The organism is Sphingobacterium cavernae (assembly GCF_008520265.1).
Taxonomy (GTDB): domain Bacteria; phylum Bacteroidota; class Bacteroidia; order Sphingobacteriales; family Sphingobacteriaceae; genus Sphingobacterium; species Sphingobacterium cavernae.
In genome coordinates this window covers 1-57,671 of the sequence record NZ_VIQM01000054.1, presented here as the reverse complement: position 1 = coordinate 57,671, position 57,671 = coordinate 1, and the positions used below count along the sequence as shown (strand labels likewise).

The 57,671-nt window shown below is 36.0% G+C and carries 52 protein-coding genes and 4 tRNA genes (1 of these 56 running past the window's edge); 30 read left to right on the top strand and 26 right to left on the bottom strand.

Features of this window, described 5'->3' with window-relative positions; genetic code table 11:
* Both FLS47_RS10695 and FLS47_RS10690 read left to right on the top strand, forming a co-directional pair.
* Nucleotides 1–413 carry the 3' portion of a pentapeptide repeat-containing protein gene (locus FLS47_RS10695; protein ID WP_149914361.1) on the top strand. 154 nt of this gene lie to the left of the window's left edge, so only the last 413 of its 567 coding nucleotides appear in the window; the start codon falls outside the window, past its left edge; it ends in the stop codon at nt 411–413.
* A gap of 35 nt (nt 414–448) precedes the next feature.
* On the top strand, nt 449–1,138 hold the full coding sequence (locus FLS47_RS10690) for a L,D-transpeptidase family protein (RefSeq protein WP_149914360.1): 690 nt from the start codon (nt 449–451) through the stop codon (nt 1,136–1,138).
* 3 nt (nt 1,139–1,141) lie between these two features.
* Here the strand turns inward: FLS47_RS10690 and dinB are convergent, their stop codons facing one another.
* Entirely contained in the window at nt 1,142–2,311 is a 1,170-nt protein-coding gene (dinB, locus tag FLS47_RS10685) for a DNA polymerase IV (protein WP_149914359.1), read from the bottom strand.
* A 192-nt stretch (nt 2,312–2,503) separates the two neighbouring features.
* On the opposite strand from dinB, the gene FLS47_RS10680 reads away from it, so the two are divergent.
* Nucleotides 2,504–4,567: a heavy metal translocating P-type ATPase gene (locus tag FLS47_RS10680; RefSeq protein WP_149914358.1), complete on the top strand. Its 2,064-nt coding sequence runs from the start codon at nt 2,504–2,506 to the stop codon at nt 4,565–4,567.
* A 57-nt stretch (nt 4,568–4,624) separates the two neighbouring features.
* Here the strand turns inward: FLS47_RS10680 and FLS47_RS10675 are convergent, their stop codons facing one another.
* Nucleotides 4,625–5,257, bottom strand: a complete 633-nt coding sequence (locus FLS47_RS10675) for a sterol desaturase family protein (protein ID WP_223225234.1) — start codon at nt 5,255–5,257, stop codon at nt 4,625–4,627.
* A 252-nt stretch (nt 5,258–5,509) separates the two neighbouring features.
* Between FLS47_RS10675 and FLS47_RS10670 the strand changes: the two genes are divergently transcribed.
* A complete protein-coding gene (locus FLS47_RS10670) occupies nt 5,510–8,173 on the top strand; it encodes a DNA gyrase/topoisomerase IV subunit A (RefSeq protein ID WP_149914357.1) in 2,664 nt (887 codons plus the stop codon).
* A 41-nt stretch (nt 8,174–8,214) separates the two neighbouring features.
* On the opposite strand, the gene msrA is transcribed toward FLS47_RS10670, so the two are convergent.
* Entirely contained in the window at nt 8,215–8,730 is a 516-nt protein-coding gene (gene msrA / locus FLS47_RS10665; protein ID WP_149914356.1) for a peptide-methionine (S)-S-oxide reductase MsrA, read from the bottom strand.
* Between the two features lie 119 nt (nt 8,731–8,849).
* Here msrA and FLS47_RS10660 point away from each other — a divergent pair, with 119 nt between their 5' ends.
* The 4 genes from FLS47_RS10660 to FLS47_RS10645 all read left to right on the top strand — a co-directional run bounded on the left by FLS47_RS10660 (nt 8,850) and on the right by FLS47_RS10645 (nt 16,030).
* Nucleotides 8,850–10,064, top strand: a complete 1,215-nt coding sequence (locus tag FLS47_RS10660; RefSeq protein ID WP_223225233.1) for a C40 family peptidase — start codon at nt 8,850–8,852, stop codon at nt 10,062–10,064.
* A gap of 22 nt (nt 10,065–10,086) precedes the next feature.
* On the top strand, nt 10,087–11,130 hold the full coding sequence (locus FLS47_RS10655) for a dipeptide epimerase (RefSeq protein ID WP_223225232.1): 1,044 nt from the start codon (nt 10,087–10,089) through the stop codon (nt 11,128–11,130).
* A 224-nt stretch (nt 11,131–11,354) separates the two neighbouring features.
* Entirely contained in the window at nt 11,355–14,549 is a 3,195-nt protein-coding gene (locus FLS47_RS10650; RefSeq protein ID WP_149914354.1) for a SusC/RagA family TonB-linked outer membrane protein, read from the top strand.
* 17 nt (nt 14,550–14,566) lie between these two features.
* Complete coding sequence (locus FLS47_RS10645; protein ID WP_149914353.1) at nt 14,567–16,030, top strand: RagB/SusD family nutrient uptake outer membrane protein; 1,464 nt, start codon at nt 14,567–14,569, stop codon at nt 16,028–16,030.
* Between the two features lie 47 nt (nt 16,031–16,077).
* On the opposite strand, the gene FLS47_RS10640 is transcribed toward FLS47_RS10645, so the two are convergent.
* Entirely contained in the window at nt 16,078–16,866 is a 789-nt protein-coding gene (locus FLS47_RS10640) for an SDR family oxidoreductase (RefSeq protein WP_149914352.1), read from the bottom strand.
* 160 nt (nt 16,867–17,026) lie between these two features.
* On the opposite strand from FLS47_RS10640, the gene FLS47_RS10635 reads away from it, so the two are divergent.
* Nucleotides 17,027–17,401: a hypothetical protein gene (locus FLS47_RS10635; RefSeq protein ID WP_149914351.1), complete on the top strand. Its 375-nt coding sequence runs from the start codon at nt 17,027–17,029 to the stop codon at nt 17,399–17,401.
* A 77-nt stretch (nt 17,402–17,478) separates the two neighbouring features.
* Here the strand turns inward: FLS47_RS10635 and FLS47_RS10630 are convergent, their stop codons facing one another.
* From FLS47_RS10630 to FLS47_RS10610, 5 genes are all read right to left on the bottom strand, one after another.
* On the bottom strand, nt 17,479–18,999 hold the full coding sequence (locus FLS47_RS10630; protein WP_149914350.1) for a SulP family inorganic anion transporter: 1,521 nt from the start codon (nt 18,997–18,999) through the stop codon (nt 17,479–17,481).
* 59 nt (nt 19,000–19,058) lie between these two features.
* The gene (argC, locus tag FLS47_RS10625) at nt 19,059–20,078 is read right to left on the bottom strand and encodes an N-acetyl-gamma-glutamyl-phosphate reductase (RefSeq protein ID WP_149914349.1); all 1,020 of its coding nucleotides are present in this window, start codon (nt 20,076–20,078) and stop codon (nt 19,059–19,061) included.
* A 15-nt stretch (nt 20,079–20,093) separates the two neighbouring features.
* Nucleotides 20,094–20,540 (bottom strand): GNAT family N-acetyltransferase, encoded by a 447-nt coding sequence (locus FLS47_RS10620; protein ID WP_149914348.1) that lies wholly within the window; start codon nt 20,538–20,540, stop codon nt 20,094–20,096.
* The gene (gene argG, locus FLS47_RS10615; protein WP_149914347.1) at nt 20,540–21,727 is read right to left on the bottom strand and encodes an argininosuccinate synthase; all 1,188 of its coding nucleotides are present in this window, start codon (nt 21,725–21,727) and stop codon (nt 20,540–20,542) included. The genes FLS47_RS10620 and argG overlap by 1 nt, the downstream gene beginning before the upstream one ends.
* Before the next feature lie 68 nt (nt 21,728–21,795).
* The gene (locus tag FLS47_RS10610; protein ID WP_149914346.1) at nt 21,796–22,503 is read right to left on the bottom strand and encodes a GNAT family N-acetyltransferase; all 708 of its coding nucleotides are present in this window, start codon (nt 22,501–22,503) and stop codon (nt 21,796–21,798) included.
* A 548-nt stretch (nt 22,504–23,051) separates the two neighbouring features.
* Here FLS47_RS10610 and FLS47_RS10605 point away from each other — a divergent pair.
* The 4 genes from FLS47_RS10605 to FLS47_RS10590 all read left to right on the top strand — a co-directional run bounded on the left by FLS47_RS10605 (nt 23,052) and on the right by FLS47_RS10590 (nt 26,617).
* On the top strand, nt 23,052–23,279 hold the full coding sequence (locus FLS47_RS10605; protein WP_149914345.1) for a hypothetical protein: 228 nt from the start codon (nt 23,052–23,054) through the stop codon (nt 23,277–23,279).
* Between the two features lie 196 nt (nt 23,280–23,475).
* Nucleotides 23,476–24,690 (top strand): porin, encoded by a 1,215-nt coding sequence (locus FLS47_RS10600; protein WP_149914344.1) that lies wholly within the window; start codon nt 23,476–23,478, stop codon nt 24,688–24,690.
* Between the two features lie 154 nt (nt 24,691–24,844).
* On the top strand, nt 24,845–25,954 hold the full coding sequence (lpxB, locus tag FLS47_RS10595) for a lipid-A-disaccharide synthase (RefSeq protein ID WP_149914343.1): 1,110 nt from the start codon (nt 24,845–24,847) through the stop codon (nt 25,952–25,954).
* A gap of 18 nt (nt 25,955–25,972) precedes the next feature.
* Nucleotides 25,973–26,617, top strand: coding sequence for a hypothetical protein (locus FLS47_RS10590; protein WP_149914342.1), 645 nt, complete (start codon nt 25,973–25,975; stop codon nt 26,615–26,617).
* Between the two features lie 43 nt (nt 26,618–26,660).
* Here FLS47_RS10590 and FLS47_RS10585 read toward each other — a convergent pair whose 3' ends face one another.
* The gene (locus tag FLS47_RS10585) at nt 26,661–27,455 is read right to left on the bottom strand and encodes an endonuclease/exonuclease/phosphatase family protein (protein WP_149914341.1); all 795 of its coding nucleotides are present in this window, start codon (nt 27,453–27,455) and stop codon (nt 26,661–26,663) included.
* Nucleotides 27,456–27,670: 215 nt separating this feature from the next.
* Here FLS47_RS10585 and FLS47_RS10580 point away from each other — a divergent pair, with 215 nt between their 5' ends.
* From FLS47_RS10580 to rimK, 7 genes are all read left to right on the top strand, one after another.
* Nucleotides 27,671–28,105, top strand: coding sequence for an FUSC family protein (locus FLS47_RS10580; RefSeq protein ID WP_223225231.1), 435 nt, complete (start codon nt 27,671–27,673; stop codon nt 28,103–28,105).
* Nucleotides 28,106–28,167: 62 nt separating this feature from the next.
* Entirely contained in the window at nt 28,168–28,671 is a 504-nt protein-coding gene (locus FLS47_RS10575) for a ribonuclease H family protein (RefSeq protein ID WP_149914339.1), read from the top strand.
* 35 nt (nt 28,672–28,706) lie between these two features.
* Nucleotides 28,707–29,330, top strand: coding sequence for a hypothetical protein (locus tag FLS47_RS10570; protein WP_149914338.1), 624 nt, complete (start codon nt 28,707–28,709; stop codon nt 29,328–29,330).
* A gap of 1 nt (nt 29,331) precedes the next feature.
* Nucleotides 29,332–29,826 carry a DNA-deoxyinosine glycosylase gene (locus tag FLS47_RS10565; RefSeq protein ID WP_223225230.1) on the top strand — a complete coding sequence of 165 codons (495 nt, stop codon included), beginning with the start codon at nt 29,332–29,334 and terminating at the stop codon, nt 29,824–29,826.
* A gap of 75 nt (nt 29,827–29,901) precedes the next feature.
* A complete protein-coding gene (locus tag FLS47_RS10560) occupies nt 29,902–31,080 on the top strand; it encodes an AIR synthase related protein (RefSeq protein WP_149914337.1) in 1,179 nt (392 codons plus the stop codon).
* Nucleotides 31,081–31,084: 4 nt separating this feature from the next.
* Nucleotides 31,085–31,516: an ATP-dependent zinc protease family protein gene (locus tag FLS47_RS10555; protein ID WP_223225229.1), complete on the top strand. Its 432-nt coding sequence runs from the start codon at nt 31,085–31,087 to the stop codon at nt 31,514–31,516.
* Between the two features lie 60 nt (nt 31,517–31,576).
* A complete protein-coding gene (gene rimK / locus FLS47_RS10550; protein WP_149914336.1) occupies nt 31,577–32,509 on the top strand; it encodes a 30S ribosomal protein S6--L-glutamate ligase in 933 nt (310 codons plus the stop codon).
* A 60-nt stretch (nt 32,510–32,569) separates the two neighbouring features.
* On the opposite strand, the gene mnmA is transcribed toward rimK, so the two are convergent.
* Complete coding sequence (gene mnmA / locus FLS47_RS10545; protein WP_149914335.1) at nt 32,570–33,661, bottom strand: tRNA 2-thiouridine(34) synthase MnmA; 1,092 nt, start codon at nt 33,659–33,661, stop codon at nt 32,570–32,572.
* 185 nt (nt 33,662–33,846) lie between these two features.
* Between mnmA and FLS47_RS10540 the strand changes: the two genes are divergently transcribed.
* The 5 genes from FLS47_RS10540 to FLS47_RS10520 all read left to right on the top strand — a co-directional run bounded on the left by FLS47_RS10540 (nt 33,847) and on the right by FLS47_RS10520 (nt 36,192).
* Nucleotides 33,847–33,922, top strand: a tRNA-Phe gene (locus FLS47_RS10540).
* Nucleotides 33,923–33,961: 39 nt separating this feature from the next.
* Nucleotides 33,962–34,037 (top strand) — tRNA-Phe (locus FLS47_RS10535).
* 38 nt (nt 34,038–34,075) lie between these two features.
* Nucleotides 34,076–34,148 (top strand) — tRNA-Phe (locus FLS47_RS10530).
* Between the two features lie 87 nt (nt 34,149–34,235).
* Nucleotides 34,236–35,426 (top strand): PL29 family lyase N-terminal domain-containing protein, encoded by a 1,191-nt coding sequence (locus FLS47_RS10525; RefSeq protein ID WP_149914334.1) that lies wholly within the window; start codon nt 34,236–34,238, stop codon nt 35,424–35,426.
* A 283-nt stretch (nt 35,427–35,709) separates the two neighbouring features.
* Entirely contained in the window at nt 35,710–36,192 is a 483-nt protein-coding gene (locus FLS47_RS10520; protein ID WP_149914333.1) for a hypothetical protein, read from the top strand.
* A gap of 24 nt (nt 36,193–36,216) precedes the next feature.
* Here FLS47_RS10520 and FLS47_RS10515 read toward each other — a convergent pair whose 3' ends face one another.
* The 7 genes from FLS47_RS10515 to FLS47_RS10485 all read right to left on the bottom strand — a co-directional run bounded on the left by FLS47_RS10515 (nt 36,217) and on the right by FLS47_RS10485 (nt 41,663).
* Entirely contained in the window at nt 36,217–37,170 is a 954-nt protein-coding gene (locus tag FLS47_RS10515; protein ID WP_149914332.1) for an MBL fold metallo-hydrolase RNA specificity domain-containing protein, read from the bottom strand.
* Nucleotides 37,164–37,757: a dephospho-CoA kinase gene (gene coaE / locus FLS47_RS10510; protein ID WP_149914331.1), complete on the bottom strand. Its 594-nt coding sequence runs from the start codon at nt 37,755–37,757 to the stop codon at nt 37,164–37,166. Before coaE ends, FLS47_RS10515 begins: the two co-directional genes overlap by 7 nt.
* Nucleotides 37,758–37,764: 7 nt before the next feature.
* Nucleotides 37,765–38,712 carry a YbbR-like domain-containing protein gene (locus FLS47_RS10505; protein WP_149914330.1) on the bottom strand — a complete coding sequence of 316 codons (948 nt, stop codon included), beginning with the start codon at nt 38,710–38,712 and terminating at the stop codon, nt 37,765–37,767.
* A 99-nt stretch (nt 38,713–38,811) separates the two neighbouring features.
* Nucleotides 38,812–39,129, bottom strand: a complete 318-nt coding sequence (gene yajC, locus FLS47_RS10500) for a preprotein translocase subunit YajC (protein WP_149914329.1) — start codon at nt 39,127–39,129, stop codon at nt 38,812–38,814.
* 22 nt (nt 39,130–39,151) lie between these two features.
* Nucleotides 39,152–39,586 (bottom strand): DUF1573 domain-containing protein, encoded by a 435-nt coding sequence (locus FLS47_RS10495; RefSeq protein ID WP_149914328.1) that lies wholly within the window; start codon nt 39,584–39,586, stop codon nt 39,152–39,154.
* Between the two features lie 7 nt (nt 39,587–39,593).
* On the bottom strand, nt 39,594–40,508 hold the full coding sequence (gene nusB, locus FLS47_RS10490; protein ID WP_149914327.1) for a transcription antitermination factor NusB: 915 nt from the start codon (nt 40,506–40,508) through the stop codon (nt 39,594–39,596).
* Nucleotides 40,509–40,595: 87 nt separating this feature from the next.
* Nucleotides 40,596–41,663 (bottom strand): Glu/Leu/Phe/Val family dehydrogenase, encoded by a 1,068-nt coding sequence (locus tag FLS47_RS10485; protein WP_149914326.1) that lies wholly within the window; start codon nt 41,661–41,663, stop codon nt 40,596–40,598.
* A gap of 158 nt (nt 41,664–41,821) precedes the next feature.
* Here FLS47_RS10485 and FLS47_RS10480 point away from each other — a divergent pair, with 158 nt between their 5' ends.
* The 4 genes from FLS47_RS10480 to FLS47_RS10465 all read left to right on the top strand — a co-directional run bounded on the left by FLS47_RS10480 (nt 41,822) and on the right by FLS47_RS10465 (nt 47,630).
* Nucleotides 41,822–43,600 carry an ABC transporter ATP-binding protein gene (locus tag FLS47_RS10480; protein ID WP_149914325.1) on the top strand — a complete coding sequence of 593 codons (1,779 nt, stop codon included), beginning with the start codon at nt 41,822–41,824 and terminating at the stop codon, nt 43,598–43,600.
* 60 nt (nt 43,601–43,660) lie between these two features.
* A complete protein-coding gene (locus tag FLS47_RS10475; RefSeq protein ID WP_149914324.1) occupies nt 43,661–45,634 on the top strand; it encodes a DUF3857 domain-containing protein in 1,974 nt (657 codons plus the stop codon).
* On the top strand, nt 45,634–47,544 hold the full coding sequence (locus FLS47_RS10470) for a DUF3857 domain-containing protein (protein ID WP_149914323.1): 1,911 nt from the start codon (nt 45,634–45,636) through the stop codon (nt 47,542–47,544). Before FLS47_RS10475 ends, FLS47_RS10470 begins: the two co-directional genes overlap by 1 nt.
* A 12-nt stretch (nt 47,545–47,556) precedes the next feature.
* Nucleotides 47,557–47,630 (top strand) — tRNA-Ala (locus FLS47_RS10465).
* Between the two features lie 86 nt (nt 47,631–47,716).
* On the opposite strand, the gene FLS47_RS10460 is transcribed toward FLS47_RS10465, so the two are convergent.
* Nucleotides 47,717–47,908 carry a cold-shock protein gene (locus tag FLS47_RS10460; RefSeq protein ID WP_149914322.1) on the bottom strand — a complete coding sequence of 64 codons (192 nt, stop codon included), beginning with the start codon at nt 47,906–47,908 and terminating at the stop codon, nt 47,717–47,719.
* A gap of 435 nt (nt 47,909–48,343) precedes the next feature.
* On the opposite strand from FLS47_RS10460, the gene FLS47_RS10455 reads away from it, so the two are divergent.
* The gene (locus FLS47_RS10455; protein WP_149914321.1) at nt 48,344–48,748 is read left to right on the top strand and encodes a YbjQ family protein; all 405 of its coding nucleotides are present in this window, start codon (nt 48,344–48,346) and stop codon (nt 48,746–48,748) included.
* A gap of 1,185 nt (nt 48,749–49,933) precedes the next feature.
* On the opposite strand, the gene FLS47_RS10450 is transcribed toward FLS47_RS10455, so the two are convergent.
* The 7 genes from FLS47_RS10450 to FLS47_RS10420 all read right to left on the bottom strand — a co-directional run bounded on the left by FLS47_RS10450 (nt 49,934) and on the right by FLS47_RS10420 (nt 57,349).
* Nucleotides 49,934–51,307, bottom strand: a complete 1,374-nt coding sequence (locus FLS47_RS10450) for a DEAD/DEAH box helicase (protein ID WP_149914320.1) — start codon at nt 51,305–51,307, stop codon at nt 49,934–49,936.
* A gap of 153 nt (nt 51,308–51,460) precedes the next feature.
* A complete protein-coding gene (gene rpmA, locus FLS47_RS10445; protein ID WP_149914319.1) occupies nt 51,461–51,724 on the bottom strand; it encodes a 50S ribosomal protein L27 in 264 nt (87 codons plus the stop codon).
* A 44-nt stretch (nt 51,725–51,768) separates the two neighbouring features.
* Nucleotides 51,769–52,080 (bottom strand): 50S ribosomal protein L21, encoded by a 312-nt coding sequence (gene rplU / locus FLS47_RS10440; protein WP_149914318.1) that lies wholly within the window; start codon nt 52,078–52,080, stop codon nt 51,769–51,771.
* A 248-nt stretch (nt 52,081–52,328) separates the two neighbouring features.
* Nucleotides 52,329–52,979, bottom strand: a complete 651-nt coding sequence (locus FLS47_RS10435; protein ID WP_149914317.1) for a DUF421 domain-containing protein — start codon at nt 52,977–52,979, stop codon at nt 52,329–52,331.
* 17 nt (nt 52,980–52,996) lie between these two features.
* Nucleotides 52,997–55,552 (bottom strand): DNA ligase D, encoded by a 2,556-nt coding sequence (gene ligD / locus FLS47_RS10430; protein WP_149914316.1) that lies wholly within the window; start codon nt 55,550–55,552, stop codon nt 52,997–52,999.
* Between the two features lie 15 nt (nt 55,553–55,567).
* Entirely contained in the window at nt 55,568–56,350 is a 783-nt protein-coding gene (ku, locus tag FLS47_RS10425) for a non-homologous end joining protein Ku (RefSeq protein ID WP_149914315.1), read from the bottom strand.
* Nucleotides 56,351–56,362: 12 nt separating this feature from the next.
* The gene (locus FLS47_RS10420) at nt 56,363–57,349 is read right to left on the bottom strand and encodes a DNA topoisomerase IB (protein WP_149914314.1); all 987 of its coding nucleotides are present in this window, start codon (nt 57,347–57,349) and stop codon (nt 56,363–56,365) included.
* Between the last annotated feature and the right edge of the window lie 322 nt (nt 57,350–57,671).

The window sequence follows — 57,671 nt, the reverse complement described above, 5'->3', positions numbered from 1 at the left end:
GTAACTTAAGTTTAGCTAAAATTGAAAACACAATGTTTCAAGATTGCAAGTTTATGCACTGCAAAATATTGGGTTTACAATTTCACACAGCAAATCTTTTCAATATTGGTTTTTCATTTGTAGAAAGCATACTCGACCATTGTTCTTTTGCTGGATTGAAAATTAATAAAACAAAATTCAAATCTTGCCGTCTACACGAAGTAGATTTTGAAAGCACGCTATTAAAAGAAGCAATTTTTGACAATTGCGATTTGCAACGTGCAACTTTTTATCAAAGTAATTTGGAGAAAGCTGATTTTTCTACAGCATATAATTTCCAACTTGATCCCGAAGCAAATCGTGTCGCTAGCGCAAAATTTTCTATACAAAGTCTTCCTAATCTGTTGACAAAATATAAATTACGTATCACTTGATGAAGCTTCTAATATTTGTACCGATTTTCTGTTTTATGCTTACAAATTGCCATACACCTACATCCAATTCTCAGGAAGAAGACCGCATCCAAACTGCTCTAACCCAAAAAGGTAAACTTGTGCAAGAAAATCTTAAAACTCACCAGTTGGATCGTGCAGATTTAAATATTCTTTTCGTTGCTTACAAAGATTTGGACAGGCTAGATTTATTTGCAAAATCTACCAGCCAAGAAAATTACAAACTTATACAACACTATGAAATTTGTGCACGCTCTGGAATATTAGGACCAAAAAAAGCCGAAGGCGACAAGCAAGTTCCAGAAGGGTTTTATAGCATCAATCGTTTTAACCCCAAAAGTAAATTCTATCTATCATTAGGTTTAGATTATCCAAATCCATATGACTTAGCGCATCATTATACAGGTTCGGATATTTTTATTCATGGCAAATGCGAAACTGTAGGTTGTCTCCCAATGACGGATAATCTCATGAAAGAAATTTACCTGTATGCCCTTTGGGCAAAAGATGCTGGACAACAACAAATTCCAGTCTATATCTTTCCTTTTGAAATGACTGAAGAAAATATGCTCACCTACAAATCACAAGTAGATGAGGAAACCTATGCTTTTTGGCAAAATATCCAAAAAGGATATCTTTTATTTCAAGAATCTAAAAAGGAAGTTGACTTTAAGGTTGTAGATAACAAATATCAGTTTACTTATTAAACATTACTTATTAGGCTTAGGAACTGAAATCGCGCGCTTTACCACTTCTTCGCCAAAGCGATTACGCATTGCATCCATGGCTTGGTACAACCGAACAGCTTCTTCGGTATCTTCAAAAAGATTAATCTGTTGCGAACCATACACCAAATGACTAAAACGCACGCCAATCAATCGCACCAACATCCGTTTTTCGTATAATTTAGCAAAAAGCTCTTTGGCTTTTCGAATCAATACCGCATCCGAAGCTGTATATGAAATCACCATTTGCTTGCTCACCGTATCAAAATTTGAATACCGCAACTTCACCGTAATACAACCTGTCAATTTCCCACTTTGACGCAATTGAAAAGCCAACTTCTCGGTCATGCGGATAATCTCACTGTTCAAAAATTTTAAATCTATCGTATCTTGTTGAAATGTTTCTTCCGTACCAATACTTTTTTGTTCGGAGTATGGCACAATAGGTGTAGGATCAATACCATTAGCTTTTCGAGATAAATCTATTCCATTCTTTCCCAACAAATTTTGCATCATCGGCACTGGGATTTCACTCAACACCTTAATCGTCCTTACCCCCATTTGTTGCAGCAGTGCGGAAGTCTTCTGCCCTATCCCGGGCATTCGTTCGATATGCAAAGGAGCCAAATAAGATTTCTCTAAGCCATGCGCTATTTCCTTTCGACCATCAGGTTTGGCATCGTCTGTAGCTACTTTACTGACCAATTTATTGGAAGCAAGCGCATAGCTAATCGGCAAACCAGACTCTTTGCGAATGCGCTCTTTGAGTTCAATCATAAACTGGCTACAGCCAAAAAATCGATCTACTCCTGTCAAATCCACATAAAACTCATCAATACTCGCCTTCTCCATCACAGGGACGGTATCCGACACCACATCCGTCACCAAGCGCGAATAATAACTATAACTATCCGAATCACCTCGCACCACTATCGCATGCGGACAAAGACGTAAAGCCAACTTCATCGGCATAGCGCTGTGTACTCCAAATTTTCGAGTTTCGTAACTACATGCTGCGACCACACCGCGATCACTCAAACCTCCTACAATAAGCGGTTTACCCACAAATTCACGGTTCTTTAATCGCTCAACACTCACGAAAAAAGTATCCAAATCCAAATGTGCCACAAAACGCTTTGTATCTTGCCAATTCATTTTTTACTCCAAACTTAGGCTTCAAAATTACTAAAAATATTAGCAAGCAATACTAACTAAATTGTAAAATATTCAAATGACTTAATTATTAAGTTTTGCCTGGACACACACAATATTCAGAAAAGATTAGCTATATTTAAATCTATCAACGCCAAACCTAAAAGTCACATTTAATGTGAAAAATATTACAATATGGCACATGAACACACATATAATGAATTAGGCGAACAACTCTGCTGCACGCAAACTGCCAAAATATATAAGAATGCAAATTCGGAAGATTTGTTAAAGAAATCACCCCAAGAGCATACTCACAGTCATACACATGACGAGCATGATGGTCACGACCACAGTCACATGAGTGAAAATATATTTAAACTCTTTTTACCATCTCTACTTTCATTTTTGCTTTTACTTTCAGCAATAGCTTTTGACAATTGGTTACCTCAAGATTGGTTTTCTGGCACAATACGATTTATGTGGTATTTATTCGCTTATGCCATAGTGGGATTTCCAGTTATCAAAGATGCTTTTGTGAGCATCATAAAAGGCGACTTTTTTTCAGAATTTCTGCTCATGACAATCGCTACTGTAGGTGCATTCGCTATTAAAGAATATCCCGAAGCAGTAGCTGTAATGTTGTTCTATTCTGTAGGTGAAGTATTCCAAACGATGGCTGTTTCACGTGCAAAAAAGAATATACAATCACTTTTGGATCAACGTCCCGATGAAGTGACTGTATTAGAAAATGGATTTCCTAAAACTATTCCTGCGACCAAGGCAACTATTGATGCTATAATACAACTAAAACCTGGAGAAAAACTAGGTTTAGATGGAGAACTTATATCAGATTCAGCTACTTTTAACACTTCTGCCTTGACAGGAGAAAGTAAACCTGACAGCAAGACAAAAGGTGAAATCGTTCTTGCAGGAATGATAAACCTCAATACAGTAGCTCAAGTTCGGGTAACTACAGCATACGCAGACAGTAAGTTGAGCAAAATATTGGAGTTGGTGCAAAATGCAACAGCACAAAAAGCACCTACAGAACTTTTTATTCGCAAGTTTGCAAAAGTATATACGCCCATAGTGGTAGTATTAGCAATTTTGATTTGCTTGGTTCCAGCTTTATTCGTGAGCAATTATGTATTCAACGAATGGCTGTATCGCGCATTAGTATTTTTGGTGATTTCGTGTCCTTGTGCTTTAGTCATTTCGATTCCACTTGGCTATTTTGGAGGCATTGGCGCTGCCAGTAAAAATGGTATACTTTTCAAAGGTTCCAATTATCTTGATGCTATAGCAAATATTCAACACATCGTCATGGACAAAACAGGAACTATGACAGAAGGTGTCTTTAAAGTACAAGAAATAAACTTCGATGCGACTATTGATCAAAATTATATGCTAAAATTGATTAATGCTGTAGAAAGCCATAGTACACATCCCATCGCAACAGCTATTCATGAATATGTAGGCGAAGTGGATAATGCAATCAAGATTCAAGAAACAACAGAAATTCCCGGTCATGGTCTTCGATCTTTGATTGAGGGCAAAGAAATTTTAGTTGGAAATTTTAAGCTTTTGGATAAATACGATGTAAGTTACGATACAGATCCTACACAGATAGTATATACGACATTGGCTATTGCTTATGACCATAGATATATTGGCTACATCACTATTGCGGATCAAATCAAAGAAGATGCGACCTATACAATCCAACAGTTGGCAAAGTTAAATGTCCACAGCACCATGTTGAGTGGAGATAAAAGCTCCGTAGTAGCGCATGTCGCAGAAAAATTAGGTATCAAACAGTATTATGGTGATTTGCTTCCTGAAGACAAAGTCAATAAAGTCAAAGAAATTAAATCCAAAAATCAAGCTGTAGCATTTGTCGGTGATGGTGTAAATGACGCGCCAGTAGTCGCATTAAGCGATGTAGGAATAGCGATGGGTGGTTTGGGATCGGACGCTACTATTGAAACAGCCGATGTGGTAATTCAAGATGACAAGCCTTCAAAACTTCCTTTAGCAATAGAAATAGGCAAGAAAACCAAACGTGTAGTCTGGCAGAATATTACATTAGCTTTTGTGGTAAAAGCAGCTGTTTTGATTTTGGGAGCAGGCGGATTAGCGACCATGTGGGAGGCGGTATTTGCCGATGTGGGAGTTTCATTACTTGCAATATTGAATGCCATAAGAATTCAAAAATCAAACTTCAAATCTTATGAAGACAACAAAATTCCATCATAATAAATTTTCTTAGAATCACACACATGGGTAAAAAATAAGAGCAATAGCAAATTGCTCTTATTTTGCTTCTTTCTTTGAAAATCCAGACCCAAATATTTTATCCCACAAGGCAGAACTTACCCCAAATCCCTTTTCAGGATCCGAATAATGGTGTAGCATGTGATGATCTTTAATCTTTTTGAAAAATCCTGACTTGAAATTAGCATGATGCATCGCATAATGGCATTCGTCATAAATCAAATAACCAAACAGAAATCCAGCAAAAAATGCAGCCAACGTAAATTCAGCAAAGAATACATAAAACATCAAATAGATAATAGTCGCCATAGGGATACTTGCCGACAAAGGCATTACCAAACGCAAACGATCTTTTGGAAAATCATGGTGTACGCCATGAAATATAAAGTGAATACGCTTACCCCACTCACTTTTAGGATGAAAATGAAAAACCCACCTGTGCAAAACATATTCAGCCAATGTCCAGAATGCTAATCCAAATAAAAAATATCCAAACACCGCTGAACCACTCATCTCTCCGACAACATAAGCTTTACGGATAAAATAAATAATAACGGGTATCCAGAAAATTAGCGGAACTGAATAATGTACCTTCGTCAATGACTCCAAAAAATCATTTTTAAACATTCGCGTACTTTCGGTAGAATTTGAAACGTAATTTCTCTTTGCCATACAGAATAAACATTTAATAATAAATAACTCATTACTAAAAGGTATTCACCTCTCAATATTACAGCGACAAAATTAAGTTCTACTCTTGAACCCAAGTGCATAATCCCTGTCATAATTTTGTACTTTTTGACCAATAAAGAATATTAGTCAGATTTTATATATTTTTAATTATGGCACGCATTAAAGAGAAATTCGTAATTTTACCAAATTCAAAAACTTGAATCCGTATAACAATCAAATAAGACAATATAGATGATTGACGAAACGATTAACCCAGAAGATAACAGTCAAGATCATAATTCATCGCCTGAAAACGAACAAGCAAGTAATACTATCCCTCTTTCGGGACTGTATGAAAATTGGTTTTTGGATTATGCTTCCTATGTAATTTTGGATCGTGCTGTACCGCATATAAATGATGGTTTTAAACCTGTACAACGTAGAATTCTGCATTCTTTCAAAGAAAAAGATGACGGAAGATTCAATAAGATAGCCAATGTCGTAGGTCACACCATGCAGTATCATCCACACGGAGATGCCTCTATTGGTGATGCCATCGTACAATTGGGTCAAAAAGATTTATTACTCGATTGCCAAGGTAACTGGGGTGACCCAGAGACAGGAGATTCGGCAGCAGCTCCACGTTATATCGAGGGAAGATTGTCCAAATTTGCCAACGATGTTGTGTTTAATCCGGACACCACAGAATGGCAATTGAGCTATGATGGCCGTAACAAAGAGCCTATCACTTTACCTGTAAAATTTCCTTTGCTATTGGCTCAAGGAGCAGAAGGTATTGCCGTGGGTTTGGCGACGAAGATTATGCCCCATAACTTTATAGAGCTAATCGACGGGTCTATTCAAGTATTAAAAGGTGAACGACCAAACTTATATCCTGATTTTCCGACAGGAGGATTTGCGGATGTGTCGAATTACAATGAAGGTCAGCGTGGTGGAAAGATTCGCGTACGCGCAAAAATAGAGGAGCGTGATAAAAAAACCTTAGCCATTACTGAAATTCCGTATGGAACGACTACTGGAAGTTTGATTGAAAGTATTGTATCTGCAAACGATAAGGGAAAAATTAAGATCAAGAAGATTGAAGACAATACCGCCAAAGATGTAGAAATCATGATTCATCTTGCGCCAGGTATTTCTCCAGATATGACCATTGATGCCTTATACGCATTTACATCTTGTGAATCTTCTATTTCGCCCAATACCTGTGTGATCAAAGATGACAAGCCTCATTTTATGAGTGTCAATGATATCTTGACAGAAAACACCTTACAGACAAAAGATCTTCTAAAGAGAGAATTAGAAATTCGTCTTAACGAACTTCAAGAAAAAATATTTTTCAATTCCCTACTGAAAATTTTCATCCAAGAAGGGATGTACAAACATCCAGATTATGAAAATGCGGGCGATTTTGATACCGTTGTTCAAGTTTTAAATACATTATTCACTCCTTTCTTCGATCAGTTCTACCGAGAAATTCAACCTGAAGATTACAAAAAGCTAATCGACAAACCGATGAGTAGCATCACGCGATTTGATGTTAAAAAATCGGATGAACAAATGAAGACGTTAAATGATGAAATCAAGGAAGTAAAGAAAAACTTGAAACATTTAACGGAATATGCTATTGATTGGTTCGAATACCTGCGTAATAAATATGCTAAAGGTCGCGAACGCAAAACCGAACTTCGTGTATTTGACAAGGTAGAAGCTGCGCAAGTAGCTCTTGCGAATGCTAAACTATACGTAAATCGTGCGGAAGGATTCATCGGAACGGGCATGAAGAAAGACGAATTCGTCACGGATTGTTCGGATATTGACGACATCATCGTATTCCGTGAAGACGGAAAATACAGCGTAGTAAAAGTTCAAGACAAAGTTTTTGTCGGCAAAGACATTATTCACGTCGCTGTTTTCAAGAAAGGCGACGAACGCACTATTTATAACGCTATATATCGTGACGGTACGCAGGGTAATACGTATGTCAAACGTTTCGCGGTAACGGCTGTTACACGTGAAAAAGAATACGACGTAACCAAAGAAACAAAAGGTTCGAAACTATTGTATTTCACAGCGAATCCAAATGGGGAAGCGGAAGTAGTGACTGTACAATTAAAACCCCACACGAAATTGCGTAAAGTGACTTTTGATCTAGATTTTGCGGAGATAGCAATCAAAGGTAAAGGTTCGATGGGTAATTTAGTTTCTAAATATCCAGTCAAAAAAATCACGTTTAAAAGTGCAGGTGTTTCTACATTGGCAGGTCGGAAAATTTGGTATGACGATGTATTAAAACGTCTGAATGCGGACGAAAGAGGCAAATTTTTGGGTGAATTTGACGGTGACGACAAAATTCTAATGGTATTCAAGGACGGGACTTACGAACTTTCGAATTTCGATCTAAGCAATCATTTTGATGAGAAAATGATTCGTATTGAAAAACATTATCCAGAACATGTTTATACTGCGATTCATCAAGATGGAAAATCAGGTGCATACTATGTAAAACGTTTTGTCTTTGATGATATACAAATCGGAAAACGTGTGTCGTTGATTAACGAAGAACCAGGTTCTAAATTGATTTTATTGACGAATAATTTAAATCCAGTTGTAAAAATCAAACAATTGAAAGGTAAATCGCAAGTGGAAGAAATTATCGATCAACCGTTGAATGAATTGATAGACATCAAAAAGATAAAAGCTCAAGGAAATCGTTTATCATTCCACAATGTACAATCTGTAAAAGCACTTACAGAAGATATTGACTTTACTAATCCACCGAAACAGGAAAAAGAAGAAGAACAATCAACAGAAAGTTCTGATAATCCCATCTCCTTAGAAATAACCAATCCAGACGACATCCAAATAAGCGATGACGGACAAATCGGATTGTTCTAATAACAAACGGCTAGAAATTTTTCTAGCCGTTTGTTGTTTATTTACTTCTTAAAAGTTTTTAGGTATTTTGTGAGCTTAGGCGCAATCACTGCCGAACAAAATGGGTTTTCAGGATTACGATTAAAGTAATTTACATGGTAATCTTCTGCTGGCCAGAAAGTCACAGCTTCCTCTACTGCCGTCACAATTGGATCATCATAAACATTTGCCTCTGCTAAACCTTTAATAAAATTCTCCGTTTGCTCCTTCTGTTCAGTATTATGATAAAATACCATCGAACGATATTGCGTACCTACATCCTCTCCTTGTCTATTCAAGGTTGTAGGATCATGTGTCTTAAAAAAAACTGCAAGCAAATCCTCAAACGAAACTTTTGTTTCATCAAAATCCAAATGAACAACTTCTACATGACCTGTAGCTCCCGAACACACTTGTTCGTAGGTCGGATTTTCTCTCTTACCTCCCATATAACCTGGTAATACTGAATTAATTCCTTCTGTATTTAGAAATATGATTTCGGTACACCAAAAACATCCACCACCAAATGTCGCTTTCATATATTTTTTACGTTATTTCTTATTTATAAAACAAAAAACGCAAAAACATTTAACAAAACACAATATTTATTGCCATTTTATGCATTTTTTTATGTTAATTTAGGCGTTACAATTATTTAATGATGAAAAACACACTTACATACTTTTGCTTACCATTTGCCTTTTACTTGGGAAGCATACAGTTAGCTAATGCGCAAAACGACTCTACTATTTACAAATCCATTCTTCAAACCATAGAGTCTAACAAACCAAAGTTTGCACCGGACAAAAGAACTAAACTGCTAGAGTTAATAAATGTTGACATCAAAAATAATAAATACACTATACAGACGACGGAGAAAGAGGTGTTACCTATTCTAAAGCAAGAATTAGAACAATTTTCACCTTATATAAAATATCAATTACTTCCTGATACATCAGTTCAGGATAAAAAACAAGGTATCATACAGCTTTCTGTAGCCAATTTGCGTAGCAAACCAGGACATAGTGAAGAGTTAGCTACACAAGTATTATTAGGTACAAAAGTAGACCTGTTGCAGAAGACTAGAAGCGATTATCGCGTACGCACTCCAGAAGGTTACATAGCTTGGGTGCCGACATCTTCGGTGACAGCTATGGATTCTTTAACGTTTGTTGATTGGCAAAAATCACCAAAATTGATCTACACAAATGAATTTGGTAAATCATATTCCAAACCTGATCAAACAAGTATTCGTGTATCGGATTTAGTTTATGGTAATATCCTTACGTTAACAAAAGAAAACAAAAATTTCTACGAGGTAAAATATCCCGATGGAAGAATAGCGTTTATTCCAAAAGACGAAGCCATCACTTTCGATAATTGGTTAAAAACTCGCGACCTTACTGCCGAAAACATTATCAACAGTGCTAAAAGTATGATGGGTTTACCATATTTATGGGGAGGTACATCTGTAAAAGGTGTAGATTGCAGTGGATTTACAAAAACATCTTTTTACATGAATGGCTATGTGATTCCACGCGACGCATCTCAACAAGTTTTAGTAGGCGATGAAATTCAAATTGTAGATCAAAATGGAAAATTTAGCGAAGCATTAGCATTGAAAAACTTAAAACCTGCAGATTTATTATTTTTTGCTGGAGGCAAAACTTCGCGAATCACGCATGTCGCTTTATATATTGGCAATGGCGAATTTATCCATTCAGCTGGAACTGTTCGTATTAATTCGATGCTAAAGAATGCAAATAACTACGATGATTTTCAAACACGCACTTTAGTATCAGCAAAAAGATATATCGGGTCACAAGATCCGCAAATAAAAAGTATAAAAGAACACAAGGCTTACACGAATTAACCTAAATCTAGCAATGAACACAATGAATTTCGAATCTATCCGAATGGGTAAATTTACGTTAAGATTCAGACCATATACACTAGAGATGCGTCATGTTTTCACCGTCGCATCATTTAGCCGTACCACTACTCCGGTTGTATTGACAGAGTTGGAATACGATGGCATTATTGGTTATGGTGAAGCAAGCATGCCTCCCTATTTGGGTGAATCCCAAGAGAGCGTAACACAATTTTTAAGAAAAATTGATTTAACGTCATTCTCCTCTCCATTTGAAACTGCCGAAATCCTGTACTATGTCGATCAAATAGCAGAAAAGAACACCGCAGCAAAAGCTTCTTTGGATATTGCATTGCATGATTTATTAGGAAAAATCATGAATCAGCCGTTTTACAAAATTTGGGGATTAAACCCAAATCTGATTCCTCCTACCTCATATACTATTGGAATTGATACCGAAGAGATGATTCGTAAAAAAGTAGCTGAAGCGGATCAATTTAAAATCTTGAAAGTAAAATTAGGATTAGACACGGACAAAATGATCATCGATACGATTCGTTCGGTGACTGATGTTCCTTTATGTGCAGATGTGAATCAAGGTTGGAAGAATAAAGAACAAGCCTTAGAAATGGCGCATTGGCTACAGGAAAAAAATGTTGTTTTCTTGGAGCAGCCAATGCCGAAAGAAATGATCGATGAAAATGCATGGTTAACCGAGCGCTCGCCAATTCCGACTATTGCAGACGAAGGGTGCCAGCGTTTAATCGATGTTCCGAAGTTACAGGGCGTTTATACTGGTATCAACATCAAATTGATGAAATGTACAGGTATGCGTGAAGCAAAGCAGATGGCAGAATTAGCTCGTTCATTAGATATGAAAGTTATGTTGGGCTGTATGACAGAAACTTCATGTGCTATTTCAGCAGCGGCACAACTAGGGCCATTAGTCGATTGGGCAGACTTAGATGGAGCCTTATTAATTGGAAATGACATCTTTGATGGCATGACCGTAGAAAATGGAAAATGCATACTTCCTGATCGTCCAGGAATTGGAATTTTGAAGAAATAAAATACAAGTGATACCAAGCTAACAAAAGCTTGGTATTTTAATTTAATCTACCGACTTTATTAATGATTCTTTAAATTATTAATAATGAAAACATATATTCTGCAAAACAACAGATTTTATGATTATAAATCAATAAAAAAAATGTTTTGCTAAATAAATTGAAAAATAATTCTAAAAATTAGGTTTAATTATATATATTTATTTATAACTCCTTTACCAAAATTATGAATAAACATCTACTCACATCCATGTGCATAATGGCTTGTGGACTACAAGTTGTAAATGCCCAGCAAATCCCAATAGCAGGGAAAATCACAGACCAAAATGGTACGCCATTATCAGGTGTCACAGTAAGCATCAAGGGCACCAATGTCGCGGTAACTTCTAATGCCAACGGATTGTTTACGTTGAATGCAGATCAGAATGCTACTCTTATTGTTTCTTCGATTGGATATGTATCGCAAGAAATAAAAGTATCTGGACGCAAGACCGTTAACGTTTCCTTATCTTCAACTGATCAAGAACTTGACGAAGTAATTGTCGTGGCTTATGGTACAACAAAAAGAAGCAACTTTACTGGATCTGCGAGTACAGTTGGTTCTAAAGATATAAAAGATGTTCCTGTAACTTCTTTTCAAGATGCTTTAATTGGTAAAGTACCTGGCGCACAAATCACATCGCCTTCTGGTCAGGCCGGATCATCCACAAGCATCCGTATTAGAGGTATTGGATCGATGACTGCATCCAATGAACCATTATATGTAATTGATGGTGTACCCGTAATATCTGGACAGAACTCACAATTATCAGATTATGTAGGATCTTCTAATAATGTAATGAATACATTAAATCCAAATGATATTGAGAGCGTAACTGTACTAAAAGATGCAGCGGCAGCGTCATTATATGGATCACGTGCAGCAAATGGTGTAATAATTATCACCACGAAAAAAGGAAAATCTGGAGCTGCAAAAATAAACTTTAAAAGTTCTTTAGCTGTTAGTCCAGAGTGGGCAACTGATAATTACGAGAAAGCAGATGTGCAAGATCAAGTAAATATGCTTTATAGTATCCTGTATGATTCTCGCATTGCGTCAGGTTTCTCAGCAGAAGAAGCAAATAGACGTGCACTTCTTCGACTTAATTCATTCAACTGGGGGACGGGGGCACCAATTACAAGTAATGGATTCGGTATGCATGGTTATGAATTAACCACCGAAGGTATTTCCATGTATGAACATGTAACTATAAAAGGAAAGACTGACGGTATAGAAAACAGAGAAGGTAAGTATTTCGATTGGGACAAAGTGCTTTTCCGTACAGGTAAATTTAACACAAATGATTTATCCATTAGTGGCGGAAATGACAACACTTCATATTTCACCTCACTTGGTTACACAACAGACAAAAGTAGAATAAACTTAAATGATTATAGTCGCTACAATGGCCGTGTCAATTTAACACAAAAAGTTGGTTCATTATTAGAGTTTGGAGCCAATGTTTCTTTTGCATTGACAGACCTGACAGGTATAAATGACTCTAGAAATCTAGGAACTAACCCATTGATGCAAAGTCGAAATCTACTATGGGGACTTTATCACCCAACCGACTATAAAACTGGACAACCAATTACGGGAAGATTTGGATCTTTAGCGCAAAATTTGGTTTATCACAACAATGAATGGGACAATTATGGACAAACTAAAAGGATTGCAGCTAGCCCATATTTAACATTAAAGCTACTTCCTGAATTGTCGGTGAAAACAATTTTATCGTATGATGGAACTTTGACAAAAGATCATCTTCATTATACCGCAAACCATTTCAACGGATTATCGGACAAAGGTGTCGTACATGAAATGTCTACTGATTTTTCAAAACTTGTATCAAGTACAACCGTCAATTTCAATAAGACATTTGGACTCCACAATATAAGTATCTTAGGAGGCTTTGAGGCTGAAAAAAACAATACCGATTACATTCGTGCCACTGGTAGAGATTTACCAAGTTCCTCGCTTTATACTGTTGCTACAGCTGGTAAATTAGACGCACAAGCTTACAGTTGGGGCAATAGCATGGTTTCTGCACTTTCTAGAGTAGAATACAATTTTGACGAGAAATATTTCGCATCAGCTTCATATCGTAAAGACGGATCTTCAAAATTAGGTCCTGAAGTTAGATGGGGAGATTTTTGGTCAATTGGTGGTGCTTGGAATATTAAAAAAGAAAGTTTTATTGAAAACATCGCAGAAATTAACAGTTTAAGACTGAGAGGTTCATATGGTGTGAATGGTACTTTACCAGGAAGTAATAATGCATGGAGAGCATTAGCGACCTATGGCAATAAATATATGGAACAGCCAGGTGGTGGTTTAGCTAACTCACCTAATCCTAATTTGACTTGGGAAACTAACTATAATACAACATTTGGTTTAGAATTTGGGTTATTTAATAATAAATTATTTGGTACAGTAGAATATTACAACCGTGATACGAAAGATTTATTACAAAGTGTACCACAATCATTAGTTACAGGATTTAGTTCTTCAACTAAGAACGTAGGTCAGATCAACAATAAAGGTTTTGAAATCTTACTTGGATCGGATATTATTAATCAAAACGATTGGAAATGGTCGTTAAGTGTTAATGCAGCAACCTTATCTTCAAAAGTAATTAAATTAAATGATGGAGAAGAAATAGTTTGGAATGACCCGACTGGTGGTGATGCAAGAACTCGTTTCATTTATCGTGAAGGAGAATCAACACTTGCATTCTACGGACTTGAGTGGGCAGGTGTAGATCAGACTAATGGTAAAAATGTATGGTATGTTAACGATCCTAACAATGCGAATGGCGACTTCGAATACAATGGACGTGGTGCTACATACGCATATACAAAAGCTCAACGTGTAGTAATAGGTAACGCTATACCTAAGCTTTATGGAGGTATTAATTCTAATGTAGATTACAAAAACTTTTCATTAGGTCTTAATTTCAATTACAAAATTGGTGGTGACTTGTACGATGGAGCTAATAAAGATGTAGCTGATGACGGTTATTACTGGGAACGCATGCACTCACAAGACTTTGTAGAGAATACATGGAATCCGGAAACACAATCTGGTTCCTATCCAGTTATTACTGGTCGTGACTTAGAAGATGTCAACCAGGTAAGTAGCAGACATTTGTATGATGCAAGCTTCCTAAGACTTAAGAACGTAATTTTCGCATATACTATACCAGCTTCAGTACTTAATAATGTAAAAATAAGTAATGCGAGATTATTCTTTAACGGAACAAACTTATTGACATTCAGCAAATATAAAATTGCTGATCCTGAAGTAGATCAATACAGTACTAGAGGTTGGCAAACGCCAATTGCTAAAACGTACACATTTGGAATTGATTTTAGTTTTTAATCTAAGAAATTATTTATATGAAAAATATATTTATAGCGTCTTGCCTTTTTGCTACTCTGACTTTCAGCTCGTGTAGTGATTTTCTAGACGTCAAACCAACGGAATCGGCGGATGCATCTGTATCAATAAAGACTGCTGCTGACGCACAAATCATGATGAGAGGTATCATGAGCAAATTATCAAACTCAAATTATTACGGACGTAATTTCCCTTTATACGCTGATACAAAAGGCGGAGACTTCACTATTGTATCTCAAGGTAGAGGCTACGATTACTTATACACCTTCAATCATAGCGAATCTTCCAATAATTATTCGGGTATTTGGACTCAAGGATATCACACTTTAGCACAGATAAACAACCTATTGACTCAAATTGAAGTTTTAAAAGAAAACGGATCAGGTGAAAATTTTGATAGTTATATCGGTCAAGCATTAACATTAAGAGCGTTAATTTATTTTGATTTAGTAAGGTTGTATGGAAAGAACTACAATGAGAATAAAACATCTTTTGGTGTTCCTGTCACAACAACACTATTGGGCGCTGACGATCAATTAGGACGTAATACCGTCGAAGAAGTTTACACACAAATTTTAGCAGATTTGAAAGCGTCTGAAGATTTGTTACCGAAAACAAAGACAAATGGTTTCATAAATCATTACGGTAATAAAGCATTACAAGCAAGAGTTTACTTATACCAAGAAGATTTCAATAATGCATTAGCTGCTGCAGAATCCATTATAACATCCAATGCTTATAGCTTATATTCAAATGCAAACTGGGTTGGTTCGTGGGCTGCACAATATGGAACTGAATCTATCTTTGAATTAGCAATGTTACCAAGTGAAGGTGATTTAGGAACGACTTCCTTAGGTATTTATTACAGAAATAAATCTCATGGTACGACATCTGCTCTAGGGTATTTCACGGCGAGTACAAATTTCATCAATCTATTAAACGAAGATACGGACGATGTTCGTAAAGGTATTATGATTAATGATGAACTGGGTAGACTAGGCGCATTATACAAATATTCAGGAAGCACAACATTAGCTGGTGATGGCAAAGGAAATGCAACTGCTGTAAACATTAAAGTGATACGTCTATCTGAGGTATATCTTATTGCTGCGGAAGCTGCATTGAGACTTTCAACTCCTGATAGAGCGAAAGCTGCTAATTATCTAAACCAAATTCGCAAAAGATCACCAAACCTTCCTGCTGCTACAGAAGCTACAGTGACGCAAGATATGATTAGCAATGAGAGGGCTAAGGAACTTGCAGGAGAAGGTCATAGATTTTTCGATATGATGCGTCTTAACAAAACAGTTTCTTTCGATGATGCGCTAGGTGGAATTATAACAACACATCGCGACGCCACGATAGATAGATCACATTTTAAAACTATATTGCCTATTCCATTAGCAGAGATTAATGCTAACCCTGTCATAGATCAACAACAAAATCCAGGTTATAGAAATTAATATTCAAAATAAGCCTTCCAAAAATTTGGAAGGCTTTGTTTTTTGTGTTAAAATATTGTCTTCGCAATTCCACCATCCAACGGAATGGAAGCTCCTGTAAGGTAAGAAGCATATTCTGATGCAAGAAATGCAACTAAAAAACCATATTCTTTTGGATCTCCTAATCTTTGCACTGGAACAGATTGAATACGTTTTGTTCGAATTTCTTCAAAGCTCACAGCGTCATTCTTAGCTTGGTTTTCCATCAGGCTGGTCAATCGTTCTGTTTCAAAATAACCTGTCATAACGGAATTAACCGTAATATTATCTTTTGCAACAGCATTAGATAAAGATTTGAACCAAGATACCAAAGCGGTGCGCATTGTATTAGATAACACCAAATTATCCTGAGGTTCTTTCACTGTCATTGAAGATACATTAACTATTCGTCCAAAACCATTCTCTTGCATTTTTTGCAAAGCGAGATTAGTTGTAAACACTGCATTTTGAAACAATAAGTTGAAAGCTTGCAAATAGTCGAAATCCGTTTTTTCAAGAACTGTTCCTGGATTCGGTCCCTGCGTGTTATTCACCAATATATCTATTGAGTTTTTAGAAAAATAGGTTGTGATAGATTTCTTGTAAACCTCAAAATCCAAAAAATCTGTTACAATATACTGATGAGATTGATTTTTGGTTATATCTAATGTTGCCAATATAGATTTTAGCCTATCTTCATTCCGTGCGACTAACGTTACACTAGCTCCGCATGCGGCTAATTGCTGTGCTATAGACTTACCAATGCCAGATGTACTACCGCCCACTAAAGCCTTTTTTCCTTGTAAATTGATTTCCATAAATTATTATTTATGCTTCTAAAATACAAAATATAAACGCGCGAATTGAATTATGCTCCACTATTGAATATTGATTTACAACAAATTAAATGGAAAGATTTTTAAAAATTTAAAATCTTTTACCTATATTTATCTAACCACTTATAAACACGTTTATACTATGCAAACAAAAACAGAATTCCTAATCTGGGACAAAATTGTCAATAGTGCTAAGCAGCGTTTTAATTACGAAGAGTATTTACAGTATTTCGAAGATTCAAAAATCTACGATAAACTAATACTTCATATTATTGTAGGATTTGCATCGGGAGAAAGTCACAATACGATCTCCACAAATCTTCATAATGAACTTACGCACATAGGAATACATGTATACGAACATGTCGTTGATGAAATCATAAGTGATAAACATATTGTCTTTAGCGCTGAAATTTATGCCGCTTACCTTACATTTTCTATGTTAGAAGATGGTGATAGCGAAATTGAAATCCTTGGATACGTAACAGATTTGCTAGAAGCCCCGAAAGTATATTAATTTAAATAGTGAGTAGTGAAACAAAGTTTAAAAACTGAGAAAGGTTTTTTAAATTTTATCTTTTAATTTTAAATTCTCTACGGCATTACTTTATAGGTCGGATCTTCTTCTATATTCACCTCAATTATTCCTTTAGCATTCTCCAAAAGACGAACACTGTCTTTACTCAAATGCCGTAGGACTACTTTCTTATTGACTTTTGCGTATTTATCAGTAAGTTTATTCAAGATTTCAATAGCCGACATATCGACGACTCGAGATTCTTTCAAGTCTACAATTACGACACTTGGATCTTCTTCGATGTCAAATTTTTCTATAAAATTGCTGGTCGATCCGAAGAATAATGGACCGTAAATTTCGTATATTTTATTTCCAAATTCGTCGATACTTTTGCGTGCACGTATGCGCTTAGCATTATCCCAAGCAAATACGAGCGCAGAAATTATTACCCCTACTAAAACTGCTTCTGCTAAATTGTGTCTTAACACCGTTATTGCTGCGACCAAAATCCCCACTATAACATCCGATTTTGGCATTTTCTTGAGCACTTTAAAGGAGGCCCATTGAAATGTACCAATAGAAACCATCATCATTACACCTACCAAAGCAGCCATTGGAATCTGCTCAATCACAGGTCCACCCACAAGTATCACAATCAAAATTCCCATCGCTCCTACTACTGCAGCTATGCGCGTGCGTGCACCGGCATCCAGATTCACCAATGTCTGTGCCACCATCGCGCAGCCTCCCATCCCACCGAAAAATCCATTAACAATATTTGCTGTGCCTTGTGCCATAGCCTCACGATTAGAATTTCCTTTCGTATTCGTGATTTCATCGACCATGCTTAGAGTTAACAATGACTCTACCAGTCCAACACCAGCCATGATTAAGGCATAAGGAAACACAATTTCTAATGTCTCCAAATTAAATGGCACCATAGGTATATGAAACGAAGGTAATGATCCACTAACCGAAGCAATATCAACAACTTTTTTTGTATCAATTCCAAAGAAAAAAACAAGTGCTGCTGTTATAATAATTGCTACTAAAGAAGCTGGAACAGCTTTAGTCAGTTTTGGAAACCCCAATACGATCAAAACTGTTAGCAGCGTTAATCCGCCCATCACATACAAACTTGTCCCTGACATCCAAGACGACACTCCATCCTCCATCACTTTAAATTGCTGAACTTGTGCCATAAAAATAATGATCGCCAAACCGTTCAAAAATCCATACATAACAGGTTGCGGAATCAAACGTACAAATTTTCCTAACTTAAATGCACCGACTAAAATCTGAAAAAAACCGCCTAATATAATTGCAGCAAACAGATATTCAACACCATGCGACACAATCAAAGCCATCAAAACAACAATGGTGGCTCCTGCTCCGCCAGAAACCAAGCCAGGTCTTCCGCCCAAAATAGCAGTTACAATCCCCATCAAGAATGCAGCATATAATCCCATCAATGGAGTCAATCCAGCTAAAATGGCGAAGGACAAAGATTCTGGAATCATCGTCATTGCAACAGTAAGCCCAGCCAAAATCTCGTTCTTGAAATTTACTTTTGAAAAATCGAATGTATCAAATGCCATAGAAATAAGTAAAGCCAACAGGTCTTGATGGCTTTACAAAAATAGAAATCTTTTATGGATTAAAATCCTATGGATTTTAAATTAAGTCCCGTACGTTCTTCTAAGCCGAACATTAAGTTCATATTCTGAACAGCTTGACCGGAGGCTCCTTTTAATAAGTTATCCGTAGCATTTAGAATCAACAACTTATTACCATGTTTTTCTAAATGGATGATAGATTTGTTCGTATTCACAACTTGTTTCAAATCAATATTTGCTTTGGAAACTGATGTAAAAGGATGCGAAGCATAGTATGAATTATACAAATCATAAGCTTCATCTTCTGTCAAATCCGAATCTACATAAATTGCTGAGAAAATACCACGCGTGAAATCTCCACGTTGTGGCACGAAGTTGATTTTCTCCGCAGCTCTTTCTAATAATGATTTTTCCGATTCTGGTAGAAACCCATTTTGCAATTGATCCAAAGACTCTGATACTTCTTGCAAATGTTGATGCTCAAAAGATTTGTATGCAGACAAGTTGTTATTACGCCATGAGAAATGAGATGTTGCTGTTGGTTTTTGACCAGCACCTGTCGAACCTGTCGTCGCATTGATATGAATTTGCGAAGGCAAAAGGCCTTTTGAAGCCAAAGGCAATAATGCCAATTGAATATTCGTTGCAAAACAGCCTGGATTTGCTATATATTGTGCATTTTTAATCGCTTCACGATTCAATTCTGGCAAACCATAGACAAAGTTTTGACCTTGATAAGTAGTGTTTGCGTGCAATCTATAATCTTGTGACAAGTCAATAATTTTCACAGAAATATCAATAGGATTAGCATCCAAAAACTTGCGGGCATCTCCATGTCCCACACACAAAAACAACACATCAATATCCGAATGGAAATCCGAAGAAAATTCTAATTCTGTATCACCGAATAAATCGTTGTGTACAGCATATAATTTATTACCAGCATTGGAAGCAGAGTTTGCAAACACTATTTCTACTTCGGGATGAAATATCAAAATACGTAATAATTCACCACCAGTATATCCTGCCGAACCGATTATTCCTACTCTTATTTTGCTCATATTGAAAGTTAAGATTTATATAAACTTTTTATAAAGCAGGAATTCTGCATCAGGTCCCTGCAATTCAAAGCCTAAATGTTGATAGAGCTCTTGTGCTACAAGATTATCAACTTGGGTTTCTAACTGCACAAAATTTGCATCATTGGATTTTGCAAATTCAATAGCTTTATTGATCAACTGAGTGGCTATCCCAGTTTTTCTATATTCTTTCAGCACGAATAGATCATTCAAAATCCAGTTTCGCACCATTCGTACTGAAGAATATTTAGGGTAGAGTTGCGTAAACCCTACCGCAGTATTTTTATCGTAATAGATATAAATAACAGACTCTTTGTTTAGGATACGATCAGATAAAAATTTTGCAGCTCCTTCTAGATCAGAATCTTTCTTATAAAAAATTCTATATTGATCGAATAGGCCCACTAAATCATGTAAATTATCTAATGTACCAAGGACAATCATTAGCCTTTGTTATTTACTTTATGCCAAATGATAGTTTGGTTTCCGAAGATTTTTGAGAATCCTTTTACATCATCTCCAGTGTAACCTTCGTTCATCTCGCCGTAGCTACCAAATTTATTATTCATCAAATCGTGCGCTGACTCAATACCTACGATTACGAAACGGTATGGGTGCAATTCCACAATCACGCGACCTGTAACAGTCTCTTGTGCTGAAGATAAAAATGCTTCGATGTCACGCATTACAGGATCGTGCATCTGACCTTCGTGCATCCAGTTTCCATAGAATGCAGCGATTTGATCTTTCCACGCCAATTGCCATTTTGTTAACGTATGTTTCTCTAACGTATGGTGTGCTTTTACCAAAATAATCGGACCAGCAGCTTCAAAACCTACACGACCTTTGATACCGATAATGGTGTCACCTACGTGAATATCACGACCAATGCCGTAAGGCTGTGCTAAATCTTGTAATTGTTGGATAACTTTTACTGCACCGATTTTCTCACCATTCAATGCTACAGGCTCACCTTTTTCAAAATCTATTGTAACCGTTTGTGGTTCTGTAGAAGTAGCAGCTGTTGGCCAAGCTGATTCTGGTAAGTATTGGTTTGAAGTCAAAGTCTCTGCACCACCAACTGAAGTACCCCAAAGCCCTTTGTTAATTGAGTATTTAGCTTTTTCAGCGCTATATGGGAAACCATGCTTACCTAAATATTCAATTTCAGCCTCACGAGATAATTTCAAATCACGAATTGGCGTAATGATTTCAACACCTGGAATCAAGGTATTGAAGATCATATCAAAGCGAACTTGGTCATTACCCGCACCTGTAGAGCCATGCGCTACGGATTCTGCGCCGATTTTCTTTGCATAATTCGCGATAGCTGTTGCTTGACACACACGTTCTGCGGAAACTGATAATGGGTAAGTTGCATTCTTCAACACATTACCAAAAATCAAATATTTTATAGTTTCGCGGTAGTAGTTTTCAGTCTCGTCGATTGTGGTATGTGATTTCACTCCCAACTCATATGCACGAGCTTCGATATTTTTTAATTCCTCAGCAGAAAATCCACCTGTATTTACGACTACAGAGTGTACTTCCAAGCCCAAATCTTTAGTCAAATAAATACAACAAAACGATGTATCTAAACCACCACTAAATGCTAAAACTACTTTTTTCATTCTTTTATGCTATATTTTATGGTAAAATGCTTTATCGCTAAAGCTTTACAAATGTACGAATTAATAAACTATGCTGTTTCTGCACGTGTAGGAAACACAGTTGCCACAAATTTCTTTGTCGAGCGCCACAACTTTGCTTCGATACGTTTTAATAAAGATTGTTTTTTCGAAATTCTTTCCAAACGTATTTTGGCTTCTGCTCTACGCTTCAATCTTTCTTCCAACTCTTTAGCCTTCTCTTCTGGATCCCAAAGCATAGCTGTACACATACAGTTTTTGCGTTCTTTGCTCACCAAAATATCGTAATTGATACAGCTTTTACAACCCGCCCAGAATTCCTCATCTTGCGTAAGCTCCGAATAAGTAACTGGTTCGTACCCTAATTCGGAATTGATTTTCATCACAGCAAGACCCGTTGTCAAACCGAAAATTTTCGCTTTTGGATATTTTTCGTGCGATAGCTCGAATACACGCTTTTTAATTGCTTTTGCCAATCCTACTTTACGAAACTCAGGACTCACAATAAGACCTGAATTCGCCACATAATCGCCATGCGACCACGTTTCGATGTAGCAAAAACCTGCCCAACGTCCATCCTTATGCAACGCAATGACCGCCTTCCCCTCTTCCATTTTTTTCGCTAAATACTCTGGCTTGCGTCTAGCAATACCCGTTCCACGAGCTTTTGCAGACTCAAACATTTCGTTACAAATTGCATCAGCATAAATCACATGATCAGCTGTCGCAGGAATAATTAAAAAATCTGAAATTGTCATCTTAAGATGTCGACCTAATAATTAACGCACTCTCGTGCAAATAAAGAATAACTAAGGATTGTAAAATTCGTAGAGCTACACGAATTCGATTGAAGCTAATGTGCTCTGCCTCCGAAATCAAGCTCGAGGCAGAATAGGTCGTCGAAATCGCAAAATTGGACAATTCATCCTATTATAGAATGCAAAAGCCATCGCTACAAGTTTATTAAAAACTTGTTTATTAGCAGTGAAAAAGGCTTTTGAACTATACATTGTATAAAATGTTTTCTTTCTTAAAATCTGACTGCGCAAAAGTATTAAATTATTTTTTTGTTTATGCAATGGAATTGTAGTTTTTTTTCAAAAAAATCAATTGCTTAAATAGTATAATAATCAAACTAATAATAAGACATATAAATCGTTGAAATGTTTAAAATATCTTGATTTCCATTTAACTAAAATTTTAATTAAAAAATATCAACTTCCGCTAGATACCCTAGAATATTCTAAATTTTGTTTATCCTTTAAAATACTCTAATTTTGCGATGTAATATTTTAACAATAAAATCATGGTAGGTCCAAGTATTATCTTTTACATTATATTCGCTATCCCTTATATTTTTGTGATGTATTGGTTAGTAAAACAAGATAAGCGTAAATATGCTTGGGGTGTAAGTGTGGTTACAGTTATTGCTATTGTTGCTCTGTATGTTTCACAAAAAGCAAGTAAAAATGCTATTGAGAACTACAAACAACATCAAATCGATGCCCGAGAAGCCGAAAAAGAGGTAAATTAAAGTATTACCATTCGTTAGTTGAACACCTATTCGAGGTTAAACTAATGTTAAGTAAATATTATCATTCCGTTAGATTAAGGCGATTCCTTACTTTTTTCCCGATTGTAAGTCTATATTTGTGTTAATTTAATGTTAGCAAACTACTTCAATAGATATTAGTTAACATATAAGTATACTAATAAACTTAACTAAGGAAATGACAACTTTTAAAAAGCTATCTTATTTCTTTGCTGCGGCTACAGCTATAGCAATTTCAAGCACAACCCAAGTATCAGCTCAAGAAAGAGATGACCGTGCTACGATTTTAAATTTCAAAGGCATACAATACACTTCTCCGGATTCCTTGTTCTACACCAACTTTCGTTTTCGTATGCAAAATCGTTTAGGATTTAGCAATGTAATGGATGGTAAAGATAATGGCAAGTTTGACGCCCGTATTCGTCGTCTGCGTATGCGTATGGATGGTTATATTTACACACCTAAAATTTCCTATTCCGTACAGTTAGCTTTCACACGCGGAGACCAAGACTTTGATGATACTGGTATCGCAAATATTGTACGTGATGCGGTAATATTCTACAATTTTTCGGATGATTTTTATATTTCATTTGGACAAAATAAACTTCCTGGAAACCGTCAGCGTGTAAACTCTTCAGGTCAATTGCAATTTACTGACCGTTCGTTGGTAAATGGAAATTTTGCAATAGACCGAGATTTTGGGTTAACATTTCACTTAAGTAATAAGATTGGCAATATGCCATTCAACGCGAAAGCGGCGATTTCTACAGGTGAAGGTAGACCAGCTCTTTCTACTGATGATGGTTTAGCATACACAGGGCGTGTGGAGTTTTTACCGTTAGGTGAATTCGAAAATGGCGGAGATTATTCGGAAGGTGATATTGAACGTGAAGAAACGCCAAAATTATCTATCGGTGGTGGTTACAGCTACAATGACCGTACTATCCGCGAAGGTGGTCAATTGGGAAAATACGTAATGAACCCATTCACATTGAAAACAGGTTTTGCAGACGCCATTTTCAAGTACCAAGGATTTGCGTATCAAGTAGAGTATATGCGCCGTGATGTAGACAATCCATTAAATGTTTTGGAGGATGATCCGACGGAAGAAACATACGCCTATAAAGGTTGGGGTGTTAACCAACAGACTTCTTACCTGTTGAATAAAGGTTACGAAGTAGCAGCTCGCTACACGTACTTGAAACCGCATCAACAAATTTCAACTTTTGAAGATCAAACTGAAGTATTTGAGTTAGGTTTAACAAAATATATGAAAGCACACCGTTTAAAATTTCAACTGAATAGTACATATACCGTGAAAGATGGAATCTTCGACAACAACCACAAGAAGAATGGTTGGGGTGGCATATTCCAAATCGAATTAGGTATTTAATCGAAATAAAACACATTAAAAAGGTCATTATTAACAAAATAATGACCTTTTTTGATTTAATGTAATTTTTCTTAGTAGGACTTATGGAATCCAGCTCAAATCTGCATCCATCCTAAAAGAATACTTATCTTTAAGGATTCAAAAGAAAAATTACATGAAATATTACATTATAGCTGGAGAAACATCGGGGGATTTGCATGGCGCAAATTTGATTAAAGCTTTAAAAACAGAAGATCCACAAGCTGATTTCAAAATTGTTGGTGGCAATCAAATGCAAGAAGCGACAGATCAAATACCATTAATCCATACTTCTCAAATGGCCTTTATGGGATTTGTGGAGGTTCTGAAAAATTTGAAAACTATTTCAAAAAATCTCAAAGCTGTAAAAGAAGATATCCTGGATTATAAACCTGATACAGTAATATTAATTGATTTCCCCGGATTCAACATGAAAATTGCTTCATTCGCGAAGAAGCATGGTATTAAAGTATGTTACTATATCTCACCAAAAATCTGGGCGTGGAATCAAGGGCGTGTGCACAAAATCAAAAAAGTGGTCGACCACATGTTCTGTATTCTTCCTTTTGAAATAGATTTCTACAAGCGATTTGGAATGAAAGTGGATTATGTAGGTAATCCGTTGCTTGATGCTATTTCTGCTTATGAATTTAATCCTAATTTCCGAAAAGATAATAATCTGTCAGACGCCCCCATTATTGCACTGCTTCCGGGTAGTCGCAAGATGGAGATTGATGAGATATTACCTGAAATGGTTGAACTTTCGTTCTCTTTTCCCAAACATCAATTAGTAATTGCTGGAGCTCCCAACTTTGAGAAATCCTATTACCAACAATACATTGGAGACTTAGGAATACCTATTGTATTTGATCAAACTTATGATTTATTAAAGAATGCAGATGCAGCAGTAGTAACGAGTGGAACAGCAACCTTAGAAACCGGAATATTACGTGTACCACAGGTAGTAGTCTATAAAGCAAACCCGATTTCTGTATGGATAGCTCGAAAGTTAATAAAAGTTAAATTCATTTCCTTAGTAAACCTTATCAATAATTACCTGTCTGTTATTGAATTGATACAGGAAGAATGCACAACTTCGGACATCAAAGATGAGATTGGTAAAATCTTGATGAAGTCCGAACATCGCGCCAGTATCTTAGAAAATTACGATGTATTAGCGACGAAATTAGGTGATCCGGGAGCCTCTGCTCGTACAGCTAAACTCATTGTAGAATATTTGACTTAACGCAAAAAAGGAGTTTTTATGAAATGGACAGCATTACTAACATTTATTCTTACCCTATTATTGGGAAATAATGTTAACGCACAAGCAAATGAAAAACGAATATCCAAATTAGTTTTGGATAAAAAAGAAAAGAAAGTTTTTGCTGATAGGGATAGAGACTCATCTACGACATTATTTATTGATACTTTGGTGATGAAAGACCGTTCCTCAATACAATTTTTTGGCAAAAAAGAAGTTAAAATCGTTGTGGGGCATGCAGAGATCGGAGACAGAGCATTTATCAGTGGTATGGCTGGTAAAAATAATGCGTCTAATTTTGATTTGGATTTTAATTTCCAAAAACTCGGTTCATTGTACATAGTTGCACGAGGACAAGACGCCATGAATGGCACAAAAACAGATCCAAATGGTGACGCTGGAAATATTAATTTAGTTTATGACCCTAAGGGAATCACACCACAATCAGCAGACAAAAAAGGAAAAAAATATATTCACACTGATGTAACTCCTGGTGGATTACGCGTGACGCCATCTACCGACTTAAGGAATATTTACGACCAAATTAGTCGTTCTGCTCCTGGACTTCGTGGAGTACCTCAAGGTCAGATTTATTCTGGTTCTCCTGGGAAAGAGGGAAAAGCAACTATCAGTAGTAAAGAATAAAACGAAGAATCCCTTAACTTTAGATGTTAAGGGATTCTTCGTTTTAATTATAGTCAAATACTGCTACAACGGGTAGATGATCTGAGGCATATTCCCCTGTCATAGCGTATGACGCAACCAAACTTAGAACAGTAGCTGCTGTTTTATTAAAAGCCACAAAATCAATAGCCCTATTAGGATTTCGAACAGGAAACGATAATGGACAAGAACTCACACATGATAAATTGAATTCTTCTTGCAACTTTTGTATTTCAACCGATGTTGGAATAGCATTATAGTCTCCTCCAATCAAAAAGGATTTGTTTAAACTTTTGCTAATAGTAGTCAATCGTTCTACTTGTACCGTTCTGTTAGGTACATTTAAGTCCAAATGCGTCGAAGCAAATTCAACAGAAACATCGCCTGGCAAATTCACCGTTGCAATAGCCACACTGCGTTGCTCACCAGAAGTTGGCATGGGTAGTAATTCATTACGGGTATTTGTCAACGGATATTTACTCAGAATAGCAACTCCATACTCTCCTCCACTAAAATCAATAGATTTGGAAAAATAATAATGCATATCAAGCAATTTAGCCAATTCTTTAGCTTGATCGACATTCCCTGATCTTGGCACATTTACATCCACTTCTTGCAGGGCGACGAGGTCAGCACCACTCTTTCGTATTACTGCAGCTATATTATTCAAATTCACTTCCTTCGAATTCTCCGGGACACCGTGATGGATATTGTAAGTAAGAGTAACTAATTTTTTGACTTCTACTTTCTTACTAGAATTTAACAAATTATAAGATGACAATACTATTGTTCCGAATAGAAGTAGCAATTGAATACGCATGATGAATTGATAGGATATATTAGTATTTCAAATCTACATAAATTCACTACAAAACTTTAAAATCAAGAAACTAAAACTCAAATTAGATTGTATTAAATATTATACAATCCGTAATTTTGCAGTACAAATCCAAACCTTGAATGTTTGACAAACTGTTAAAAAGAATTGTTTCCTCCCCTTTACTTATCTACATAATCAGATGTTGTATAGGTTTTATGATTGGATATCAATTGTATATTGAGTTTCCCGATTTCGAGCTTTTCTGGACTTTATTATCGATTATCTTAGTTATCTCTCCCGAAGAGAAAGATACACGCAAACTTTCCATTGAACGATTCAAATCCAATTTCATTGGTTCAGCAGTAGCTATGGGATTGTTATTGCTTTTCGAACCATCGGTTTATTCTATACTTCTTGGTATATTCATTACAATAGTAATCTGTCGTTTATTTAATGTAATGAATATGGCTCGTGTAGCCTTGGTTGCCCTACTCATTATTATGGTACAACCGCATGAATCATCCATGGTAGAGGCACCGATTTATAGATTTGGTTCTGTTGCTGTGGGCTGTATTATTGGGTTACTAATAGTGGTTTTCACTTCTATGATTTTTAGACCACTAAAAAGAAAATTCGGAATACCATACTAACAATCTCGGATTTTATCCACTTCATCATTTATTCCGTTCGCAAAATTGTATTTTTGTCGTCAATGATTGAATTATATACAGACGGTGCTTCAAGTGGAAACCCAGGTCCAGGGGGATATGGAACGATTTTACGTACAATCTATACAGGCGCAAATCCTGATTTCCAAGGTAAGTTAATCGAAAAAGAATTTTCAGGAGGATACCGAAAAACCACCAATAACCGTATGGAACTCATGGCGGTGATTGTGGGTTTGGAAGCATTGAAAAATATAAAACAAAAAGTCACCATCTATTCCGATTCAAAATACTTTATCGATGCTATTGATAAAAAATGGGTGTATGGTTGGATGCAAAAAGGTTTCGCTGGGAAGAAAAATAAAGACTTGTGGTTGCGTCTTATGCAGTCCTACAAATTGCACGATGTGAAATTAGTTTGGGTAAAAGGTCACGCTGGTCACCCACTTAACGAACGTTGTGATAAATTAGCCGTAGCAGCTTCAAAAGATCCCCTAAAATGGCAAATTGATTCTGTATTTGAAATGGAAGAAAAGCAGGGGTTAAGTTAAAATTAAGTATATTTAGGTTTCAAATGATTAGCATTATGAGACCTTTTTTATTTCTATTTCTAACAGGGATATTATTAAGCTGTGGTTACTCACATAACACGGATATATCGCAGCAAAAAAAAGATTTTCGAAACAAGGATAGCTTACTTGATTATTCAAGATTACATTATGTAAAGCTTCCTTCAACCGATTCTAGTGTTTATCTTTTTGATATATCTAAAAATTATATCAAAATCCGAAGACAAAATCAAATTACACTAAAGGAATCATTAGAAAAATTAAAAGAAATGTTACCTAAATATTTCAACGCATACCACGACTCATTATCTTTTAATCTCATATTTTCTGATGGAATCATGTCACAATATGAATTAGAATTTAATCGCAAAGAAGTGGAGCATTATTTTGATAAGAATGATAATAATGAATTACCTCCAAATCCAACAATAAATCAAATACTACTTTACACTAACTTCAAGGATGAAATAAACTCTATATTCAAACCCTATGGTTATACTATTCAACAATTTTCCAGCGAAAAAGTAGGATTTGACTTTAAAGCATTAAATAGAAATGTAGAAAGTTCTTATCAGGATACTGTTCGTTATTCAAAAGAGTTTTTCATTGGTTTATTACATATAAAGATGAATAAAATCTAAATTGAAAATAATTGAAATGCTCAAACAATCCTTTGCTCCCATTATCCCCTCTCAACCAAGAATTTTAATCTTAGGTTCTTTACCCGGAGATTTATCGATAGCAAAAGACCAATATTACGCCCATCCACAAAATAGATTTTGGAAGGTTTTATTTTCACATTTTGAGCGAGAATTTACTACTGATTATTCCGAAAAGATAGCCTTACTTCATCAACAACAAATCGCACTTTGGGATGTCTGTGCTTCTGCTATTCGCCCTGGCAGTATGGATACAGCAATTACAGAAGTTATTCCAAATGCCATCGACCAACTTTTAGCTGAACATCCCAGTATTACTACCGTAATTTTTAACGGTCAAAAAGCACAAAAACTCTTTGAAAAATATTTCGACAAGTTAGAACATATACAATATGTTACTTTCCCCAGTACGAGTCCCGCCAACGCACAATTTAATCTCGAAAGATTGCTTTTACAGTGGGAAATTATCAAAACCTAAACCCTCCGAATTCCCTTAGTAGAGTTTGTAAAAAATTTAGTTATACTAATCAGCTTTGATTATCTTTGTGGCAAGATGTCAGACTTAAAATACAACCAAAGAGGTGTATCCGCTGGGAAAGAGGATGTACACAATGCTATAAAAAATATCGACAAAGGTTTATACCCACAGGCTTTTTGTAAAATCATCCCTGATATACTAGGTGGCGACGAGCAATGGTGCAATATCATGCACGCAGATGGCGCTGGTACGAAATCTTCTTTAGCATATGTATACTGGAAAGAAACGGGTGATATCTCTGTATGGAAAGGTATAGCACAAGACGCAATCATCATGAATTTAGATGATTTATTGTGTGTGGGGGCTATTGATAATATCATCTTATCTTCAACAATTGGTCGTAACAAAAACAATATTCCGGGCAAAGTTATCGCTGAGATCATTAATGGAACGGAAGAAATATTAGCTGAATTGCGTGAAATGGGCGTTGGCATTTACTCCACTGGTGGTGAAACTGCTGATGTCGGTGATCTGGTACGTACGATTATCGTAGACAGTACAGTTACTTGTCGTATGAAACGTGAAGAAATAATCTCAAATCACAATATCAAAGCTGGTAATGTCATCGTTGGTTTGGCTTCATATGGTAAAGCTACTTACGAAAAAGAATACAACGGAGGTATGGGTTCGAATGGTTTGACTTCGGCTCGTCACGATGTATTCAGCAAATATATAGCAGAAAAATATCCTGAAAGTTTTGACCCAGCAGTTCCTTACGATTTAGTATTTGCTGGTGGTAAAGCGTTGACAGATAAAATTACAACAGAAACTGGCGAAGAAGTTACTGCAGGTAAATTGGTGTTATCACCTACACGTACTTACGCGCCTGTGATTAAACAAATTTTGGATAAGTACCGTTCACAGATCGATGGTATGGTTCACTGTTCAGGTGGCGCACAAACAAAAGTGCTTCACTTTGTAGATAAGGTTCATGTTATTAAAGATAACTTGTTCCCTATTCCTCCTCTTTTTGAATTGATTCAAAAAGAATCGAATACGGATTGGCAAGAGATGTACAAAGTATTCAATATGGGACACCGTATGGAATTATACGTTTCGGAAGAAATTGCACAAGATATTATTGCGATTTCGGAATCATTCGGGATTCCAGCACAAATCGTAGGTCGCGTAGAAGCTAGCGACAAAAAACAAGTTACAGTTTCATCGCCTTACGGTACATTTATATACGAATAATATTGTGAAGGAGAAGCTCATCATAGGACGTGCTGAAATCATTGACCTTCCCGAATTGGGAATGTACAATATTGAGGCAAAGATTGATACAGGAGCTGAAACTTCAGTTTTACATTGTGAGGATTACGAAGTAACAGAGAAGAATGAAAAGCATTTCATCACTTGTCACATACTACCGCATCTGGAAACCGATGAAATCCTCACCATAACATTTCCGGTACATCGCGAAAGAGTTGTAAAAAGCTCTTTCGGACAAACCGAAACTAGACATATTTTTCTGACTAAAATCAGAATGTTTGATCAATTATATGATATTAAATTATCATTGCGTGATCGCTCAACAATGTCCTATCCCATGCTGTTAGGACGTAATTTTATAAGTAAAAAGTTCCTTGTGGATGTATCCAAAAAAAACTTGGCATCCAATTCCATCTAGCTAATTAAAAACCAATCCAGTAGTTTTCTTGTTTTAATAAAAAACTTTAACAATCATTTTGTGAAAATAGCAGTCTTATCGACAAACAAAAACATCTATTCGACACGTCGTCTTGTAGAAGCAGCAACCGCTCGTGGGCATGAATGCATTGTGATGGATCACAGCAAATGCTACGTAGGAATTCAGCAAGGAAAACCAAGCATTCACTATAAAGGTCAAGACATTAATGACATTGATGCTATTATACCAAGAGTAGGATCTTCTGTAACTTTTTATGGGTCAGCGATTGTACGACAGTTTGAGGTGATGGATGTAATTTCTGCCAACCCAAGTCAAGCCATTACGCGCTCTCGCGATAAGCTGCGTTGTATGCAAATTCTTTCAGGCGCTGGTTTAGGTTTACCAACTACAGGGTTTGCTCGTACGGCATCTGATGTAGATGATCTAATCAACATGGTTGGTGGCGCACCACTCGTGATCAAATTATTAGAAGGTACTCAGGGTATTGGTGTGGTATTGGCCGAAACGAAGAAAGCTGCTTCATCTGTTATCGAAGCTTTTTATGGATTAGGGAATAATATTTTGATTCAAGAGTATATCAAAGAATCTAAAGGTTCTGATATTCGTGCATTCGTTGTAGACGGAAAAGTAGTGGGTGCGATGAAACGTACAGCTAAAGAAGGGGAATTTCGTTCCAACTTACATCGTGGAGGAACTGCCGAAATTATCAAATTAACACGCAAAGAACGCGAAAGCGCAGTTGCTGCAGCAAAGGCAATGGGATTAACTGTAGCAGGTGTAGATATGCTACAATCAGCTCGTGGACCACTTATTTTGGAAGTAAATTCTTCGCCAGGCTTAGAAGGTATCGAAAAAGCAACTAATAAGGATATTGCAGCGGAAATTATCAAATATTTGGAGCGACAATACGATTTCAAACAACAAAATAAACCAACTCCAAAACGTATAATCAAAAAAGAAAGCAAGCTTTAAAAGCTTGCTTTCTTTTTTCAATAGTTTTAGAACTATCGTAAATAATATTTTTATCTGATCTTATTTCATTAAAAATCCACCACCTAAAAGGTCGTTTCCTTCGTAGAATACTGCAGATTGACCTGGAGCAATACCTTTCACTGCATGTGGGAAATCCACTTGCATAATATCACCTTGTTGTGTCAGAATAGATTGCGCACCAGCGTCTTTGTAACGGATTTTTGTAATAGCTTCCATTGGTTCATCAATTGAAGCATATTTCACCAAGTTGATATTACGAACGAAAGCTTGTGTTTTCTCTAATTCATGTTCTTCACCTAACATTACAGAATTACTTTCTGGCAAGATCTCAATCACAAACATAGGTTTACCTAATGCGATCCCCAAGCCTTTGCGTTGACCAATAGTGAAGTAAGGATATCCGATATGTTGCCCCACTACGGTGCCATCAGACAAGATAAAATTACCTGGTCCAATCTCTTGATCCAATGTAGGTCTTTTGTTGCGTAAGAAATCACGGTAATCGTTATTTGGCACAAAACAAATCTCGTAGCTTTCCGATTTATTTGCTAGCTCGTGCTGTCCCATATCCAACGCCATTTGCTTGATTTCTGACTTATGAAATGACCCCAAAGGAAATTGGGTTCTAGCCAAATTTTCTTGCGAAACGCCCCACAAAACGTAAGATTGATCTTTATGTTCATCCAAACCTTTTGAAATCACATAGCGTCCATTATCATGTTGACGTATATTCGCGTAGTGACCAGTTGCGATAAATTCGCAATCCAATTTGTCAGCACGCTTAATCAAAGCCTCCCATTTAATATGTGTATTACACAATACACATGGATTTGGTGTACGTCCAGCGATATATTCATCGACAAAATTGTCAATAACATAGTCGCCAAATTCATTACGTATATCTAGAATGAAGTGCGGGAAACCATAGCTGACAGCCAAAGATCGCGCATCATTGATACTATCCAAACTACAACAGCCAGTTTCCTTTGATGAACCACCTGAGCTAGCATAATCCCAAGTTTTCATCGTAATACCGATCACCTCATAGCCCTGCTCGTGCAACATTACAGCCGCAACTGAACTGTCCACTCCACCACTCATCGCGACCAATACTCTACCCTTTTTACTCATATCAATTTATTAAAGTGCAAAGATACCCTAAAATCATTTATTACCGTGTTTATTTCATGTAATTTTATCTCAATCAAAATCAAGGAATTGGGAAATTAAGTAAAAATAAATGCGCGGAATGTTTTAGAATTAAAAAAAAGAAGCTACATTTGCAACGCAACAAAGGATAAATTGTTGCTGAAAAAGGTGCCATAGCTCAGTTGGTAGAGCAAAGGACTGAAAATCCTTGTGTCGCTGGTTCGAATCCAGCTGGCACCACCACAAAAACTGAAAGTAACAGTTTTTAATCAAAAACTTAAAGGTGCCATAGCTCAGTTGGTAGAGCAAAGGACTGAAAATCCTTGTGTCGCTGGTTCGAATCCAGCTGGCACCACCAAAAAAACTGAAAGTAACAGTTTCCAATAAAAAACTTAAGGTGCCATAGCTCAGTTGGTAGAGCAAAGGACTGAAAATCCTTGTGTCGCTGGTTCGAATCCAGCTGGCACCACAAAAAAAGCTTCTGAAAATTTCAGAAGCTTTTTTTGTGTATTTACAAAACAATACTTCTATCCAATTAATTAACCTATAAATAACTATGAAACATTCATCAATTTATTATACTATTTTATTAACTACCTCTCTTATATTATGGTCTTGCGAAAAGTATGATGATTCAGAATTAAGAGATAAAATCCAAAATTTAGAAAATAGAATTGAAAATATTGAGAAACAAATTCAAGCGATTAACACTAGTATAAATTCCATTCAAACAATTATTAATGTTTTACAAACAAATAAACATATTACAAAAATTGAAAATCTGAAAAGTGGCTCTATATTAACATTTTCAGATAATTCACAGTTAGTACTAAACAATGGAAAAGATGGAAAAAATGGAAAAGATGCTCCTGTTATAAATGTACGCTGGTATAATGGTTATTTATACTGGACACAAACTATAGATGGTGTAACATCCTGGCTAAAGGATATTAATGACAATATGATTCCTGCTACAGGTATGAACGGTATTACCCCATTACTCAATGTAGATTCTGATGGATATTGGATTGTTAGCTATGACTCTGGAAATAGTTTTGATAAAATTTTAGATTTAACTAACAAACCAATCAAAGCGAGAGCAGAAGAGAATAATAGTTATTTTGACTCTTTCACAATTTTAAATAATGATTTAATAATTACTCTCAAAGATGGAACTGAATTATCTATTCCAATTGGAAAAATATCACCATATAAAGCAATTGATTTAGGGCTTTCTGTCTTATGGTCATCTGCTAATTATGGAGCAACTAGTTCTGATAATCCAGGTGGTTTGTATTTGTGGGGAGATGTAAACAATAATGGTATAATTGCATTTTACGATGCACCAAATACTACCTCGATATCAGGAAGCACTTACGATATTGTTAGAAAAAACTTAGGAAATAAATGGAGGACACCAACACGAACTGAACAGACTGAACTGATATCAAAATGTATTTGGACTAGATCTACTCTAAATGGTGTATTGGGTATGAAAGTCACAGGACTAAATGGAAATAGTATATTTCTTCCTCCGACAGGTTACGCTCTTCCAAAAAGTGGTTCAATAGGTGACATGCAAATCGTTGATCAAGCTGGAGGTTATTATTGGACTGGAGATTCACATATTATCAATTCTAGTCGATTTGCCTATTATTTTTATTACAATAATACATCTTACTATTACAATACAAGCTTAAATACTTCCGTTGGGAAAATGGCAATTAGACCAGTGAGAGAGCTTTAATATTATGGGGAATTACTTGATTCCCCATAAACTATTTTATCCCAAATATCCCAACAGATAGTAGATAATGATAAATACGATTATTGTACCGAAACAACCAAGTCCCATTTTTTTGGCTCCCCAACCTGCAATTAATGCTCTAAATAATTTATTCATATTGGTAAGTATTTATTAATGTGATACGTTTGTATAACCAAAATGTAGCCAAAATGTTTTGTGGCAATTGGATATGTGCAGAGATATTACCACTTTTAGTACGCCAACCAATTAATACTTCTAATCTATGTTAATTTCAAATTTGCTTAAAATCATAATAAAAGCTTTCGGAATCTATTTTTTATATTTAATCGGAACAGGAATTTTCGGATTTTTTAATTCGGTTTTTTATGCTCCTCCACCAACAATCAACAGCAGTCAAATCACAACTTTCATTATTCCAATCCTGTTTGCTTACCTCTTCTTAGTAAAAACTGATTGGCTTGCGAATTGGTTACTTTCTGGTTATGACGACAAAATCCAAACTACTAAGCCTGATTTTATTCACTTACTCGTAGTTTCTTTTGGTTTTATTAGCCTAATTTGGGGCTTAGCTAATTCGTTTGGATTTAATTTCAACAAGTCAGAAAGTGATTCAGGGAGCGGATTTTCGTTCGGAATAAACTTTGAAATTGGAAATATACTCTTAAGCATTTTAGGATATATAATCCTTAAAAATAGAGAAAGATTAGGTCAATATTTTACCAAAAAAGCTGACAACTCTGAATAGAAATATATTGAAATAGCCAAAAAGCTATTTCAATATATTTCTAACTTTTATTTTTCCCTCATAATGATGTTTAAGGTGAGCACCTTCACCATGTACAGTCCAAATTTCAGTTGGTTGAACTTTCGTAATAAAGTTGTTCAGATCATTCCAATCGATATGATCCGAAATAAACAAGGTCATATCGTTATAATTTTGCAAACGCTTCCATCCCGATGCGAACACACGAACCACATTCTTCGCGCGGAAATAGTTGTTAAACATCATCGGAGGCACAAGATATATCTTATCTTGTCCATCTTTTAAAGCCTTTCGGTTATAAATTTCGTAAGTCAGTTTCACCAAACCTTTTTCTTCATAAATACGATGAATAGGTGCGATATTGTGATGTGTGTAAACAGTTTTTTGCGGACAATAGGTGTTAATCAGATTCGTAATCCGTTGCGCCTTTCCTAAGGCGTAACATCCCAGCATAATATTCAACGAAGTGGAATTAAGCTTCTTGATTTCTTCAATTGGATCGGGATGTATGACCGCAGGATCTGCGAAAGTTGTTTCTGTTATTAATACATCAGCTTTTATGTATTCCAAAGGCTCACAAGTTATATCTTCTTGCAATTTGTAATCACCCGTATAGAGATAACGTACACCTTTATACTGCATCAATATTTGAGCCGAGCCTAAGATATGTCCTGCCGGAATAAAATTTATCTCGACCTCTCCTATCTTAAAGCTTTCCTTGTATCCTTTCTCCTCATAAGAAGACAAAGGTTGTTTCGTAAAGCGATGTTGCATAAAAGCTATTGTATTTGAGGTAGCATAAATAGCGGTATGTCCTGCTACGGCATGATCGCCGTGTGCATGAGATATTACGGCTTTTGCAACTGGATATTTTGGATCAATATAGAAATCCCCATACGCACAATAATAACCAAACTCATTTTCTATTAAAAAATCTTCTAAAATATCTATTTTTAGCATTTACTTATTAGCTTCTTATGTATTTTATATAGTTGAGGAAGTAGGGGCTGAATACCATCATTAACGATTACAAAATCAGCTAATTTTCGTTTCTCCTCCTCAGGCATTTGTTTATTTATTCTATTGCGTACTTCTTCACGTGAAACCTCATCGCGTTTTATCACACGTTCAATTCGCAATTCTTCTGGCGCGACCACCAAGATTGTATAATCTAATGTTTTGTAAGAACCTGATTCAAATAACAAAGCAGCTTCTTTCAAGCTGTAACAGAATGTTTGCGCATTTGCCCAATCCACAGCGTCTTGTATCACGATAGGGTGCACAATACTATTAAGCTGTTTTAATTTTTCTGGATTGTTAAATACTTGAGAAGATAACCATTTGCGATTTAATGTCCCATCCTGGAAGTAAACGTCCTTGCCAAAAGCTCCTATTAAACCATTTCTGATGAGTTCACTACGCACCATTAAATCCTTAGCCTCTTTATCGGCATCGTAAAAAGGAACGCCTAATGTTTTAAAGATTTTTGCGACAAAACTTTTGCCAGAGCCAATACCTCCAGTTATACCAACTTTAATGGATTTCATAGTAGTTTTATTTACGAACGAAAAAATCGACGTTTTGAGGTTCTAACTTTATCAATTGCACGAAATCCGGAATCATCGTAATCCGAACTGGTAAACTTTTGACGTGCTTGTCCTCCCAATTCGCCATATCTACGACCGCTTCAAAATCGCTCGCTGTCCATTTTACAAAATCCTTCAACGGAACCATCACCGTTAAGGAAACTTTGCTAGGAACAGTACGAACTGATGTATATTTCATACCATTGATAATTTTGATGGGAACCTCAATAATCTTTTCTGTCAATTCACCTACAGGAATAACCAATTCTGTCATTCGCGGGTAAATCGTGATGTTTGTTTTATGGTTCTTATTGATATGTGCTACGGTTCTAATATCGGTAAATACCAAATCGCCCTTAATGGTATCCGTCTCCAAAAATTCAATATTTGCCACATCTTCAGTTGGCCCCGTGATTGTAACTTCCGCAGGATTAACCTTAGTCTCCCCAACGAATCCGTATTGCTTTTTGAAGCTAATATTTGTAGGAACTTTTATAGGAACTTTACGCTGCCTTTGGCGCGAAAAGTCAAAATATAATGTATCAGGAGAAACACTGATTACACGCTTTTCATTTGGAAATTGCCTATTAATAAACCCAATCTGATTGGAAAACACTACAAAATTTCGGGTATTCAAACTGCTCAAATCTACCTGTATATTAGTCGAATCTGCACGCATTTTGGCAAGTAAAACATTCCAGCCACTCATTTTTATTTTTACACTAACCGTATCCGATTGTAGTGGGTGGAACGCTCTTTTTTCAGGCATATTGACGTATTCAATACCTGCATTAATTGTGAACGTGTATTGATTGGAAACAGCTATCAAAAGCCAAGCAATAAAAGAAATAACGAGACAACGCAAAAAGATGTTTATCTTTCTCTTATGGATTTTTGAAAATCTACGTTGCTTCATATACACAAAGTTAAAAAAATAAGCGTACAGAACGTATTTACAATAAAAAAAGCCATTTACAAGTTTGCAAATGGCTTTCCTATATTTAAGTACTAAAAATTACGCTTTTGGCTCAGCATTCGCTGCTTTAGAAGCATCCAAAGAAACTGCTGATTTGTCAAAACGCATACGTACACCAGAACCTACATCTACTAAAAAAGTAGTGTCAGAAACTTCAACGATACGACCGTGAATACCTGCAGTTGTCACGATTTTAGCATTTACACCTAATTCTTCGATATATTTTTTGTGGTCTTTTTGTTTTTTCATTTGTGGTCTAATCATAAAGAAATAGAACACAACGATGATCAATACCATTGGTAGCATTCCCATCAAACTGCTTCCGCCACCAGCTTGTAATAAAATAGTTGATATCATATTGTAATTAATAATTTTAAATTTACTTTTCTACTGTTCCTTTTAATTGCACTGTAGTCACTGCATTTTCTGCATTGGAGGATACCGTTACAATTTTTTGTTGCACACCAGGTTGACCTGCACTGTTAAAGCTTACTTTAATCTCTCCCTCTTTTCCTGGCAAAATAGGATCAACCGTATAACTTGGTGTCGTACATCCACATGAAGCTGTTACTTGCGCTAATATCACAGGCTCTTTACCTTCATTCTTGAATTTGAATGTATGCTCGACTACTTCACCTTCTTTGATTGTTCCAAAATCAAACACATCAGATTCAAAGGTAATTTTACCTGTTCCCGCTGTATTTGAACTCGTTTCATAAGCTGTCGAATCCCTAGATTCATCTGATTTTTGAGCCGGATTATTACAAGCAAACAACATGGATAATGCTGTTCCCGCAAATAATAGTTTCTTCATTTTTCACTTAGTCTTTTAGTCCTCTTCCTGACTTATTAATACGACCTTGTTTGGTCAAATCAGCAAGAATTTTGTCTAATATACCATTTATAAATGTATTACTTTTCAATGTACTGAATGTTTTTGACAATTCTATGTACTCATTGATCGTAACTTTCACAGGAATAGATGGAAAATTAATCAATTCACTAATCGCCATACGCATCAAAATAGTATCCATTAACGCAATACGATCAGCTTCCCAATTTTTTGTTTTCTCAGCGATAAGCTGCTGATATTCTTCCGAATAACGAATAGTAGTCTTCAACAAGTCAGCAACGAAATCTTCATCTTCTGACCAATTTGGTGTCAAATCTGCTAATTTATTCTGTGAAGGCACCTCTGAACTAAAGTTTTTGAAGGTTTTGGCAACCATTGCCTGCAACACTTCTTTATCTACTGTCCAGTTGATAAATTTTTCTTCGAAGACTTGCTCGATTTCAACCGATTTTAAGATTATTTTCTTAAATATATATTTAATAATATCTTTTTCGGCGGCAATGCTTCTATCCTCTACTTGCAAATATTCCAAATAGGCCTCTGAATCTTTCAACTGCGCAAAAATAGAACGCACAATCTCTGGATCAAAACCCCACGACACATTATATTTTTTTACAAATTCCAGATAAGCTCTATTTTGACGCAATGACTCAATAAACGTATTGCTATTCAGTTTGGTTGTCAAAATCTTATCCTTCTCCGTTGGCAAATACTTTGCGGCACGACTCTCGGCATCTAAAACTACGTATTCTGCTACTTCATCCAGTAAATTCAATGTCCAGATGTACATTTCATTTACCTCATCTACATTCTTGAAAAGTGCCTTTTCAAAATTTTTAACCTGTTTATCCTCCGATAAACTGTACGCGTAAAGCGTCTGCATAACCTTAACTCTAAGGTGTCTTCTGTTTAACATAAGTGTATAAGAACGAATTATTTATAAAGAACGATTTTAAAGGAGATGAAACTATTACCTTTTAATTTTGGACATATCCGCAATTCGCTTTTCCGCTAATTGCTTCGCTGCCTCATAGGTGGTAATATTTTCTTCTCTTGCACGTTGCAACACATGACGTGTCGCTGTATATATATTGCGAATTAACGATTCTGTACGATCATTACCATATCCTTCTAACTCCGAATAGCAACTTATCAAAGCGCCTGAATTAATCAAGAAGTCTGGTGTGTATAGAATATTATGTTCTTTCAACAATTGTATTGTTTTTTCTTCTTCTTTGAGTTGATTATTTGCTGAACCAGCGATGATTTTACAACGCATTTTAGGCACTGTATCCGGATTTACCGTTCCACCTAAGGCACATGGTGCATACACATCCACATCCAATTCATAACTTGTTGCGTATTGAATAGGCTCTGCTTTATATTTCGCAGCTACTTTCAAATTGCGCTCTTCGGTCATATCCGAAACATACACACGCGCATTCTCATTGCGCAACATCGCTATTAATTGCTCCCCTACAGACCCCACACCTTGAACCGCGACTTTGCGTCCAGCTAAAGAATCATCACCATACAATTCTTTGATTGCAGCTTTGATACCGTAGAAAACACCTCTCGCTGCAAAAACAGTAGTATCACCACCGCCATTCATCGAAGTAGGAAGACCAGCAACATAATTTGTCTCAGCATGGATGTATTCCAAATCGCGCTGTGTTGTACCAACGTCAATTGAAGCAATAAAATTTCCGTTAAGCCCTTCGATAAATTTACCGACACGACGCATTAAAACCTCTGTCTTGTCCGTACGATTGTTGCCAATAATCACCGCGCAACCACCGCCTAAATTCAATCCCGCCAACGAAGATTTGTAAGTTATCGCTTTTGAAAGACGCAAGGCATCTTCGATAGCTTCTTCTTCCGATTCGTAAGGCAGCATACGCACACCGCCAATAGCTGGACCTAATGTCGTATCATGGATAGCTACAATAGCCTTCAATCCTACTGCCGGATCATTACAAAAGAATAAATTCTGATGATCAGCATTAGCCATCAGACTGAAAATAGTGGAATTTTGCATAACCAAAATTATTAATCTATATGCCCAATTAAGGCAGTACAAAAATAAGAAATAAATTTTGTTAAAATTACCTTTTGATGCATTTATGAAAGTATGACTTTAATACAACCATATCGATGAAAATATTAAAGCGAAACCCTTACCTTTGTTAGCAAATCATGAAAGATCTCGCTTATCTAAATAAATATTTCATAAAATATAAATGGCGTCTTATTCCAGGCGTTATTTTCGTCATTATATCCAATTATTTCGGGATACTACCAGCTAAAGTCATTCGCGAAGCATTTGATTTGGTAAAAGAAAACATAGATTTATATAAGCTATACAATGGATTTGACAATCAACAATCCATTTATGATCAATTTGGAAAAAGTTTATTGTATTTCGCTGGTATAGTTTTATTGCTTGCACTATTGCGCGGAATATTTTTATTTCTGATGCGTCAATCGATCATTTTAATCTCCAGATATATTGAATATGATTTGAAAAATGAAATTTATAAGCACTATCAGGCTTTAGACTTTGCATTTTTTAGACGCAATAATACAGGTGATCTTATGAATCGCGCTACCGAAGATGTGAATCAAGTACGTAATTACCTCGGTCCTGCTATCATGTATAGCATTAATACGGTGACATTATCCATAATGGTGATATACGCGATGTATGATGTAAATCCAACATTAGCGACCTATGCACTGTTACCGATTCCTATCATTATGGTGATTATATTGTTCATCAATAAAATGATTAACCAACGCAGCACGAAGATTCAAGCACAATTATCCAAACTTTCATCATTTGTTCAAGAGACTTTCTCGGGTATTCGTGTGATCAAAACCTATACGCAGGAAGCCGGAAAAATTGAAGAGTTCAAAAAGGAAAGCAATGTGTATCGAAATACTTCGTTGGATTTAGTTCGCGTGCAAGCGATTTTCTTTCCATTGATTATATTTTTGGTAGGATTCAGTACAATTATAACTGTATACATAGGAGGCTTAGAAGTGAATAAAGGCACCATCACAGCGGGTAATATCGCGGAATTCATTATTTATGTGAACCAATTAACATTCCCTGCATTGGCATTAGCATGGGTAACTTCTTTAATCCAACGTGCTGCAGCTTCGCAAAAACGCATCAATGAATTTCTGAATACGAAATCTGAAATTCCTAACGGCACTGTGACCAAAGATTTACAAGGAAACATCACATTAGAAAATGTTTCATTTACCTATCCAGAAACTGGAATAAAAGCCTTAGACAACATCAACTTAAATATCCAAGCGGGACAAACTGTCGCGATAATCGGTAAAACAGGTTCTGGGAAAAGTACGCTTGCCAATCTACTATTACGCATGTATGATACTGATAGCGGTAAAATCAGCTATGATGGTATAGATATCAAAGATTACGATTACGCGCATTTGCGTCATCAGATTGGTTTTGTTCCACAGCAAGTGTTTTTATTTTCCGACACTATTGCAAATAATATAGCATTTGGACTGGACAAAAACAGCGAGGAAGAAATTGAAACAGCCGCCAAACAAGCTGCCGTTTACGAAAATATAAAAGGCTTTGAAGAAGGCTTCAACACACATATAGGCGAACGCGGGATTACACTTTCGGGAGGTCAAAAACAACGTGTTTCAATTGCGCGTGCTTTAATTAAGAATCCAGATATTTTAGTTTTTGACGACTGTCTTTCTGCGGTAGATACCAAAACGGAAGAAGAAATATTGAGCAACCTAAGTAAGATTATGCAAGACAAAACATCCATTTTTATTGCGCATCGAATCTCAACTATCAAAAATGCTGATCATATAATTGTGTTAGAAAACGGTAAAATCGTGGAAGAAGGAAACCACGAATCTTTACTTGCGCTAGGCGGAGAATACGCTGATCTTTACGACAAACAATTATTACAGGCTCAAGAATAAATTATATGGATATTTAAAGTATAATTGTTATTTTTCACCAAACAATTATACTTTAAATTAATGAAATTAATTTTCCTTTTTCTAGCTCTAACTATTTTTCAAGTTTCTAGCGCGCAAGTAAGTGACTTTCCGAACGTAACAGCAGGAAATTTCAATATTACATCGGAGAATTTAGATTCAAACGCTGTCGCAGTTGTGCTATTAGAAACTGGAAAGACGCATTTGGATATTAGCGATCGCGACCGTGCCTTACGTGTCTACCACCGCTACAAGGCTCGCATAAAGATATTATCCCAAGAAGGATTTGACCACGCCAATTTCACTCTTCCACTTTATAGTTTTGGTAAAAATTTCGAATATACAGAAGAGGTTACTGGTAAAACATACAATTTGGAAAATGGGCGAATCACCGAAACATTATTAGAACGCAAAAACATCATTACAGAAAATAAAAGTGAATTTCTAAAGCTTACTAAATTTACCCTACCAAACATAAAAGTAGGTTCTATCATTGAGATTGAATACTATATTGTCTCACCCGATATTTTTAATTTCAGAAGTTGGGAATTTCAAACCGATATACCCAAAATTCGGAGTGAATACAATGTGCGCATCCCGTCTATGAGCAATTATAATGTAACTTTAAAGGGTGCCCTAAAATTAGAAAACACGAAGACTAATAGAGAAACAGGCTGTATTGTTGTCATGGGACAGCGTCTAGATTGCTCCAATATCACGTATACGATGAACAATATTCCTGCTTTCAAGGAGGAAGCATATATGCTTTCGCCAAAAAACTATATTTCTGCTATTAATTTCGAATTGGTCGAAATGGCTAATCCAAATGGTGGTGTGGACAAATATACCAAGGCTTGGAAGGACGTGGATATTGAATTGATGACCGACAAAAGCTTTGGAGGACAGCTCAAAAAAGTTGATTTTATAAAGCAAAAACTGGATCCTAAAATACTTGCTGTAACGGATAATTACCAACGTGCTTCTGAGGTTCACCGTTGGATTTCCAAGAATATTCGATTAAATAATGTGTATGGTAAATATAGCCAACACGGCATAGAGGATGCATTAGAAAGCAAAAGTGGAAATGTCGGTGATATTAATTTGGCTTTAATCGCTGCATTCAACGCGGCAGAATTAGAAGCATACCCCGTTATTATTTCCACGCGAAACAATGGCTTGCCGCATGATTTGCATCCCGTTTTATCTAATTTCAATTATATCATAGCTGCTGTGAAGCTAAATGATGAATTTGTGTTGGTAGATGCGACAGATCCGTTGATTGGATTTGGTCAACTGCCGCTTCACTGTATCAATGGCCGAGGACGTATAATTTACTCACGCAAATCCTCAGAATGGATTGAACTGACGAATAAAGAAATTTCCATCACCGAATATTCTTTCAAAGGAAAATTAGATCTGGATGGTAAACTAAAAGGTACACTCTTCATTGTCAGCAATGGTCTAGATGCGTTGCAGAAGCGTAAAGAAATTCTAAATTTCCCGAGTATTGAGGAGTATGCCGAAAATTTTGACGAAAAACAGTCGCATTTGCAAATCTTAAGTTCAAAAGTTGAGAATGTTGACAATCCCGATCATATGCTATCCGAAGAATACGAAGTTGAAATAAATGTCGCATCGCCATTGAAAAATGGTCATGTGCAATTTAACCCAATTTTTATTTCACGTATCAACAAAAATCCTTTTAACCTAGATGAGCGTAATTATGACGTGGATTTAGGTGCAAAAGATACCGAAAAGCATTTCATTGAAATAGAATTACCTGAAGGTCTAACATTCAAACAAGCTCCCAAAAGAGTAAATATGGCGCTACCCGAGAATTCAGCCCGTTATCAATACATCAGTAATATTAACGAGAACAAATTGACGGTTACGCAACAACTCATGTTAAACAAAGCGATTTATACGAGCGAAGAATACTTTGGCTTAAAGGAATTATTTTCACGAATAATTCAACATATGCAGATTGATCACGAATTTAATTACCAAACAAAATAATGCGTTTAAAATTATTATTCCTACTCAGCTATATACTTTCAGGTGTCGCTTTATTTGCGCAGGATTATGGGGTGGAACTTATCCCTAATAGCCTAAAAAGTCGCGCTACAGCCGTTTTGCGCAATGAGCATATCAGTCTTGACATGAAAGCTGAAAACAATATAACAGAAACAGTAACACGGGCTATTACTATTCTCAATCAATCTGGTGAAGATTATGCACAGCTTACGCTTTATTACGATAAAAGTAAAGTCATAAAGGATATAAAAGGATTAGTATACGATGAATTTGGGAAGCAAATAAGCAAGTTTGGGCAAAAAGATTTTAAAGATTACAGCGCAACTGATGGCGTGAGTATGTATGGCGATCTGCGTGTAAAGCATTACGCGCCTAGTATGACTGTATACCCATACACGATTGTGTACAGCTACGAAATCAAACATGCGCAGAACTTATTTATTCCGTATTGGTATCCCAACCGTAATAGCGATTTGGCTGTAGAAAAAAGCACGTATCAATTTAGTTGCAAGCCTGATCTAAAGCTGCGTATCAAAGTAGAAAACCTACAACAAGAGGCTAATATAACTTCTGACGAAAAAGGAAAAACTTACACTTGGTCTGCTTCAGCATTAAACGCCAGAAAAATAGAGCCCTTCTCGCCTATCGAAAATCCAAATAAAATTATTGTAAAGATTGTGCCCGAGACTTTTCAATATTACAAAAGAAGAGGTAATGTGAGCGATTGGAAAGACCTAGGTAAATGGATTCATGATGAATTATTGGTAGGAAAGCAAGATTTACCAGCTGCGACAGTTGAGAAAGCGAAGCAAATCGCCAGTCAATATGACAATCCAAAAGACAAGGCAAAGGCATTGTACAAATATATGCAAGACAAGACGCGCTATATCAGTATACAAATCGGAATTGGCGGTTTAGAACCCTTTCCGGCGTCATATGTAGACAAACTTGGTTATGGTGACTGTAAAGCGTTGGTAAATTATATGCAAGCGTTATTAGCTGCTGTAGACATTCCTTCATTGTATTGTGTGGTGGAAGCTGGCAATCAAAAAATAAGTTTGGATGAAACTTTTGCAAATGCCGTAGATGGAAACCATATTATTTTGTGCGTACCATTTGAAAACGACACCACTTGGCTTGAATGTACGAGCAACAAAAGTCCTTTCGGGTATTTGGGTGATTTTACGGATGATCGCCTTGTATTGGCTTGTACAGCAGAAGGAGGAAAAGTTTTGCGCACACAGACCTACCCTGCTACTGAAAGTTTACAACTGCGCAAAAATGAATTTAAAGTATCCAAAGACGGTAGCTTAGACGGAACAGTAGCGACTTCATTTTCGGGATCACAATTCGAAAATCATTTTCACAATATGTTCAACAGCCTGCCAGATCAAAATAAACAGTTGAAGAAATATTATGATGTCAACAATATTGCTTTCAACAAAATCGACTACAAAGTCAATTCGGAGGCAGCACCTATTTTAGAAGAAAATCTTGCCGTTAATATCCGCAACTATGTGGTAAAGAATGGTAATAGCTATATTTTCACACCGAATATTTTTAACGCACAACGCAATATTCCCGAATCAAGAAACAGAGCTAATCCATTGTATATAAATCGGGGGTATACAGATATTGATGAATCTGAATTTATTTTCGAAGAAAAATTAAAAGGTTTTCTAATTCCGGTAAATGAAATTATTGAAAGTCCGATGGGAAAATATGAGTTGAAAATATCATCGGATGGGCAAAAGGTAAATTATTATCGTAAATTAGAAATCAAAGACGGAACTTATTCCGTTGATGACTACCAAACGTATTTTGATTTCATATCCAAAGTAGCAGCACACGATCGTATACGCTACACGATTAATATTGCAGAAGAAAAATAATCTTCTGAATTTGGGGCATTAGCTCATTTGGCTAGAGCGCTTCGCTGGCAGCGAAGAGGTGATCGGTTCGAATCCGATATGCTCCACATAACTTAAATTTTTAAAACAAACTGCATAAAAATGGCCAAAACAAAATGTTTTAGCCATATTAATAATACAGTATGAAGTATTGTTATGCTATACGTACGTTAGTAGCGTTTAGTCCGTTACGTCCTTGTTCTACATTATAAGTAACTTCATCATTTTGTCTGATGTTGTCAACTAATCCTGTCATGTGTACGAATAAGTCTTGACCACCATCTCTTGGTGTAATAAATCCAAAACCTTTTGTTTCGTTGAAAAATTTTATTGTTCCTTGTTGCATTTTTGTAATGTATTAAAATAAATAAATTTGTTAAGGCATAAAGCCATTCCTTTTAAGATCTTTCAATCTTAAATAATCATTCGTTAACTAAACGTGAAAAGAATTAAATGATTTTGAAGGAAACAAATTCAAATAGTTACTTCATCAAATTAGATGATAACATTAGCCAAGTAAAGCGAAAACTAAAAAAGAAGAGTAAACTATTCGGTTCTAGAGAAGCAAGGCAAAGCCTGATTATACTCAAATATAACATTAATTATTTGATATACAATTTTTTATTTATATTAAACTTCTATTATCAGTTTAGTTATCAATATTGTTGAGAAATGAATTTTCAATCTTCTAGTTTTTCAACTGGTTAGAGCACCTCGCTAGACGAAAATGATGATAGATTAATTCATATAATTTACTTATGACAAAGTTGAGAAAAAAATTATGATAATAACAACAACCAATAGTATTGAAGGTTCTACGATAAAAAAATATCTTGATCCAATAACAAAAAATATTGTAATAGGTTCAAACGTGCTTTCAGACATTGGAGCTAATTTTATGGATTTTTTTGGAGGGAGAGTAGATACATTTGAGAAAAAGCTAAGTGCAATTTATCTCGATGTTATCGAAGCTTTAAAAGTAGAAGCAAAGAAGAGAAGGGCAAACGGATTAGTCGGTCTATCAATCGATATTGATGAAATTTCTGGAGGTGGAAAACAAATGTTTATGATCACAGCAACGGGTACTCCAGTAATCTTATCGACAATTGATAACTTCGAGCTAGAATCAAATAAAACAATTACAGGATCATACTTATCAGATAAGTTCATGCGAAAAAAATATTAGAAACTGGATATTCCTTAAATTCTATAAGTATAAAAGAGCTTGATTTTATTATTCAATCGAAGTTCGTTGAATTCGCACCATATTTAGTTAATTTTCTTTACAGTAAGTTATCAGATGAATACAACACATACGAAAAACATAAAAAGGTCTTATACTATTTCAGCATAATAAATAGTTCAATATCAAAAGATATTCTTTACAATAAACTTAAGGACGAATCATTAGCCTATTGGGAAAAAGATAGAATTTTAAAGGCTATAATAGAACGGGCATAATTGATTATTCAAGAGCTATCAAATTTTTAAACGAAAATGATAAGTATCTAAAAATTGCAGCATTATTTATTTTAAATGAATACCCTGAAATTATTAATGATGAGATAGTTGCAAATTTAAAAAGTCTATCTGGTGAAAATCTTCTATCATTTTTTCAGTATGATGCAGAATATAGAATAGAAAAAGGTTTACTTGGAAATAAAGAAATTTGGTTATGCGTTTGTAATAATACTAATAAAAAAAGCGACGACATTTGCATTCATTGTAATAGAGATAAAAAAGGCATTAATACTACAACTGGTATCACACCAAAAAAAGTACAATCATCGATCAATGAAAGGCTTGCGGTTTTGGAAACACTATAAAAATTAATTATTATATTACTTTACTATATGCAAATTTTAATAATTGGATCTAGAAAACAATTCACTCCTCAAATTTATCTACAGGCTTATAAATTCTTTTAGGTGGATCAAATTTTAACGTCCATTCTATAAAAGTTAGCACCCCCATAAATTCAATCTTTTTACCATCACCTTCTATATAAGTATTTCCTTTTTTAAGTAGCACAATTGGAGCACGCTTCTTTTCCTTCCAACGGTATGGTGTATAGTGATTATCTCCGATAAGCGTATCGCCTTTTATATCCCCATTTATTTCACCTACTACAGGAGCAATACCTCCTTTTGTATGGGTTTATGTACCAAAGAATCTATTTTCGTATCTGACTAATCGTAGCCTTAAAGTATCCCGACCATCCACATGCATATAGTATTCTTCATGCTGATTAGATGATTTATCCGAATTACAGCCAAAGCACAATAACAAAAGAAAAATAGAGAAACGTATCATATATGAAAGTACGGATTTTATCAGTAAACAAAAAAGGAAGCTTTCGCTTCCTTCTATTTTATCTTGTTCTAGTAGATCTGTTTCGATTTCCTCCAGCACTTGCTCCGGGTTTGGAGCTTCCTCCACCTGCAGCATTTCGTTCTTGATTTCTTCGACGCTCTTTACTTGTAGGTTTTGTTTTCTTTTTATGGCGAAAATCAGGTTTCGCACCTTCTTTTGGTTGCTCTTTTGCTCCTCCTTTTTTGCCTTTACCTTGCGTACCAGCAAATTGATTTTTCTGCACGAACTGTGGTGACATACTCAATCCTTCCATTACCTCTACAGGTAATTCAAAGCCAATTGTATATTGAATATCCTTGATATATGGAATTTCTTCCACGTCACACAGTGAGATCGCAAAACCAGATGCTCCTGCCCTTCCCGAACGACCGATACGGTGCACGTAAGATTCTGGCAAGTTTGGCAATTCATAATTGATCACATATTGCAACAAATCAATATCGATACCACGAGCCGCAATATCCGTAGCGACTAATACTTTAATATCCTTTTTCTTAAAAGCTTCCAATGCATTTTGACGTGCGTTCTGGGATTTATTACCGTGGATAGCTGCTGCTGAAATATCGTTCTTGTGCAACAACTTCACCAAACGATCCGCACCATGTTTGGTACGCGAGAACACCAAGACATTGTTATCTACACGTGTATTCAACAACTGCAATAATGCTTTTGGCTTATTTGCCTTTTCGATATAATATAATGTTTGTTGGATTGTCTCGGCAGTAGTTGATTCCGGTGTTACTTCTACTTTTACGGGATTATGCAAAATAGAATCCGCTAAAGCTTGGATTTGCTTAGGCATAGTCGCCGAGAAAAACAACGTTTGTCTCTTATCAGGCACTAAAGATAAAACACGCTTTACATCGTGTATAAACCCCATATCCAACATCCTATCCGCTTCATCCAATACTAAGATTTCAATCTTATCCAACCACACGATTTTTTGGGATACCAAATCCAATAAACGCCCTGGTGTAGCCACTAAAATATCGACACCTTGACGCAATTGTTGTACTTGACTAAATTGGTTCACACCACCAAAAATAACAGCATGTTTCAATTTAAGATTCTCACCATACGCCTCGATGGATTCGTTGATTTGAATAGCTAATTCGCGCGTAGGCGTCAAAATCAATGAACGTATAGTTCCACGTTTGTGGTCTTTTGGTCTATGACTATTTAATAATTGTAAAATAGGAATAGAGAATGCAGCTGTCTTACCTGTACCCGTCTGCGCACAGCCTAGCAAGTCATTACCATTTAATACTTCAGGAATAGCCTGCTCTTGAATCGGTGTTGGATTTTGATAACCTTGTTTGTCTAGCGCATCCAAAATAGGCGCACTTACTTTTAAATCTTTGAAAGTCTTCATGTAATGTATTTTGAGGAACTTTCAATCTTAAAAGAAAGAGCCTCCATAAATTATTGTTGAATCACGGCTTATCACAAAAGCATAATCCAATATTTAAAAAACAAAAGCCGCCAAGAAGAAACTTAGCGGCTTTGTGATATTGTTAGGTAAACCTTAGTTTTGCTCAGCAGGAACTACTGAAACGTAAGATTTGTTGTTAGCTTTTTTGCGGAATACAACTGTACCAGCAACAAGAGCGAACAAAGTATGGTCTTTACCAATACCAACGTTAGCGTCAGGATTGTGAACAGTTCCACGTTGACGTACGATGATATTTCCAGCGATAGCTTGTTGACCACCAAAAATTTTGATACCTAATCTCTTACTGTGTGACTCACGGCCGTTCTTAGAACTACCCGCACCTTTTTTGTGTGCCATTTCTTTATCTTAATTTAAGACTTGCGTCTGATTAAAAAATTCGATTATAAACTGATACCAGTGATCTGGATTTTAGTGAATTGTTGACGGTGACCGTTTTTCTTTTTGTAGCCTTTACGACGTTTTTTCTTGAAAACGATAACTTTATCACCTTTTAAATGAGACAAAATCGTTGCTGAAACTTTAGCACCTGAGATACTTGGAGCACCTACAGTGAATTTGCCGCCATCTTCTGCCAACAATACTGTGTCAAATTCAATACTAGCGCCTTCTTCTCCTTGTAAACGGTGTACAAAAAGATATTGGTCTTTTGCAACTTTAAATTGCTGTCCTGCTATACTTACTATTGCGTACATTGTTATTTATTTAAATTTCTTTAATGAGTTGCAAAGATAAGACATAATTTTCAGGTATACAATTATTTTTTTCTTTTCGAAAATGACTATACGATACAAACTCTTTTACAGAAAAAAATTAAAAGATTCAATGACTGAATTCTACGTGCTTTCGAACGAAGCTATCGAATAGAAAAATCTAAAATATAGTTCTCTCCCTTAGTGGAGATGACGAGATATTCAGGAAATCATCCCAAAAATATTAAAACCTAAGATATTCGTTTAGTATTCAGCGCTAAAGCCCATTCTTTGTGGTGACAACGTGGACAAACCGCATCTATCGCTATTAATTCTTCTTCTACTCTACCACAAAACATACAAGCACATGGTTTATTTATGGGTAAAGTTTTGATTGCTTTATATTGACTAGGAAATAATGGCAATCCATATTTAACATCATCGTCAGGATAAAATAAAACACTTAATGTTGCGTCTGTCTCAAGTAACGCATAACGTACTTGTCCCAAATGTTCTACCGATTGATTTCGAAGTTCTGCAAAAAATTCCATTTGAGAGAAATCAGAATCTTTTTCATGTTTGATATCAAACATCCCATGATGAACAATAACCATAGACTTCCCCTCTAGCAATTCATGTAGAAATTTCCAACGCGCACTCAACATGGTCACTCCCTTATATAACACCAAAATCGTAAAAAGAACAGTCACACCATACAGCAAAGGCACCTCTTCTTGAAACATCGGATCTCCTGCCGCAGATCCCATCCCTAAAATAATAGCTACTTCAAAAAGCGTCAATTGACGTACCCCCCTTCGTCCAGACAACCTTAACACCAACAAGATGACCACAAACATAATGCAGGTGCGGTATAATATTTCTAACAAAAATTCAGCCTCCATAATTTAAGCTTTTACAACTATTTCTCGTATTCCAAATTTTTAATTGCTTTCAAAATATCAACACCTTTTCCTAATACAGGCTTGAACAAATCACCTTTTTCTTTCACCCTGTCCAAAGCATTGAATATCGTGAAATCAGAAGGTTTCAAACCAGACCTGACTTCCTCCCAAGTTAATGGCATAGAAACTGTCGCCTCTTTTTTAGGTCGCAGGCTATAAACACTAGCCAAGGTTTGTCCACGACGATTTTGCAAATAATCAAGATATATTTTGCTCTTATCGCGTTTTTGCAAACTTCTTTCCAATGTGGTCAATTTTGGCAATTTTAGTTGTACCATTTGCATCAGCACATGTCCAAAATCTTTAACCTGATCAAATGTATATTTCGCATTCATCGGAATATATATGTGCATACCTGTACTTCCGGACGTCTTTGGATAGCCTTCAATTCTCCCTTGATCCAAAATTAACTTTACAGCTTGGGCTACCTCAATTACATCTTCAAACGAATTATTATCCGAAGGATCTAAATCCAACACCAAATAAGATGGCTTATCAAGGTTTGATATTTTACTCGTCCAAGGATTAAATTCTATACAGCCTAGATTATTCAAATAAGCCATTGTTGCTTTATCGTTGCAAATCATGTAATCAATATATTTGTCCGTGCTTTCCGAGTATACTTCCTGTGTGGGAATCCAATTTGGGGTTTCGTCTGCCGCGTCCTTTTGGTAAAAACTCATCCCATCAATTCCATTTGGAAAACGATTTAAGGATTGTGCACGATCCTTGAGATGTGGCAAAATAAATGTTGCCATGCTTTGGTAATAATCTATAACCATAGACTTGCTTATCTCCAATTCGGGGAAATAAATCTTGTCTTGATTAGTTAGTTTCAATTGTTGCCCCCCAATCTTTTTGGTTACATCTCTCTTCTTAATAGAAGACTTCGATGAAGTGGAAATATTCATAGGTGTATTTTTTTCTGCGGTTTTTAATTCTTCATCGGCAGAAAAATAAACTGTTGTAGATTCTTTGTCCTCTCGCAAATGCAAAAACACGGGATGACGATAAATCAGATCATTTGTGAGTTCAGTAAACTTAATTTCAGCGACCAACTCTGGCTTGATCCAAGTTGTCTTACCATTGGTTTTGGGAACTTTTTGAAACGGTGATGATTTTCGTTCTAAAGGCAACATTTTGCTGTGTAATTCGTTCAAATCTTTCTCTTTGAATCCTGTTCCAACATGCCCACAAAACACCAGCTCATCGTCCAAGTATTTCCCCAATACCAACGAACCAAATTTATTGCGCGACCCTTTGGCCTCTGTAAACCCACAAATCAAAGCTTCCTCTGTTTGTTGAATTTTGATTTTCAACCATTCTGAACTTCGTACATTAGAAGTATAATACGAGTCTATCTTTTTTGCTATTATCCCTTCTAAGCCTAGATTTTGTGCTTCTTTGAAAAATGCTTTTCCATTTTCCAGCACAAAATCATGATATTGGATGACTTCATTAGCCACCAAGGCTTCACTCAGTAATTCTTTACGTTGTAAATACGTTAACTCTTGCGTAGAATGTCCATTGAGCCACAATAAATCGAACACTTGAAATACGACAGCCTGTTGATCATCATCTAAATTTTGAATACGATTGAAACTTGGCTTGCCACTTGAATCATACGCTACAATTTCGCCATCCAGCACCATCTCATAAGATTGCAACTTCAGTGCATTAAATATTTTAGGGAATTTTCTAGAAAAATCAAGTCCGTTTCGGGAGTAAAATTGCGTTTTGTCATTACGCAGATCAGCTATCGCTCTGTACCCATCCCATTTAATCTCAAAAGCCCAATCCTCACCGTCAAAAGGTTTTTTCGAAACTTTGCAAAGCATCGGCGTGATGGTTTCGGGAAGTTTTTTTTCTTGAGTTGTGCGAGAGTTGGTAAGTTTTATAATTTTCTCTTTGGACGAAGAATTGCCTTTACTTTTTCTTTTATTTCCTAGATAAGCAGTCACTTTAGAATCTGAAGCAGCATAATTTTCTGCGTCGTACTTCTTTGATACAGCAAACTTATCATTATGTTTTATTAATAACCACGCATTGTCTTGATCTCCATTTTTAATCTTTACTAACGCAAATTCTCCTTGTAATTTTTCTCCATAAAGAATAATTTTCACAGATCCATCATCCAATTCTTCCTGCCTCAGCTTGTCTTGCGGTTTTCCTTTGGTCTTATTAAGGGGCACATAATATCCTTTATCCCAAATTTCAACCTCTCCCGCCCCATAATTTCCTTTAGGAATCGTTCCTTCAAACGTCCGGTACGCAAAGGGATGATCTTCGACCATCATCGCCAAACGCTTGTCATCCGGGTTGAGCGAAGGACCTTTGGGCACTGCCCAACTTTTGAGCACACCATCTACCTCCAACCTAAAATCATAATGCAACCGCGATGCGGCATGACGTTGCACTACGAATTGTAGTTTTTTGCCCTTTCGGGATTTTTTCCCTTCGGGTTCAGATGTCTCCTTAAAATTTCGTTTTTGGTTATATTCTTCTAACCCCATAGTAAACCAAATTTTCTAGCCTGTGTTTTTCTTACCTTTCTCCAAACTTGCTTTCAACATAGCCATCAAGTCTGAAGCTTTTGCATCTTGCTCTTTTGCTGGCGCAACTTTGATTTTTTTTCCTTTCGCTTTCTGCTTGATGATTTTCAACAATTGAGCATTGTAGGTGTCTTTATAATCTTTTGGTTCAAAAGGCTTAGCTAAAGATTTAATCAATGATTCTGCCAATTTCAATTCAGCAGCTTTTGGAATTGCTTTTCTGATCGGAATATTTAAATCCGAATAACTTCGCAACTCCTCAGGATAACGCATACGATTCAACATCAACATTTTGTTGTCATAAGGTCTAATCAAAGCCAAGATTTCACGTTCTCGCATTACAAATGATCCTATTCCTCCCATTTTGGTTTTTAACAATGCTTTCAGCAATAGGTTGTATGCAGCCTCGCCATTCTTCTGTGGTTCTAAGAAATATGGCGTTTCGAATAAGGCAGAATCTATTTCCGCTTCTTTTACGAATTGAGAGATAGAAATAATCTTTGATTTTTCAGGACTAGCAGCTTCAAAATCTTCATCCTCCAAAACGATATATTTTTCTTCCATTTTATAGCCCTTTACAATATTCTCCCAAGCTACTTCTTTGCCCGTTTCTTCATTGACGCGCTTATAGCGAATATTATTTAAATCTTTTTTGTCAAGCATATCCAAATCCAATGTACTTGACTCTGTCGCCGAGTAGACTTTTATGGGGATATTGACTAAGCCAAATCCAATTGCTCCATTCCAAATTGCTCTCATAATGATCTATTTTTATTGCAGTCTTTTTTTGAGTAAGCACAGAACACCTATTTCCTCCACCGACAAATCTTGATTCCTTTTCAATAGCCTATTCACTTCTTTTTTAAAATAAGCCAAAGTTTTCCCTTTCGTATAGTTATCTATAATACGAGGATCAATGTAGGACTTGCGTGCTATAGCTGGCGTATTACCTAATCGCTCACTTACCTTTATAACCGCTTCGCGTATGTTTTTGTTTAATTTTCGTTGATCAATCTCCTCAATAGCACCTAATTCATCCAAACTCATTGCAGCAATGACAGTTCCAGCCCAAGTACGAAAGTCTTTAGCAGAAAATTCAGGTCCCATGATAGCACGGATATACGCGTTTAGGTGCTGGCTCTTTACATCTTGGATGTTACCGTTTTCGTCGATGAATTTAAAAATTTCGTAACCAGGAAGCTCATCTATCTCTCGTACAATTCGAGCCAATTGCGCGTTCGCAATTAATTTCTCCTGAGGCTGAGCAGCTTTTCCCACATACGTGAATATCAACTTATCTCCATCAATTTTTAAATGTTTTGACCGCAAGGTTGTTAGCCCATAACTTTTATTTTGCTTCGCGTAGGTTTCATTTCCAGGACGAAAAAAAGCTATATCCAACAACCGAACCATACAGGCTAACACTTTCTTTTGATCTAACTTCCGTTTTCGTAAATGCTGTGCGGTTATATTGCGCATATGTGGTAACTTATTTGCAAACTGCAATATGCGATCAAATTTTTTTTGCTCTTGGCGCAATCTATAATTACTGTTGTAAATGTATTGTTTCCTTCCTTTCGCATCATAACCAGTAGCTCTAACTTTTGCCCGTGGCGAAGCATTAATTTCTACCTCAGTCCAGGCAGGTGGAATTACTAATGATGTGAAAAAAGAAAGCAATTTTTCATCCTGCACAGACCTTCCTTCTGCATCTATATAAGAAAATCCCCTGCCGCGTTTTATTCGATAAAATTTCATTTGCTACTGTTTTATAATCCGCTTACACCTTATAAACTAATCAGTAATGAAAAAGTTCTGATCCATCAGCATCTATTTATTCGACAAGTTCTATATTGTTTTTTAATAAATTTAAAATATTAATAAAATTTTTATTAACTAAAACACGCTTTAAATCATCAAACAATCGATTGTCTTTCCATATATTTGCGCCACCTATTAACTAAAAAACTTAACAAACAAAATATGTGTGGAATTGTCGGATATATCGGACACAATCAAGCATATCCTTACCTAATTGGTGGTTTAAAAAAATTAGAATACCGAGGATATGACAGCGCAG

What these genes read in the sequence shown, in the direction of transcription:
- FLS47_RS10485 (WP_149914326.1), bottom strand. Translation starts at nt 41,663, where the DNA reads ATGCAAAATTCCACTATTTTCAGTCTGATGGCTAATGCTGATCATCAG.
- FLS47_RS10520 (WP_149914333.1), top strand. Translation starts at nt 35,710, where the DNA reads ATGTTAATTTCAAATTTGCTTAAAATCATAATAAAAGCTTTCGGAATC.
- FLS47_RS10660 (WP_223225233.1), top strand. Translation starts at nt 8,850, where the DNA reads ATGATGAAAAACACACTTACATACTTTTGCTTACCATTTGCCTTTTAC.
- FLS47_RS10675 (WP_223225234.1), bottom strand. Translation starts at nt 5,257, where the DNA reads ATGGCAAAGAGAAATTACGTTTCAAATTCTACCGAAAGTACGCGAATG.
- FLS47_RS10475 (WP_149914324.1), top strand. Translation starts at nt 43,661, where the DNA reads ATGAAATTAATTTTCCTTTTTCTAGCTCTAACTATTTTTCAAGTTTCT.
- FLS47_RS10580 (WP_223225231.1), top strand. Translation starts at nt 27,671, where the DNA reads ATGATTGGATATCAATTGTATATTGAGTTTCCCGATTTCGAGCTTTTC.
- argC (WP_149914349.1), bottom strand. Translation starts at nt 20,078, where the DNA reads ATGAGCAAAATAAGAGTAGGAATAATCGGTTCGGCAGGATATACTGGT.
- FLS47_RS10515 (WP_149914332.1), bottom strand. Translation starts at nt 37,170, where the DNA reads ATGCTAAAAATAGATATTTTAGAAGATTTTTTAATAGAAAATGAGTTT.
- FLS47_RS10635 (WP_149914351.1), top strand. Translation starts at nt 17,027, where the DNA reads ATGCAAACAAAAACAGAATTCCTAATCTGGGACAAAATTGTCAATAGT.
- FLS47_RS10435 (WP_149914317.1), bottom strand. Translation starts at nt 52,979, where the DNA reads ATGGAGGCTGAATTTTTGTTAGAAATATTATACCGCACCTGCATTATG.
- mnmA (WP_149914335.1), bottom strand. Translation starts at nt 33,661, where the DNA reads ATGAGTAAAAAGGGTAGAGTATTGGTCGCGATGAGTGGTGGAGTGGAC.
- FLS47_RS10600 (WP_149914344.1), top strand. Translation starts at nt 23,476, where the DNA reads ATGACAACTTTTAAAAAGCTATCTTATTTCTTTGCTGCGGCTACAGCT.
- FLS47_RS10505 (WP_149914330.1), bottom strand. Translation starts at nt 38,712, where the DNA reads ATGAAGCAACGTAGATTTTCAAAAATCCATAAGAGAAAGATAAACATC.
- FLS47_RS10480 (WP_149914325.1), top strand. Translation starts at nt 41,822, where the DNA reads ATGAAAGATCTCGCTTATCTAAATAAATATTTCATAAAATATAAATGG.
- FLS47_RS10630 (WP_149914350.1), bottom strand. Translation starts at nt 18,999, where the DNA reads ATGGCATTTGATACATTCGATTTTTCAAAAGTAAATTTCAAGAACGAG.
- FLS47_RS10585 (WP_149914341.1), bottom strand. Translation starts at nt 27,455, where the DNA reads ATGCGTATTCAATTGCTACTTCTATTCGGAACAATAGTATTGTCATCT.
- argG (WP_149914347.1), bottom strand. Translation starts at nt 21,727, where the DNA reads ATGAAAAAAGTAGTTTTAGCATTTAGTGGTGGTTTAGATACATCGTTT.
- FLS47_RS10420 (WP_149914314.1), bottom strand. Translation starts at nt 57,349, where the DNA reads ATGAAATTTTATCGAATAAAACGCGGCAGGGGATTTTCTTATATAGAT.
- nusB (WP_149914327.1), bottom strand. Translation starts at nt 40,508, where the DNA reads ATGCAGACGCTTTACGCGTACAGTTTATCGGAGGATAAACAGGTTAAA.
- FLS47_RS10650 (WP_149914354.1), top strand. Translation starts at nt 11,355, where the DNA reads ATGAATAAACATCTACTCACATCCATGTGCATAATGGCTTGTGGACTA.
- lpxB (WP_149914343.1), top strand. Translation starts at nt 24,845, where the DNA reads ATGAAATATTACATTATAGCTGGAGAAACATCGGGGGATTTGCATGGC.
- FLS47_RS10450 (WP_149914320.1), bottom strand. Translation starts at nt 51,307, where the DNA reads ATGAAGACTTTCAAAGATTTAAAAGTAAGTGCGCCTATTTTGGATGCG.
- FLS47_RS10460 (WP_149914322.1), bottom strand. Translation starts at nt 47,908, where the DNA reads ATGCAACAAGGAACAATAAAATTTTTCAACGAAACAAAAGGTTTTGGA.
- FLS47_RS10670 (WP_149914357.1), top strand. Translation starts at nt 5,510, where the DNA reads ATGATTGACGAAACGATTAACCCAGAAGATAACAGTCAAGATCATAAT.
- FLS47_RS10560 (WP_149914337.1), top strand. Translation starts at nt 29,902, where the DNA reads ATGTCAGACTTAAAATACAACCAAAGAGGTGTATCCGCTGGGAAAGAG.
- dinB (WP_149914359.1), bottom strand. Translation starts at nt 2,311, where the DNA reads ATGAATTGGCAAGATACAAAGCGTTTTGTGGCACATTTGGATTTGGAT.
- FLS47_RS10525 (WP_149914334.1), top strand. Translation starts at nt 34,236, where the DNA reads ATGAAACATTCATCAATTTATTATACTATTTTATTAACTACCTCTCTT.
- msrA (WP_149914356.1), bottom strand. Translation starts at nt 8,730, where the DNA reads ATGAAAGCGACATTTGGTGGTGGATGTTTTTGGTGTACCGAAATCATA.
- rpmA (WP_149914319.1), bottom strand. Translation starts at nt 51,724, where the DNA reads ATGGCACACAAAAAAGGTGCGGGTAGTTCTAAGAACGGCCGTGAGTCA.
- FLS47_RS10620 (WP_149914348.1), bottom strand. Translation starts at nt 20,540, where the DNA reads ATGATTGTCCTTGGTACATTAGATAATTTACATGATTTAGTGGGCCTA.
- FLS47_RS10495 (WP_149914328.1), bottom strand. Translation starts at nt 39,586, where the DNA reads ATGAAGAAACTATTATTTGCGGGAACAGCATTATCCATGTTGTTTGCT.
- FLS47_RS10605 (WP_149914345.1), top strand. Translation starts at nt 23,052, where the DNA reads ATGGTAGGTCCAAGTATTATCTTTTACATTATATTCGCTATCCCTTAT.
- FLS47_RS10455 (WP_149914321.1), top strand. Translation starts at nt 48,344, where the DNA reads ATGATAATAACAACAACCAATAGTATTGAAGGTTCTACGATAAAAAAA.
- FLS47_RS10680 (WP_149914358.1), top strand. Translation starts at nt 2,504, where the DNA reads ATGGCACATGAACACACATATAATGAATTAGGCGAACAACTCTGCTGC.
- FLS47_RS10470 (WP_149914323.1), top strand. Translation starts at nt 45,634, where the DNA reads ATGCGTTTAAAATTATTATTCCTACTCAGCTATATACTTTCAGGTGTC.
- coaE (WP_149914331.1), bottom strand. Translation starts at nt 37,757, where the DNA reads ATGAAATCCATTAAAGTTGGTATAACTGGAGGTATTGGCTCTGGCAAA.
- yajC (WP_149914329.1), bottom strand. Translation starts at nt 39,129, where the DNA reads ATGATATCAACTATTTTATTACAAGCTGGTGGCGGAAGCAGTTTGATG.
- FLS47_RS10575 (WP_149914339.1), top strand. Translation starts at nt 28,168, where the DNA reads ATGATTGAATTATATACAGACGGTGCTTCAAGTGGAAACCCAGGTCCA.
- FLS47_RS10570 (WP_149914338.1), top strand. Translation starts at nt 28,707, where the DNA reads ATGAGACCTTTTTTATTTCTATTTCTAACAGGGATATTATTAAGCTGT.
- FLS47_RS10590 (WP_149914342.1), top strand. Translation starts at nt 25,973, where the DNA reads ATGAAATGGACAGCATTACTAACATTTATTCTTACCCTATTATTGGGA.
- FLS47_RS10640 (WP_149914352.1), bottom strand. Translation starts at nt 16,866, where the DNA reads ATGGAAATCAATTTACAAGGAAAAAAGGCTTTAGTGGGCGGTAGTACA.
- ligD (WP_149914316.1), bottom strand. Translation starts at nt 55,552, where the DNA reads ATGGGGTTAGAAGAATATAACCAAAAACGAAATTTTAAGGAGACATCT.
- FLS47_RS10610 (WP_149914346.1), bottom strand. Translation starts at nt 22,503, where the DNA reads ATGACAATTTCAGATTTTTTAATTATTCCTGCGACAGCTGATCATGTG.
- rplU (WP_149914318.1), bottom strand. Translation starts at nt 52,080, where the DNA reads ATGTACGCAATAGTAAGTATAGCAGGACAGCAATTTAAAGTTGCAAAA.
- FLS47_RS10645 (WP_149914353.1), top strand. Translation starts at nt 14,567, where the DNA reads ATGAAAAATATATTTATAGCGTCTTGCCTTTTTGCTACTCTGACTTTC.
- ku (WP_149914315.1), bottom strand. Translation starts at nt 56,350, where the DNA reads ATGAGAGCAATTTGGAATGGAGCAATTGGATTTGGCTTAGTCAATATC.
- FLS47_RS10690 (WP_149914360.1), top strand. Translation starts at nt 449, where the DNA reads ATGCTTACAAATTGCCATACACCTACATCCAATTCTCAGGAAGAAGAC.
- FLS47_RS10655 (WP_223225232.1), top strand. Translation starts at nt 10,087, where the DNA reads ATGAATTTCGAATCTATCCGAATGGGTAAATTTACGTTAAGATTCAGA.